49 protein-coding genes (2 of these 49 only partly in view) are annotated in these 57,671 nt (G+C 62.2%); 31 read left to right on the plus strand and 18 right to left on the minus strand.

Annotated features, from left to right (window positions below; translation table 11 throughout):
• From coaBC to IEY62_RS11535, 3 genes are all read left to right on the plus strand, one after another.
• Positions 1-1,005: the 3' portion of a bifunctional phosphopantothenoylcysteine decarboxylase/phosphopantothenate--cysteine ligase CoaBC gene (coaBC, locus tag IEY62_RS11525; protein ID WP_189017725.1), read on the plus strand. The gene continues 255 nt to the left of window position 1, outside the view; only the last 1,005 of its 1,260 coding nucleotides appear in the window; its start codon lies off the left edge, out of view; its stop codon occupies positions 1,003-1,005.
• Between the two features lie 76 nt (positions 1,006-1,081).
• A complete protein-coding gene (gene metK, locus IEY62_RS11530) occupies positions 1,082-2,311 on the plus strand; it encodes a methionine adenosyltransferase (RefSeq protein WP_039241670.1) in 1,230 nt (409 codons plus the stop codon).
• A 149-nt stretch (positions 2,312-2,460) separates the two neighbouring features.
• Positions 2,461-4,560 (plus strand): primosomal protein N', encoded by a 2,100-nt coding sequence (locus IEY62_RS11535; RefSeq protein WP_189017728.1) that lies wholly within the window; start codon positions 2,461-2,463, stop codon positions 4,558-4,560.
• Between the two features lie 17 nt (positions 4,561-4,577).
• On the opposite strand, the gene IEY62_RS11540 is transcribed toward IEY62_RS11535, so the two are convergent.
• Genes IEY62_RS11540 through IEY62_RS11555 form a run of 4 tightly spaced genes read right to left on the minus strand, consistent with a single transcriptional unit; the run spans position 4,578 to position 8,491 of the window.
• Positions 4,578-5,660 carry a glycosyltransferase family 4 protein gene (locus IEY62_RS11540; protein WP_189017731.1) on the minus strand — a complete coding sequence of 361 codons (1,083 nt, stop codon included), beginning with the start codon at positions 5,658-5,660 and terminating at the stop codon, positions 4,578-4,580.
• On the minus strand, positions 5,657-6,601 hold the full coding sequence (locus IEY62_RS11545; protein WP_189017735.1) for an alpha/beta fold hydrolase: 945 nt from the start codon (positions 6,599-6,601) through the stop codon (positions 5,657-5,659). Before IEY62_RS11545 ends, IEY62_RS11540 begins: the two co-directional genes overlap by 4 nt.
• A gap of 11 nt (positions 6,602-6,612) precedes the next feature.
• Positions 6,613-7,494 (minus strand): aldo/keto reductase, encoded by an 882-nt coding sequence (locus IEY62_RS11550; protein ID WP_189017737.1) that lies wholly within the window; start codon positions 7,492-7,494, stop codon positions 6,613-6,615.
• A gap of 34 nt (positions 7,495-7,528) precedes the next feature.
• Positions 7,529-8,491, minus strand: coding sequence for a sugar-binding transcriptional regulator (locus IEY62_RS11555; RefSeq protein ID WP_189017739.1), 963 nt, complete (start codon positions 8,489-8,491; stop codon positions 7,529-7,531).
• A gap of 122 nt (positions 8,492-8,613) precedes the next feature.
• Between IEY62_RS11555 and IEY62_RS11560 the strand changes: the two genes are divergently transcribed.
• From IEY62_RS11560 to holA, 8 genes are all read left to right on the plus strand, one after another.
• A complete protein-coding gene (locus IEY62_RS11560) occupies positions 8,614-10,398 on the plus strand; it encodes a glycerol-3-phosphate dehydrogenase/oxidase (RefSeq protein WP_189017742.1) in 1,785 nt (594 codons plus the stop codon).
• Positions 10,399-10,567: 169 nt separating this feature from the next.
• Positions 10,568-11,320, plus strand: coding sequence for an MIP/aquaporin family protein (locus IEY62_RS11565; RefSeq protein ID WP_189017745.1), 753 nt, complete (start codon positions 10,568-10,570; stop codon positions 11,318-11,320).
• Between the two features lie 80 nt (positions 11,321-11,400).
• On the plus strand, positions 11,401-12,915 hold the full coding sequence (glpK, locus tag IEY62_RS11570; RefSeq protein WP_189017748.1) for a glycerol kinase GlpK: 1,515 nt from the start codon (positions 11,401-11,403) through the stop codon (positions 12,913-12,915).
• A gap of 309 nt (positions 12,916-13,224) precedes the next feature.
• Positions 13,225-15,753, plus strand: a complete 2,529-nt coding sequence (gene leuS / locus IEY62_RS11575) for a leucine--tRNA ligase (RefSeq protein WP_189017751.1) — start codon at positions 13,225-13,227, stop codon at positions 15,751-15,753.
• A 59-nt stretch (positions 15,754-15,812) separates the two neighbouring features.
• Positions 15,813-16,796, plus strand: a complete 984-nt coding sequence (locus IEY62_RS11580) for a DegV family protein (protein ID WP_404594252.1) — start codon at positions 15,813-15,815, stop codon at positions 16,794-16,796.
• Between the two features lie 105 nt (positions 16,797-16,901).
• On the plus strand, positions 16,902-17,795 hold the full coding sequence (locus tag IEY62_RS11585) for a helix-hairpin-helix domain-containing protein (RefSeq protein WP_189017757.1): 894 nt from the start codon (positions 16,902-16,904) through the stop codon (positions 17,793-17,795).
• 202 nt (positions 17,796-17,997) lie between these two features.
• Positions 17,998-19,506: a ComEC/Rec2 family competence protein gene (locus IEY62_RS11590; RefSeq protein WP_229785237.1), complete on the plus strand. Its 1,509-nt coding sequence runs from the start codon at positions 17,998-18,000 to the stop codon at positions 19,504-19,506.
• On the plus strand, positions 19,425-20,441 hold the full coding sequence (gene holA, locus IEY62_RS11595; RefSeq protein ID WP_189017766.1) for a DNA polymerase III subunit delta: 1,017 nt from the start codon (positions 19,425-19,427) through the stop codon (positions 20,439-20,441). Before IEY62_RS11590 ends, holA begins: the two co-directional genes overlap by 82 nt.
• A gap of 91 nt (positions 20,442-20,532) precedes the next feature.
• Here the strand turns inward: holA and rpsT are convergent, their stop codons facing one another.
• Positions 20,533-20,793: a 30S ribosomal protein S20 gene (gene rpsT, locus IEY62_RS11600; protein WP_011774926.1), complete on the minus strand. Its 261-nt coding sequence runs from the start codon at positions 20,791-20,793 to the stop codon at positions 20,533-20,535.
• Between the two features lie 168 nt (positions 20,794-20,961).
• Positions 20,962-21,498 (minus strand): type II toxin-antitoxin system PemK/MazF family toxin, encoded by a 537-nt coding sequence (locus IEY62_RS11605; protein ID WP_189017769.1) that lies wholly within the window; start codon positions 21,496-21,498, stop codon positions 20,962-20,964.
• Between the two features lie 160 nt (positions 21,499-21,658).
• Between IEY62_RS11605 and lepA the strand changes: the two genes are divergently transcribed.
• A complete protein-coding gene (gene lepA / locus IEY62_RS11610; RefSeq protein WP_026267159.1) occupies positions 21,659-23,512 on the plus strand; it encodes a translation elongation factor 4 in 1,854 nt (617 codons plus the stop codon).
• Entirely contained in the window at positions 23,513-24,742 is a 1,230-nt protein-coding gene (hemW, locus tag IEY62_RS11615; protein WP_189017773.1) for a radical SAM family heme chaperone HemW, read from the plus strand.
• Between the two features lie 116 nt (positions 24,743-24,858).
• Here the strand turns inward: hemW and IEY62_RS11620 are convergent, their stop codons facing one another.
• Entirely contained in the window at positions 24,859-25,272 is a 414-nt protein-coding gene (locus IEY62_RS11620) for a DUF4870 domain-containing protein (protein ID WP_018777707.1), read from the minus strand.
• Between the two features lie 130 nt (positions 25,273-25,402).
• Entirely contained in the window at positions 25,403-26,254 is an 852-nt protein-coding gene (locus IEY62_RS11625) for a DUF3097 domain-containing protein (RefSeq protein WP_189017776.1), read from the minus strand.
• A gap of 232 nt (positions 26,255-26,486) precedes the next feature.
• On the opposite strand from IEY62_RS11625, the gene hrcA reads away from it, so the two are divergent.
• Genes hrcA through IEY62_RS11640 form a run of 3 tightly spaced genes read left to right on the plus strand, consistent with a single transcriptional unit; the run spans position 26,487 to position 29,437 of the window.
• The gene (gene hrcA, locus IEY62_RS11630; protein ID WP_189017779.1) at positions 26,487-27,494 is read left to right on the plus strand and encodes a heat-inducible transcriptional repressor HrcA; all 1,008 of its coding nucleotides are present in this window, start codon (positions 26,487-26,489) and stop codon (positions 27,492-27,494) included.
• A 51-nt stretch (positions 27,495-27,545) separates the two neighbouring features.
• Positions 27,546-28,673 carry a molecular chaperone DnaJ gene (gene dnaJ / locus IEY62_RS11635; protein ID WP_055975889.1) on the plus strand — a complete coding sequence of 376 codons (1,128 nt, stop codon included), beginning with the start codon at positions 27,546-27,548 and terminating at the stop codon, positions 28,671-28,673.
• 2 nt (positions 28,674-28,675) lie between these two features.
• Positions 28,676-29,437: a 16S rRNA (uracil(1498)-N(3))-methyltransferase gene (locus IEY62_RS11640; protein WP_189017782.1), complete on the plus strand. Its 762-nt coding sequence runs from the start codon at positions 28,676-28,678 to the stop codon at positions 29,435-29,437.
• Between the two features lie 15 nt (positions 29,438-29,452).
• Here IEY62_RS11640 and IEY62_RS11645 read toward each other — a convergent pair whose 3' ends face one another.
• The gene (locus IEY62_RS11645) at positions 29,453-30,328 is read right to left on the minus strand and encodes a GerMN domain-containing protein (protein ID WP_189018311.1); all 876 of its coding nucleotides are present in this window, start codon (positions 30,326-30,328) and stop codon (positions 29,453-29,455) included.
• A 377-nt stretch (positions 30,329-30,705) separates the two neighbouring features.
• On the opposite strand from IEY62_RS11645, the gene IEY62_RS11650 reads away from it, so the two are divergent.
• The 5 genes from IEY62_RS11650 to IEY62_RS11670 all read left to right on the plus strand — a co-directional run bounded on the left by IEY62_RS11650 (position 30,706) and on the right by IEY62_RS11670 (position 36,195).
• The gene (locus IEY62_RS11650; protein WP_189017784.1) at positions 30,706-31,785 is read left to right on the plus strand and encodes a PhoH family protein; all 1,080 of its coding nucleotides are present in this window, start codon (positions 30,706-30,708) and stop codon (positions 31,783-31,785) included.
• Positions 31,782-32,255 (plus strand): rRNA maturation RNase YbeY, encoded by a 474-nt coding sequence (gene ybeY, locus IEY62_RS11655; RefSeq protein ID WP_089595199.1) that lies wholly within the window; start codon positions 31,782-31,784, stop codon positions 32,253-32,255. The genes IEY62_RS11650 and ybeY overlap by 4 nt, the downstream gene beginning before the upstream one ends.
• Positions 32,252-33,583 (plus strand): hemolysin family protein, encoded by a 1,332-nt coding sequence (locus IEY62_RS11660; protein WP_189017786.1) that lies wholly within the window; start codon positions 32,252-32,254, stop codon positions 33,581-33,583. Before ybeY ends, IEY62_RS11660 begins: the two co-directional genes overlap by 4 nt.
• Positions 33,567-34,529, plus strand: a complete 963-nt coding sequence (gene era / locus IEY62_RS11665) for a GTPase Era (protein WP_018777698.1) — start codon at positions 33,567-33,569, stop codon at positions 34,527-34,529. The genes IEY62_RS11660 and era overlap by 17 nt, the downstream gene beginning before the upstream one ends.
• A 106-nt stretch (positions 34,530-34,635) precedes the next feature.
• On the plus strand, positions 34,636-36,195 hold the full coding sequence (locus IEY62_RS11670) for an LCP family protein (protein ID WP_189017788.1): 1,560 nt from the start codon (positions 34,636-34,638) through the stop codon (positions 36,193-36,195).
• A 74-nt stretch (positions 36,196-36,269) separates the two neighbouring features.
• On the opposite strand, the gene IEY62_RS11675 is transcribed toward IEY62_RS11670, so the two are convergent.
• Complete coding sequence (locus tag IEY62_RS11675) at positions 36,270-38,222, minus strand: M13 family metallopeptidase (RefSeq protein ID WP_189017790.1); 1,953 nt, start codon at positions 38,220-38,222, stop codon at positions 36,270-36,272.
• Positions 38,223-38,471: 249 nt separating this feature from the next.
• Between IEY62_RS11675 and leuA the strand changes: the two genes are divergently transcribed.
• From leuA to IEY62_RS11690, 3 genes are all read left to right on the plus strand, one after another.
• Positions 38,472-40,211, plus strand: coding sequence for a 2-isopropylmalate synthase (leuA, locus tag IEY62_RS11680; RefSeq protein WP_189017792.1), 1,740 nt, complete (start codon positions 38,472-38,474; stop codon positions 40,209-40,211).
• Between the two features lie 84 nt (positions 40,212-40,295).
• Positions 40,296-41,048, plus strand: coding sequence for a DNA repair protein RecO (gene recO / locus IEY62_RS11685; RefSeq protein WP_189017794.1), 753 nt, complete (start codon positions 40,296-40,298; stop codon positions 41,046-41,048).
• Positions 41,049-41,050: 2 nt separating this feature from the next.
• A complete protein-coding gene (locus tag IEY62_RS11690) occupies positions 41,051-41,875 on the plus strand; it encodes an isoprenyl transferase (protein ID WP_189017796.1) in 825 nt (274 codons plus the stop codon).
• A gap of 15 nt (positions 41,876-41,890) precedes the next feature.
• Here the strand turns inward: IEY62_RS11690 and IEY62_RS11695 are convergent, their stop codons facing one another.
• Genes IEY62_RS11695 through IEY62_RS11705 form a run of 3 tightly spaced genes read right to left on the minus strand, consistent with a single transcriptional unit; the run spans position 41,891 to position 45,750 of the window.
• Entirely contained in the window at positions 41,891-42,961 is a 1,071-nt protein-coding gene (locus tag IEY62_RS11695) for an alpha/beta hydrolase (protein ID WP_189017799.1), read from the minus strand.
• Positions 42,958-44,058: an alpha/beta hydrolase gene (locus IEY62_RS11700; protein ID WP_189017802.1), complete on the minus strand. Its 1,101-nt coding sequence runs from the start codon at positions 44,056-44,058 to the stop codon at positions 42,958-42,960. Before IEY62_RS11700 ends, IEY62_RS11695 begins: the two co-directional genes overlap by 4 nt.
• A gap of 9 nt (positions 44,059-44,067) precedes the next feature.
• Positions 44,068-45,750 carry an FAD-binding dehydrogenase gene (locus IEY62_RS11705; protein WP_189017805.1) on the minus strand — a complete coding sequence of 561 codons (1,683 nt, stop codon included), beginning with the start codon at positions 45,748-45,750 and terminating at the stop codon, positions 44,068-44,070.
• Between the two features lie 68 nt (positions 45,751-45,818).
• On the opposite strand from IEY62_RS11705, the gene IEY62_RS11710 reads away from it, so the two are divergent.
• Positions 45,819-46,898 carry a quinone-dependent dihydroorotate dehydrogenase gene (locus tag IEY62_RS11710; RefSeq protein ID WP_189017808.1) on the plus strand — a complete coding sequence of 360 codons (1,080 nt, stop codon included), beginning with the start codon at positions 45,819-45,821 and terminating at the stop codon, positions 46,896-46,898.
• A 61-nt stretch (positions 46,899-46,959) separates the two neighbouring features.
• On the opposite strand, the gene IEY62_RS11715 is transcribed toward IEY62_RS11710, so the two are convergent.
• On the minus strand, positions 46,960-47,553 hold the full coding sequence (locus IEY62_RS11715; protein ID WP_189017811.1) for a DUF3043 domain-containing protein: 594 nt from the start codon (positions 47,551-47,553) through the stop codon (positions 46,960-46,962).
• A 114-nt stretch (positions 47,554-47,667) separates the two neighbouring features.
• On the opposite strand from IEY62_RS11715, the gene IEY62_RS11720 reads away from it, so the two are divergent.
• The 5 genes from IEY62_RS11720 (at position 47,668) to IEY62_RS11740 (ending at position 52,835) form a co-directional block, all read left to right on the plus strand.
• Complete coding sequence (locus IEY62_RS11720; RefSeq protein ID WP_189017814.1) at positions 47,668-49,101, plus strand: dipeptidase; 1,434 nt, start codon at positions 47,668-47,670, stop codon at positions 49,099-49,101.
• 161 nt (positions 49,102-49,262) lie between these two features.
• Entirely contained in the window at positions 49,263-49,652 is a 390-nt protein-coding gene (locus tag IEY62_RS11725) for a HesB/IscA family protein (protein WP_189017817.1), read from the plus strand.
• 183 nt (positions 49,653-49,835) lie between these two features.
• The gene (ctaC, locus tag IEY62_RS11730; RefSeq protein ID WP_018777685.1) at positions 49,836-50,705 is read left to right on the plus strand and encodes an aa3-type cytochrome oxidase subunit II; all 870 of its coding nucleotides are present in this window, start codon (positions 49,836-49,838) and stop codon (positions 50,703-50,705) included.
• A 10-nt stretch (positions 50,706-50,715) separates the two neighbouring features.
• Complete coding sequence (gene ctaD, locus IEY62_RS11735; protein ID WP_189017820.1) at positions 50,716-52,437, plus strand: aa3-type cytochrome oxidase subunit I; 1,722 nt, start codon at positions 50,716-50,718, stop codon at positions 52,435-52,437.
• Entirely contained in the window at positions 52,434-52,835 is a 402-nt protein-coding gene (locus IEY62_RS11740; protein WP_189017823.1) for a cytochrome c oxidase subunit 4, read from the plus strand. The genes ctaD and IEY62_RS11740 overlap by 4 nt, the downstream gene beginning before the upstream one ends.
• A gap of 127 nt (positions 52,836-52,962) precedes the next feature.
• Here IEY62_RS11740 and IEY62_RS11745 read toward each other — a convergent pair whose 3' ends face one another.
• A complete protein-coding gene (locus IEY62_RS11745; protein WP_189017825.1) occupies positions 52,963-53,256 on the minus strand; it encodes an HPr family phosphocarrier protein in 294 nt (97 codons plus the stop codon).
• A 157-nt stretch (positions 53,257-53,413) separates the two neighbouring features.
• Here IEY62_RS11745 and IEY62_RS11750 point away from each other — a divergent pair, with 157 nt between their 5' ends.
• Entirely contained in the window at positions 53,414-54,205 is a 792-nt protein-coding gene (locus IEY62_RS11750; RefSeq protein ID WP_189017828.1) for a GntR family transcriptional regulator, read from the plus strand.
• 202 nt (positions 54,206-54,407) lie between these two features.
• On the opposite strand, the gene qcrB is transcribed toward IEY62_RS11750, so the two are convergent.
• The 3 genes from qcrB to qcrC form a co-directional block, all read right to left on the minus strand.
• Entirely contained in the window at positions 54,408-56,081 is a 1,674-nt protein-coding gene (gene qcrB, locus IEY62_RS11755) for a cytochrome bc1 complex cytochrome b subunit (protein ID WP_189017831.1), read from the minus strand.
• Complete coding sequence (gene qcrA / locus IEY62_RS11760; RefSeq protein ID WP_018777679.1) at positions 56,059-57,129, minus strand: cytochrome bc1 complex Rieske iron-sulfur subunit; 1,071 nt, start codon at positions 57,127-57,129, stop codon at positions 56,059-56,061. The genes qcrB and qcrA overlap by 23 nt, the downstream gene beginning before the upstream one ends.
• Before the next feature lie 97 nt (positions 57,130-57,226).
• Positions 57,227-57,671: the 3' portion of a cytochrome bc1 complex diheme cytochrome c subunit gene (qcrC, locus tag IEY62_RS11765; RefSeq protein WP_018777678.1), read on the minus strand. The gene runs 344 nt beyond the window's last position; 445 of the gene's 789 nt are visible here — the last part of the coding sequence; its start codon lies beyond the right edge, outside the window; its stop codon occupies positions 57,227-57,229.

Below are 57,671 nucleotides of genomic sequence, written 5' to 3' on the forward strand. Positions count from 1 at the left end.
GACCTCCTGGCCAAGGCAGCCACCGGGCAGGCGAACGACCTCCTCACCAACACCCTGCTCATGGCTCACGGCCCGGTACTCTTCGCGCCCGCGATGCATACCGAAATGTGGCAGCATGCGGCAACCCAAGCCAACGTGGAAACGTTGCGCAGCCGTGGCGTGACGGTTCTGGAACCAGCTTCCGGACGCCTCACGGGCGCCGATTCCGGTCCGGGCAGGCTCCCGGAACCGGAAGCCATCTTTGCCGCCGCCATGGCCTTGGCGGAGGCCTCCGGCATGTCGGAGAGTGCCCCAGCACAGGCGGCCGCCCATGCATCGCTCGCTGGCAGGACGGTTACCATTTCCGCGGGTGGAACCAGGGAGGCCCTGGATCCGGTCAGGTTCCTCGGCAACCGTTCCTCGGGCAAGCAGGGCGCAGCGCTGGCCGATGCCGCTTTGGCCGCCGGGGCCAGGGTCCGTTTCCTGTCCGCACACATGGACGTGGCGCCGCCGGCCGGCGTCGAGCTTGTCCGCGTTGAGTCAGCCTTGGAGCTGCGCGAGGCAGCGCTGAAGGCGGCAGTGGATTCGGACGTCGTCATCATGGCCGCGGCCGTGGCGGACTTCCGTCCGGCAGAGGTTTCGGACACAAAAATCAAGAAGGTCGACGGCGAGGACGCACCTGTGGTGCGCCTGGTCCGGAACCCTGACATCCTGCACGAGCTTGTTCAGAGGCGGAATGCTGAAGGCGGCCAGCAGCTGATTGTCGGCTTCGCGGCAGAAACCGGGGACGCGCAGGGCGATGTCCTGGCGCATGCGGCCGCCAAACTCAAACGCAAGGGCTGCGACCTCCTTGTTGTCAATCACGTTGGTGTTGGCCGGGTCTTCGGGCAGGACGACAACTCGGTGGTGATCCTTTCCGGCCACGGCGCTGAACCGCAATCCGCGGCCGGAACCAAGGCAGACGTCGCCGCCGCAGTGATTGACCGGGTGAGTGCCGAACTCGCGCAGGTCTTTCCGGCCCTGTGACTGATCCCACGCCGGAATTCTTAGCAAAGGGACACACGGCAGATGACGTGATCCCGCAACACAGTAAGGTGGTCGAGTGACTTTACCGCTGCACCATGAACACCATGGCACCCCGTCCAAGCTCCGCCTCTTCACCTCCGAGTCGGTTACTGAAGGGCACCCGGACAAGATCTGCGACCAGATCAGCGACTCCATTCTTGACGCGTTGCTGGCAGCGGATCCTGAGTCCCGCGTGGCCGTTGAGACCATGGCCACAACCGGCCTGGTGCACGTGGCAGGCGAAGTCACCACCGATGCTTACGTCGAAATTCCGCAGATCGTCCGCGAGACCATCCTGGGAATCGGCTACGACTCCTCCGCCAACGGCTTTGACGGCGCCCGCTGTGGTGTTTCCGTATCCATCGGCCAGCAGTCCAACGACATCGCCGGTGGGGTCTTCAACTCGCTTGAAGCGCGTGAAGGTCGCCAGGAGGACGACTACGACCTCCAGGGCGCCGGCGACCAAGGCATCATGTTCGGCTACGCCAGTGATGAAACGGCGTCGTACATGCCGACCCCCATTTGGTTGGCCCACCGCCTGTCGGAGCGCCTGACGGAAGTCCGCAAGAACGGCGAACTTGCCTACCTGCGGCCCGACGGCAAGACACAGGTCACGGTTGGGTACGACGGCGACCGCCCGGTTTCCGTCGAAACCGTAGTAATCTCCAGCCAGCACGCAGAGGAAGCAAGCCTTGATCAGCTCCGCGCGGACCTGGCAAGCTACGTCATCGAACCCGTGCTGGCCGCGTCAAACCTTGACCTCTCCCGCACAGCGAACATCCTGAACCCCGCCGGCGCTTTTGTCATCGGTGGACCGGTGGGCGATGCCGGTTTGACCGGGCGCAAGATCATCGTTGACACCTACGGCGGATTCTCCCGCCACGGCGGTGGTGCTTTCTCAGGCAAGGATCCGTCCAAGGTGGACCGTTCAGCTGCCTACGCCATGCGGTGGGTCGCCAAGAACGTTGTGGCCGCAGGACTTGCCAAGCGTGCCGAGATCCAGATCGCCTACGCGATTGGCCAGGCGCGTCCCGTGGGAACCTACGTGGAGACCTTCGGCACCGAAACCGTGGACCCTGCCCGCATCAGCGAAGCGATCGACGAACTCTTTGATCTTCGGCCGCGGGCCATCATCGATGCCCTGGACCTCAAGCGGCCCATCTACGCCAAGACTGCCGCTCACGGCCACTTCGGACGGGATGAGCCCGACTTCACCTGGGAGCGGTTGGACCGCGTTGCGGACCTCAAGGAGTACTTCAACGCCTGACGTGGCTCCCGCGAACGGCCCGATGTTGTTTTGTCGGGGGTTCGTGATTGGCTTTAGCCAGAGAGATGCCCGCAGCGGGTCAATCCCGCTGCGGGCATTTCCCGTTGAAAGTGAAGCGTTTTCGGTGCGATGAGTTGGAGGTGACGGGAATGGCAGCGAACGATGTCCAACCTTCATTGCTCCAACCCTCGCTCCTGCAGGGTTTCCCCGACCGGATGCCGGCCAATGGACCCCCTCTGGCCGCGGTGGATCCTGTTGCGCGGGTCATCCTTGAGTCATCCCTTCCCCACCTGGACAGGCCCTTCGATTACAGCGTTCCCGCCGAACTGGCGGATGTAGCATCTCCGGGCGTTCGGGTGAAAGTGAAGTTCAACGGCCAGGATCTCAATGGCTACATCATCGAACGCCGCGGTTCCTCGGATGCAGCACACGCGCTCACGGCCCTGCATAAAGTCGTGTCACCGGTGGCGGTCCTGACTCCGGCCGTCTCCGAGTTGGCCAGCACCGTGGCTGCCCGCTACGCCGGTACCCTCAGCGACGTTCTGCGGACGGCTGTGCCTCCCCGTGTGGCCAAGGTGGAGAAGGAACTGCTGGCCGGGGATTTGGACGCCGATGTCGCAGAGCTGAAGCCCTTCACCGAGGCCCATGCCTGGGCAGCGTACTCCAACGGCACGTCGTTTCTGCAGCACCTGGCCAGCGGCGGTTCGCCCAAAGCTGTCCTCACGGCCCTCCAGGGCTTCGGCCCGGGTAGCTGGGCTTCTCTCGTCGCGTCAGCCGTCGCCACAGTCCGCTCCTCGGGGCGGGGCGCGGTGGTGGTGGTTCCGGATTACCGGGACCTTGAGCAGCTGGAGTCTGCCCTGGCCAAGGTCCTGCCTGCATCGGACGTTGCCCGGCTCACTGCGGACGATGGGCAGACGCCCCGCTACAGGAGCTTCCTGCGGCTCCTGAGCGGTGCGGCCGGTGTAGCTATCGGCACCCGCTCTGCTGCCTACGCGCCGGTCAAGGACCTAGGGCTGGTGGTGTGCTGGGATGACGGCGACGACGTCCACATCGAGCAACGCGCTCCCTACGCCCATTCCCGTGAAGTGTTGTTGCTCCGGGCCGAGCAGGAGGGAGCGGCGTGTCTCATGGCGTCCCACAGCCGCAGCACAGAGTTGCAGCGGCTCGTGGAAATGCAGTGGGCGGCGCCCATCGAAGCTCCCCGCACCACAGTTCGCGCTACCGTGCCGCGCGTCCTCAATACCGCTGACAGCTTCGAGCAGGAACGCGACCCCTTGGCCCGGATTGCCCGTTTGCCCGGTGCGGCATGGCGCGCGGCCAAAGATGGCCTGGAGCGCGGCCCCGTCCTGGTGCAGGTGGCCCGCGCTGGATACGCGCCGTCCTTGGTCTGTGAGACGTGCCGTGAGCTTGCCCGCTGCAACGTTTGCCAGGGGCCTTTGGCGGTCTCCAGCAGTTCGGCCATGCCGGCGTGCCGCTGGTGCTCCACACCGGCTCCGCAGTGGCGCTGCACGCACTGCAGCGGAACCAGGCTGCGCAGGGGAGCCGCCGGAGTCATGAGGACTGCGGAGGAATTGGGACGGGCGTTCCCTGGCAAGCCGGTGGTGACCTCGTCGGGCGAGAACATCAAAGCCATGGTCCCTGATGCTCCTGCCTTGGTGGTTGCCACGGTCGGGGCAGAGCCTGTGGCTTCCGCCGGATATGCCGCGGCGCTGTTGCTGGATGGCAATTCATTGCTCCGGCGGGAAAACCTGCGTGCAGGAGAGGACACCGTTCGCCGCTGGCTCAATGCCGCTTCCCTCGTGAAGCCTGCCAGCCAAGGCGGGCTGGTAGTGATCACCGCGGATGACACCGCGGCCACGGGCGCACTCTTGCGGTGGGACGCTGCAGGCTATGCGTCGAGGGAGCTCGCGTTGCGGAGAGAGCTCCAGCTGCCGCCCGCGGTCCGGGTGGCCTCCGTGACTGGCTCAAGGGCCGACGTCGGGCACTTTTCCGAAGCTTTCGAGGCCAGTGCTCCGCTGGCGTCCGGCACCAAACTCCGCACTGCCGGTCCGGCCCCGGTGCAATTGTTCGCCGGAGGGTCGCCAACTGCGGCCGAAGAGGCTGACGCAGATGTCAGGACGCTGTACTTCATTCCGTATACCGAGGCCGCGGAAACAACTCGAGCCATGCGGGCGGTCAAGGCCGTGAACGCTGCCAAGCGCACGGCAGGGCCGGTGCAGCTGCGCCTGGACGGTGTGGACGTCCTCTAGGCGCCCAGGTACCCGGACTACGACTTGCGCCGGCGCAGGGAAACGACTTCTTCAGCTGCGGCGAGAAGTTGCCGTGCCGACTCGTTCCAGTTGAAGGTGGATGCGCGTTCCACCGAACTGCGGGAACGTTGCTGCCACAAATCCTGGTCACCCAGGGCGGTTACTGCAGCGGCGAAGTCCGTGGGCGATTCCGGATCGACGTAACTGACGGCGTCGCCACCGACCTCCCTGAAGATCGGGATATCGCTGGCAATCACCGGGGTTCCGAGGGCCATGGCCTCCACCAGCGGCAACCCGTATCCTTCAGCGCGGGAGAGGCTGATCAGCGCGGTTGCCCGGAGCAGGAGGTCGTCGTATTCGGCGTCGGTCACACCGTTGTGGAAGACGACTCTGGCCCCTGCGGGAACAATGGCCTCAAGTTCTGCCCGGCGGTCCGCAGTGATGCGGCTCAGCAAGTGCAAGGTGTAGTCCGGTAGTCCGGCCATGCCCCGGATCATGGTTTCCACGTTCTTGTATGGCATGAACGAACCCATGTACAGCAGCGTCTTATCGGCGCCGGCTGTTGCATCCCGTGGCGTTTGCCCTGGCTGCGGAGCATTCCCCACAATCCGGACCGGCCGCTTGGTCAGCCTGTATTTGGCCATCAGTGCCTCGGTGGTGTGGCTGATGGTGGCCACGATGTCGGCCCGGTTCAAGAGGAGCCGTTGTGGCCAGAACGCTTTGTGGTAGAGCCGCCAAAGGAGACGGATCGGGGCGGGAAGGAAGCCCGGGGGAGCAGGGTGTTCGTAGTAGATGAGGTCGTGGAGGGTGAGAACCAGTCCATACTTGCGCCCCAGCGTGCCCATGGTCTGCATGGGGCACACCACCACGTCGGCGCCCAGGGGGTTGACCTTTCGCGCTACGAAGAGCTCCAGTGGGGAGAGTGGGCTGTTGACCATCACGTACGGGACGTCAGGCAGCAGGGCGAGTTGTCGCTTGTCGCTGACCAGCATGGTGACGTCCGCGAGTTTCGACGTGGCGGCTATGAGGCTGGAACCGTACCGGCTGATGCCATCGTGGTGGTCCGTTCTGGTAAAGCGGGCGTCGATGACAATTTTCACGCGGGGTGTTCCTCCAGGAAGATGCGGATCGCTGTTGCTGCGGGGACCGGGGTTTCATAGTGGATCAAATGCCCGACGTCGGGAATCACTTCCAGCTTTGCGTCCGGCAAACGCTCCATCAGCTTGTACTGGTTGGGGAGGGTGGCGATCTCATCCTTTTCCCCGGCGACCAGGAGGACCGGGAGAGTGAGTTGTTCGGCTACTTCCGCCACGTTCCCCGAGACTGAGGCCTTGAAGGATTCAAGCAGGCTCTTCCTGTCCGCGAAGGCGCTGAAGTAGGCATCGTGCTGCCCATGGATAAAGCGGCGGAGTGCTTTGTCCTTGGTCTTTGCCATGGTGATGCTCATGACGCGGACGATCACGCGGTTCCGGAGGACAGCGAGGCCTGCACGGCGGGGAAGCTTGGCGGATGCTTGGTAATACAGCACGGCCAGCTTGGTCATGATGCCTTTGGGACCTTCCAGTGCCGGTGCGGCAATGGGGTTGATCAGGATCAAGGGGTGGACGGCGCCGGGATGTGAGGCTGCGAAGTGGCTGGCCACGATCGAACCGAAGGAGTGGCCCAGCAGTACGGTTTTGGGACCCAATCCGAGCGCTGCCATGAAGCTGGAGATGAACCGCCCGTAACGCTCAACAGTGTGTTCATCATCTACGAACGGCTCCGAACTTCCGAACGCCGGCAAGTCGGGCATGATGATGCGCATTTCCGGAAGCTGATCCACTACGCGCAATAGCCCGTGATGGTCTCCCCGGAAACCATGGATGACCAGGATCGTGCGTGTTGTGGAAGTGGCCTCGACCGGTTCGTACGTCCAGTAGGCCACGGTACTGCCGTCGACGTCGATATCTGAAGCGGTAGTCCGTCCGGCGAGGGCTTCACTGAAGAATCCATTGGGAGCCTGCGCGCCGTCGGGGGAGTGCGCGGTGTCCACTGTTTCCATGGCGATATTCCCTAGTTCACGTTGTCCGGGTGGGAACCGGTTCGATGGTGCCGTTCGAGTCCTGCCATTCCGTCCATGTCGGAAGGATCCAGCTCAAAATCGAACACGTTGAAGTTTTCCTTGATCCGTCCCGCCGAGCTCGCTTTGGGGATGATGAGGTTTCCCAATTGGAGGTGCCACCGGATGATGACCTGGGCAGGAGTTTTTCCGTGCTTTTCGGCAAGGGAGATGATGGCTGGGTCGGCCAGGACCTGCCCACGGCCAAGGGGACTCCATGCCTCGGTGGCGATCCCCAGCTGTTGGTGCAGTGTACGCAGCCTGGTTTGCTGCAGCCAGGGGTGAAGTTCGATCTGGTTGACGGCCGGGACTACTTCGGCCTTCTGCATCAGCTCGTCGAGATGGCCGGGCTGGAAGTTCGACACCCCGATCGCCCGTACCTTGCCTTCGCGGTACAGGGTTTCCAGTGCCTTGTACGTCTCCACGAAAAGTCCACGTCCGGCGCAGGGCCAGTGGATGAGGTAAAGATCCACGTAGTCGAGCCCAAGGTTCGCAATGGAGGTATCGAAGGCCCGGAGCGTCGAGTCGTAACCCTGGTCGTCGTTCCAGACCTTGGTGGTCACGAACAGGTCTTCGCGGGAAAGGGTGTGCACGGATTCCCCGGAACCCCCCGCGCCTGTGTTCGCTTGGGCGGCATCACCAATCGCACCGCCAAGCGCACGCCCGACGCCAACCTCATTGCCATACATTGCTGCTGTGTCGAAACGCCGGTACCCCTCACCCAGGGCGGTCGCCACCAACGCTTCGGCGTCCTTGGGCGGTACCTTGTAAAGGCCGTATCCCAAGCGTTCCATTTGTACGCCGTTGTTCAATGTCAGCCGGCCCGGGAATCTCATAGCAACGACTCTACCCATTTCCTGCACGAATGCTTCAGGAGTGGCCATTGAAAGTGACCAGGCGTCGCGCGGAAGCTTCGTCCAGGATGAGGTCCGTAGCAAGTCCGGCAGCCAGGGCTCCCTGCAGTCCGTTGATCTTGGAGGCGCCCGACACCACGCAAATCCTGCGCCGGACCTGCCGCAACTGTTCGTGGCTGGGGCCGGTTGAGCGTTCGTTCAGTGTGATGCCGTCCGAGGATCCATCACTCCGGAAGAACACCGTGGCGACGTCGCCCACCACGTCGTCAGCTGCCAGCATGGAGAGGTCGCGTTCATCCAGGTAGCCGCCGGCATATACGTGGCTTGGGTAGTCCGAGTCAACGGATCCGACACCGAAAATGGCGATGCTCATGCGGGCCTGCAAATCGAGGATCCTTTGAACGCTACGCTCATTCCACATGGCGGTCTTTGTGGCGGCATGATCAAAAAAGGCAGGGACCGGGAATTGTTCAACCCTTGCCCCGTAGGCACTGCCGAAGCGCCGCATGATGTCACTGGCATACGTAATGCCGGTGGTTTGCATGTTTCCGGCGCCGTTGAGCTGGACCACGATGCTGTCATGGGTCACCTTGCGGGTGAGGTGCCGGCTGACGGCGCTGAGCGTGGCGCCCCAGGCCACGCCGATGATGGCGTTCGAGTCCACCAGGGGTCCAATGGTCCTGGCTGCCTGCATGGCGACGCGGTCCAGGGTCTCGGCTTCGTTGAGCGTGTCGAGCACCGGAACGACGTGAACATCCACTCCGTACTGGTTCCTGATCTGGCTCTCCAGCTCGGGGCCGGTGTCAAACGGGCTTCGAATCTGCACCTGGACCAGGCCGGTTTCCCGGGCCGACGACAGCAGCCGGGACACCGTGGATCTGGACGTCCGGAGCTCGCGGGCGATCGCATCCATGGTCAGATCCTGAAGGTAGTACATCTGTGCAGCCCGGAGCGCATCCGAGTGACGTGATCGTGCCATCTCATTTCCTTACTGCACGTTTGTGCAAATAGCTTGACTCCATTTTCCACCTTCGCAAGATTAGTGGTGAACGGTGCAGCAGCGAGTGGCGCGGCGCACGAACCAAGCCCAAGGGAGCAGTTTTGGGACACAACAGGATTTCCGGTAGCTCACAGCACGCACAGCAGCGTGACTCAGTCGTCGCACTTCAGGAGCGGCCAACGGCGAAGGTCCTCATTATCGGCGGTGGCATCAACGGCGTCGGAACGTTCCGCGACCTCGCTCTCCAAGGCGTCGACGTAGCCCTTGTCGAACGCGGCGACTACTGCCAGGGTGCCAGCGGCGCTTCGTCGCACATGATCCATGGCGGCATCCGCTACCTCGAGAACGGCGAGTTCCGCCTGGTCCAGGAATCTGTGGTTGAACGAAACAGGCTGCTCCGGATCGCCCCCCACTACGTCAAGCCTCTGCAGACCACCATCCCGATCTTCAGTACCTTCTCCGGAATCCTGTCCGCTCCCACGCGCTTCCTCACCCACAAGCAGGGCAAGCCCAAGGAGCGCGGTGCGTTCCTCATCAAGGTTGGTCTGAGCATGTACGACTTCTTCTCCCGTGACGGCGGCAGCGTTCCCCGCCACCAGTTCCGTGGCCGGACCAGGGCCCTGGCTGAACTTCCCAAGCTGCACTCCGGTATCAAGTACGCAGCAACCTACTTTGATGCCTCCGTACACAACCCGGAGCGACTGACCCTGGATGTCCTGCAGGATGGCGAGAAGGCCGGCCTCGGGGGTGGGCTTCCCGGGGGAAGCGCCCGAGCCAGCAACTACGTCTCGCTCGTCTCCATGGGAACAGACGGAGTCCGGCTCCGGGACGAACTGACCGGCAAGGAATTCGACTTCCAGGCCGATGTCATCGTCAACACCACTGGCGCGTGGGTTGACCTCACCAACCAGGCCATGGGTGCTGCCAGCAAGTTCATGGGCGGTACCAAGGGTTCCCACATCGTCCTGGACCACCCCGAATTGCTCGCCGCGTGCAACGGCCGCGAGATCTTCTTCGAGCACACCGATGGCCGCATCGTGCTGATCTACCCGATGGGCGACCGCGTATTGGTCGGAACCACGGATGTCGATGCTGATATGTCCGAAGACGCAGTCTGCACGGACGAAGAAATCGACTACTTCTTCGACCTCGTCGGCCATGTTTTCCCAACCATCAAGGTGGACCGGGACCAGATCGTCTACAGCTTTGCCGGCGTTAGGCCCCTGCCCCGGCACGATGAAACCCAGCCGGGATTCGTCTCCCGCGACTACCGCATCGAACGCAACGTCCGCACCGGAGACGACGCCGTGCCAACACCTGGCGGCAAGGCCGCCGTCGTACTCAGCCTGGTAGGCGGTAAGTGGACAACATTCCGTGCACTGGCTGAACACATGACCAATGACGTCTTGCGCGAACTCGGCATGGAGCGCAAGGTCTCGACGGCGAAACTCGCCATCGGTGGCGGTGCCGGCTTCCCGGCTACGGAACAGGGCGAACAGGAATGGATCAAGAAGCACATGGGCCCCGGCCTGGATGCCGACCGTGTCGCTGTCCTGCTGACCCGCTACGGGACCCGTGCCGAAGATGTCATTGAGTACCTCAACGCCGGGCAGGACCAGCCGCTGCGGTCGACCCGCGAACTCAGCGTCCGCGAACTGGCCTTCATGGCCGAGCGCGAGCAGATCGGGCACCTGATCGATGTCCTAATCCGCCGGACGTCACTGGCCTTCCGTGGACTGGTGACGGGGGAACTGCTCAACGAAATCGCCGCAGCACTGTCCGAACCGCTTGGTTGGGACGCCGCAAGGCGTGAAGCTGAAATCCGCCACGCACAGGAGGTTCTTCAGCGGTTCCACAAGGTTGACGTGCACAGCCTCGTAGCCTGAGGCCGGCTGAGGAAACAGCTTGACCGCCCCTGCGTGCGGCAGGGGCGGAATGGGGTAGGTGGGCCCGATAGGGGAGCACCACACCGGGACGGTTCCGGAGACAACGGAACCGTCCCAACAGCCTCTTCACCCGCGAAGAAGCTGACAACAGAAAATAGAGGAGTCAAAGATGTCTCTTGGAATTGTTTTCCTTTCCGAAGTATTCGGAACCATGATGCTGACCCTGTTGGGTTGCGGCGTTGTGGCCAACGTTGCGCTCAAAGGCACCAAGGGCAACAACGCTGGATTCTTGATGGTGACGTGGGGCTGGGGTATTGCGGTCTTCGCGGGCGTTTTCGTGGCCGCAAAGTCCGGTGCGCACCTGAACCCGGCAGTTACTTTGGGCTTGCTGGTCAACGGAAAAGGCGAGTATGCGCCGGACGTTGCGGTGACCTTCGGTTCCACCCTGACGTATTTCGGCGGTGAACTGCTCGGTGCCTTCCTTGGCGCAGTAGTTTGCTGGCTCGCTTACAAGCAGCACTTCGACGAAGAGCCCCTGGCAGCGAACAAGCTGGGTACTTTCTCCACTGGACCGGCCATCCGCTCAACTCCGTGGAACCTCATCACCGAAATCATCGGCACGTTTGTACTGGTCTTCGTCATCCTGACCTTCGGAGGAACCCCTTCGGGCCTCGGCCCGCTGGCAGTTGCTTTGCTGGTTGTTGGTATCGGTGTCTCCCTCGGTGGTCCCACCGGCTACGCAATCAACCCGGCACGTGACCTTGGCCCGCGCATCGCACACGCCGTCCTGCCCATCAAGGGCAAGGGCTCCAGCGACTGGGCTTACTCCTGGATTCCGGTGGTTGGACCACTGGTTGGCGGTACCCTGGCCGGGCTCGTGGGTCTCCTTGTACCCGGCATCATGCCTGCCCTTGCCGGATGATCCTCCGCGCCACAATCTCCCTTATCCGCACACAGCAGACCACCACTGAGTAACCAACAACATCAGACAAGGACGTCACCATGAATCAATACGTCATCGCCATTGACCAGGGCACCACCAGCTCACGCGCCATCGTCTTCGACCACTCCGGCAACATCGTGTCCACGGGCCAGATGGAACACGAGCAGATCTTCCCGCAGGCAGGCTGGGTTGAGCACAACCCTGCAGAGATCTGGAACAACACCCGGGAGGTCATTGCCTCGGCACTGTCAAAGGCGAATCTGACGCGGCACGATATTGCCGCCGTCGGAATTACCAACCAGCGCGAAACCGCGGTTGTCTGGGACAAGAACACCGGTGAAGCCGTCTACAACGCCATTGTCTGGCAGGATACCCGCACCCAGCCGATCGTTGACGAATTGGCACAGGACGGCGGGCTTGAGCGGTTCAAACAGAAAGTTGGCCTTCCCCTGGCCACGTACTTCTCTGGAACCAAGATCAAGTGGATCCTGGACAACGTCGACGGCGCCCGTGAAAAGGCCGAAGCAGGCGACCTCCTCTTCGGCAACACCGATGCGTGGGTTCTCTGGAACCTGACCGGCGGCGTCGATGGCGGCGTGCACGTCACAGACGTGACCAACGCTTCCCGGACCCTGTTCATGGACCTCGAAACGCTGCAGTGGGACCAGGAAATCCTGGACGTCTTCGGTGTTCCGGCTTCCATGATGCCCACCATCAAGTCCTCTTCCGAGGTCTACGGTCAGGTCCACACGTCACAGTTGCTCCGCGAGACCCCCGTGGCCGGAATCCTGGGTGACCAGCAGGCCGCTACCTTCGGTCAGGCCGCGTTCCAGGCCGGGGAAGCCAAGAACACCTACGGCACCGGCTGCTTTCTGATCTTCAACACCGGCGAGGAGATTGTCCACTCCAAGAACGGCCTGCTCACCACCCTCGGCTACAAGCTGGGAGACGCGAAGCCGCATTACGCCCTGGAAGGTTCCATCGCCGTCACTGGTTCGTTGATCCAATGGCTGCGCGACAACCTGGGTATGATCAGCTCCGCTCCGGAGGTTGAGGAACTCGCCGCGGCGGTGAAGGACAACGGAGGTGTTTACATCGTTCCCGCGTTCTCCGGCCTTTTCGCTCCGTACTGGCGGGCGGATGCCCGTGGCGCAATCGTTGGCCTGACCCGCTTCGCCAACAAGGGGCACATCGCCCGCGCGGCGCTGGAAGCCACGGCTTTCCAGACCCGAGAGGTCCTCGACGCCGTCAATGCGGACTCGGGCGTTCCGCTCACCGAGTTGAAGGTCGACGGCGGCATGGTCGCCAACGAGGCACTCATGCAGTTCCAGGCAGACATCCTCGGCGTTCCCGTGGTTCGCCCGAAGGTAGTCGAGACCACGGCCCTCGGTGCTGCCTACGCAGCCGGTCTCGCCGTCGGCTTCTGGAAGGACCTGGGCGAACTGAGCGCCAACTGGAACGAAGACAAGCGCTGGGAGCCCCAGTTGCCGGCAGAGGAGCAGGAGCGCCAGTTGCGGCTCTGGAAGAAGGCCGTGACAAAGTCCATGGACTGGGTCGACGAGGACGTCAAGTAAGGTCGGCGACCCAACGCCTTAGCCGTTATGGGGGCCCCGCCCGCTTCGCGGACGCCCGAAGCCGCTCCCGGGCCCCCATAACGGCACGGCGTCAGTGAGCCGGTCTTCCCTAAGCCGCTCGCTGCGAGCTGGGAGTTTGATCGTGCGCTATTGTAGATCTATGCGTGCGATCCTTCTGCTTAGTTAGCCGCCCGGCTTTATCAGCCGTGCGGCAGCCCCTCCATTGTCGAGGGGCTTTTGTGTGTCCGGGGCTTTCCAGGACCGCAGCAGGAGGACATAACCGCCATCGAAGAAAAGAAGAGGGCAGCAGTGAGCGTTCAGCCGGAGACCGAGACCGGAACAGCACAGACAGCCGCAGCCGAAGCGCCAGAAGAGGGCGTCTACAGCTTCGCTGCGATGGAAGCCAAGTGGCCGCAGGTCTGGGAAGACCTCAAAGTCTTCACGCCTGCCGACGACGGCTCGCGCGAACGCCGCTACGTCCTGGACATGTTCCCTTACCCCTCTGGCGACCTCCACATGGGTCACGCCGAAGCGTTCGCCATGGGCGACGTCGTGGCCCGTTACCTGCGTCAGAAGGGCTTCGACGTCCTGCACCCGATCGGATGGGACTCCTTCGGCCTGCCCGCCGAAAATGCGGCCATCAAGCGCAACGCGCACCCCAGCGAGTGGACTTACGCGAACATCGAGACCCAGGCGGCCTCGTTCAAGCGTTACGCCATCTCGGCCGACTGGTCACGGCGTATCCACACTTCCGACCCTGAGTACTACCGGTGGACGCAATGGCTGTTCAAGCGCTTCTACGAGCGTGGCCTGGCATACCGCAAGGATTCCCCGGTCAACTGGTGCCCCAAGGACCTCACGGTCCTGGCTAACGAGCAGGTCGTTAACGGTGCTTGCGAACGTTGCGGCACACCTGTCACCAAGAAGTCCCTGAACCAGTGGTACTTCAAGATCACCGACTACGCCGACCGCCTGCTGGAAGACATGGATCAGCTCCAGGGCCACTGGCCTGAGCGCGTGCTGGCCATGCAGCGCAATTGGATCGGCCGGTCCGAAGGCGCCCACGTCAGGTTCGTCATCGAAGCCACGGAAGACCGGGCCGAGCGCGAAGTAACTGTTTTCACCACGCGTCCCGATACCCTCTACGGCGCAACGTTCTTCGTCGTTGCAGCTGACGCGCATCTGGCCCTGGATTTGGTCACGCCGGAACAGCACGACGAACTCATGGCTTACCGCGAGAAGGTCAAGGCCCTCTCGGAAATCGAGCGCCAGTCCACGGAGCGTGAGAAGACCGGTGTCTTTACCGGCAGGTACGCCATCAACCCGCTCAACGGCGAAAAGCTCCCGGTCTGGGCTGCTGACTACGTGCTGGCCGACTACGGTACCGGAGCCATCATGGCCGTACCCGCGCACGACCAGCGCGACCTCGACTTTGCCAAGGCCTTCGACCTGCCGGTCCGGGCGGTGCTGGAAACTGGCGGCGAGGACCCCGCGGAGACCGGCGTGGCCACCGCCGGGGAAGGTACGCTCAAGAACTCCGGCGAACTGGATGGGCTGTCCAAGGCGGAAGGCATTCCTGCGGCCATCGAGATCCTGGAAAAACTGGGGACTGGCGAGAAATTCGTCAACTTCCGGCTGCGGGACTGGCTGCTGAGCCGTCAGCGTTTCTGGGGCACGCCCATCCCCATCATCCACTGTGGTGAATGCGGCGAGGTACCCGTCCCCGACGACCAGCTGCCGGTCAGGCTGCCCGATAACCTGCGTGGCGAGGCGTTGGCCCCGAAGGGAACGTCCCCGCTGGCCGCAGCCGTCGGATGGGTCAATGTCGAGTGCCCCAACTGCGGCCGTGCCGCCCAGCGTGACACCGACACCATGGACACGTTCGTCGATTCGTCCTGGTACTTCCTGCGTTTCGTCTCGCCCGATTACACCGAGGGCCCCTTTGATCCTGAGAAGATCAACGAGTGGATGCCGGTTGGCCAGTATGTGGGCGGTGTGGAGCACGCCATCCTGCACCTGCTGTACGCGCGGTTCTTCACCAAGGTCATCAAGGACATCGGGCTGATCGAAGCCAACGAGCCGTTCTCGGCGCTTCTGAACCAAGGACAGGTGCTCAACGGCGGCAAGGCCATGAGCAAATCCCTCGGTAACGGCGTGGACCTCGGCGAGCAGCTGGACAAGTACGGTGTCGACGCCGTCCGCCTCACCATGGTCTTTGCCTCCCCGCCCGAAGACGACGTCGACTGGGCGGACGTTTCGCCGTCGGGCTCCGCCAAGTTCCTGGCACGCGCCTGGCGCTTGGGCCAGGACGTCAGCAGCGAGCCCGGTGTTGATCCGGCCTCCGGTGACCGGGCCCTGCGCACGGTGACCCACAAGACCATTGCCGATGCCGCCGAACTTCTGGACAACAACAAGTTCAACGTTGTTGTGGCACGCCTGATGGAACTGGTCAATGCCACCCGCAAGACCATCGACTCAGGTGCCGGGGCGGCCGATCCTGCCGTTCGCGAAGCAGTAGAAGCGGTTGCGGTCATCCTGAGCCTGTTCGCTCCGTACACCGCCGAAGATCTCTGGAGCACGCTGGGGCACCCGGCATCCGTAGCGAATGCTGGCTGGCCGAAGCATGACGAAGCCCTGCTGGTGCAGGACACAGTCACAGCTGTTGTGCAGGTCCAGGGCAAGGTCCGGGACCGCCTGGAAGTGTCCCCGGGGGTTACCGAGGACGAGCTGCGTGAACTGGCTTTGGCTTCGGAGAATGTTCAGCGGGCGTTGGACGGCCGTGGCATCCGTACCGTGATCGTGCGGGCACCTAAACTGGTGAACATCGTTCCTGCCTAGCAAGGACTGTGAGGCCGCCGGCACTGTGCCGGCGGCCGGCCATCATCTATGGAGGTTGCGTGCCTGAGCGAGAACCACCGGCCTGGATATGGCTCAAAGAAAGAGTGGCGCGCCTCCGGCAGCCCGCAGCGCCGGTTCCTGCCGCTGACCAGCCGCTGGCCGCCGTCGTCAAGACTGCTGTCGTCACCGATTCGGCAGCCGCGTTACCAGGCGACTGGGTTTCCGCCTTTACCGCGGATGGACGCCTGGCGGTTGTACCCATGCCTGTGATGGTGGGGAATGAAATCTATGGCGAGGGGGAGGATGACATCACCCAGACGTTGTCGCTTGCACTTGCTTCCGGAGCTTCCGTCAAAACTTCCCGACCCTCACCGGGGCAGTTTGAGCAGGCTTATCTGGCAGCCCAGCGGCGCGGCTTTGAGGCTGTGGTCTCCATTCATATTTCGTCTGAACTCTCGGGAACGGTCGACGCTGCCAGGCTGGCCGCCGGGCGCGTCTCGATCCCGGTTGAGGTTGTGGACTCCCGAACGGTAGGGATGGCGCAGGGGATGGGTGTCCAAAGTGCTGTTGTTGCCGCAGCCGACGGCCGCGGACCGGCCGAAGTCCGAGGCTTCGCGGAACAACGCATGGAACGCACCAAGGTGTATTTCTACGTTCCCAGCCTTGAGCAGTTGAGGCGGGGTGGGCGGATCGGGGCGGCGGCATCGCTGCTGGGTACAGTCCTGGCCATCAAGCCCATATTGGCGGTCGACGGCGGGAAGATCGTGCCGCTCGAAAAGGTCCGTTCCGCCGTGCGCGCCATAGCCCGCCTCGAAGAAATCGTCGCTGCCGACGTCGCGTCCAGGCCGGCCGGACAGCAGCGTTTGGCGGTCCACCACTTCGGGAACCAGATCGAGGCCGAAGCCTTGGCAGCCCGTCTGAACGAGACCTGCCCGGACTGCCCGGCGCCCCAGATCAGTGCCTTGCCGGCTGTCCTGGCCGCGCACGCGGGGCTTGGAGTCCTGGCCGTCATTGTGGGGGAGAGCAGTACTCCGACGGGTTGAGCGGTGGCGGCAAGGGCTAAATCCCGGCCCGACTGGAACGGACACTTATCCACATAGCCATGGATTCGCGCTGGGGTGCCGCCTCGACGACCGTAGGCTCGGTTCATGCCACGCCGGAACCGGGACCAATCCCAAGATGCCGCTGCGGACGCCGCGCGGGAGCGCTTCGTCTCCCGGATGATCCCTGACCACAGCAGCCAGCCGTTGCTGGATTTGTCTGATGGTTCGGACACAGCAACAGGCCACCTTGCTTCGCTGTTTGCGGACCAGATCAACCCGACTCCGGCTGCCGCACGGTTGCGTTGGCGGACGTCATGGAGGGTCGCGGCGCTTCTTGCCGTGGTCGGAGTTGTGCTCATGGCGTGGTTCCTCTGGCGGCTCGCGGACGGGAAGGCCAGGTCGGAACCCTTGGATCCCTCCATGTCCTCCACCGGGGCGCTCGGCCCTGAGTCCACTGACTCGCCGTCCGGAGACACAGAGCCCACAGCCGCCGCGGCTGCGCCGGCGCAAGGTGGGCCAGGGATGGTGGTGGTGCACGTTGCCGGTGCCGTGGTCAAGCCCGGTGTGGTCTCTTTGCCTCAGGGGAGCCGGGTCTTTCAAGCCATCGATGCCGCTGGCGGGGCGGCGCCCAGTGCCGAGCTCACCGCTCTCAATCTGGCCGAAGTACTTACTGACGGAATCAAGCTCTACATCCCCGTTGTCGGAGAGGCGCTCCCGCAGGCGCCTTCGTCGTCGATAGCGGGCGCTGGAGCCGGCTCCGGGGCATCCAGCGGTACAGCCGGTCCGGCAGCGACAGGTGCCAGGGTCAACATCAACACAGCGTCACTGGAAGAACTCGGAACGTTGCCTCGGGTGGGGCCCGTAACAGCACAACGCATCCTGGATTGGCGCAAGGAGCACGGAGCATTCACGTCCGTGGATGAACTTGATGCTGTGGACGGTATCGGGCCCAAGCTTATGGAGTCACTAAAGGACCTTGTGACGGTGCAAGGTGGCTGACGCCCGGCCCGGGACTGAGTCGTCCAGACGTACAGATCTCCGGCTGGTTCCAACGGCAGCCACAGCGTGGGGAGCGGCGTACGCTGGCACCTTCAGTGAAGCCGTTTGGTCGTGGGCCGCGGCCGGTTTCTTATCGATCGTAGGCGCGTGCCTGCTGTTTTGCGGGCGTCGGCGGCCCCGCGCGGGGGTGCGTGCCCGGACGATGCCTGCCACTTTCGCTTTGGCTTGCTTCTTCGGGGCTGCCGTCGCGGTCCATTGTGCAGCGATGGGCGTCCAGCGGGACACAGGGCCGCTGGCGCAAGTGGTCGCGGACCACAGCGGAGTCGTCATGGAGATCCGGATCACGGGAAGCCCGGCCCCAGCGACGACGCCTGGCCAGTCCGGTGGGAACAGATGGACGGTGACAGCCGAATTGTTGGCCGTCACGGCGAATGGCACTGTAACGCGGGGGGCGGCGGATGTACTGATCGCCGGTGGCGACGGTTGGGAGAAGGCGCAGGCGGGCCAAGTGGTCAGAACAACCGGGACCCTCAGGGAAGTCCGTGACGGGCAAGCCCAGGCGGCTCTCTTGTCGGCGTCCTCAGGTCCGGTGGTACTCGCCTCCCAACCCGATATCCGGCAATCCGCCAGCGAGCTCAAGCATTCCTTCAGCGCCGCTACAAGGTGGTTGCCTCCCGATGCAGCCGGGTTGTTGCCGGGCATGGTCACCGGGGACACAAGTGCCTTGCCGGAGAGTCTTAAAACTGACATGAAGACAACCGGAATGACGCATCTAACAGCCGTTAGTGGCGCCAATTGCAGCCTCGTGCTGGGAGGATTCATTCTGCTGGCCCGGTCCCTTCGGCTATCGCGCCCGTTGGCGGCCATTATTGCTGCAGGCGGCCTGATGGGGTTCGTGGCCATGGTCGGCCCGGACCCAAGTGTCATGCGCGCCGCCGTAATGGGAGCAGTAGGCCTGGCCGCCTTGGTGGGCGGCTTGCGGGGACGTTCCCTGACTTTCCTTTGCGTCGCCGCAGCGATTCTGTTGTTCCTTAACCCGACCATGGCGGCGAATGTGGGATTTCTCCTGTCGGTACTGGCCACTCTCGGGATAGTGCTCCTGGCCAGCCGGGTTGCATCCTGGATACCTTCCCGCGTCCCCAGGTGGGTGGCTGCCGGAGTGGCCGTTCCCTTCTCCGCCCAGCTGCTGTGCGGACCTGTCATCGTGGCACTCCAGCCGCAATTTACTCCTTTTGCGCTCATCGCCAACGTTGTGGCAGGTCCCTTGGTCGCCCCGGTGACCATCGTCGGGACGATCGCTGTGCCGCTGGCTGCGTTGGCGCCAGGGCTGGCAGTGGTGCCTGTTGCTGTGGCCGGCGGATGTGCTGCCGCGGTCGCGGCCGTGGCAAGGTTCTTCGCTGCTTTGCCCGGGGCCACGATGCCGTGGGCCGAAGGCCCGTCTGGTGTCGCAGCCATGGTGCTGTGCTCGGGCGTCAGCGTCACGCTGCTCTGGATGGTGCTGAAACCGGAACCGGTTCTGGCACGGACGATGACTTTGCACGCCGGTGTGGTGCGGTTCCTCGAGCGCGTGACAGAGCGCAGGCATGGCAGACTTGATATTTGCAAGGAATCGTCCGGAAGGAAACACCAGTGGCTGCTGCCCAGAACACCAGGGCCAAGAACGCCGGGGCGAACAACGTCAGCTGGCGCGATGCCAACCCGGCCGCCGTAGTTTTGATCACCGGGCCGGAAGAATACCTTGGTATCCGCGCCATGGATCGGATCCGCACGCAGGTACGTGCCGCGACGCCGGACGTGGAACTCAGCCGTCTGAACGCCGGCTCGTACGAGGCAGGGACGCTGGCGATGACGGTGACCCCGTCCCTCTTCGGAGAAGGAAAGCTCATCGAGGTCGAGGGCCTTGAAGCCATGAACGACGCGTTCCTGGCAGACGGCCTGGCGTATCTTCGGCACCCTGACCAGGACGTTGTCCTGGTCCTTCGCCACGGCGGTGGAGTTCGCGGCAAGAAGTTCCTTGATGCCGTGAAGGCAGGAGGATGGCCCGTCATCGACTGCCAGCCCCTGAAGAAGGACGCGGACAAGACCGCCTTCGTTGTCTCAGAGTTCAAAGCGGGCGGACGTCGCATTGAAGGCGAAGCCGTCCAGGCGCTGGTAAACGCGGTCGGTGCCAACCTTTCAGAGCTCGCATCAGCGTGCGGCCAGCTCATCGCCGATGCCACTACTGCTGTGACGGCAGAGACCGTGGAGCGTTACTACGGTGGGCGGGTGGAAGCCACGGCGTTCAAGGTCGCAGATGCCGCCATGGCCGGCAATGGTCCAGGGGCACTGTCCACTCTTCGGCACGCACTGGCCACCGGCGTCGACCCCGTTCCGCTGGTGGCAGCACTGGCGGCCAAACTTCGGACGCTGGCCAAAGTGGCGGGGGCCAACGGGTCTTCAGCCACCATCGCCAGAAATCTGGGAATGCAGCCATGGCTGGTGGAACAGGCCCAACGCGACGTGCGCAGGTGGACACCTGAGGGCCTGATCCGTTCCATCCAAGTCATTGCCGAGGCAGATGCCCAGGTGAAGGGTGAATCGCGTGATCCCGTCTACGCGGTGGAGCACGCCGTCACTGTGATCGCCACGTCGGCCAGTCGTCGCTGAAGCTGGCCGGAAATATACCGGGCGTTAAACCCAAAGGCCGGCACCCAGGGGGTGCCGGCCTTTTGATCAGCTCAGTCGAACTGGAGAAACCTTAGAGTGCGTTGACCTTCTTGGAGATCGCCGACTTGCGGTTTGCAGCGTTGTTCTTGTGAATAACGCCCTTGCTGACAGCCTTGTCCAGCTTGCGGCTGGCAGCAACAAGTGCAGTTCCAGCAGCATCCTTGTCAGCAGACTCAACGGCGGTGTTGACGGCGCGGATGGCCGTCTTCAGCTCGGACTTGACAGCGTTGTTACGCAGGCGAGCCTTCTCGTTGGTGAGGATGCGCTTCTTCTGGGACTTGATATTAGCCACGTATGAACTCTCTTTTTAATGCGGAAATGGTCTAGAGGGTTTTCAGGTTGGCCATCGACTGAGCGGCGTGGGGATGCCTATGGCAGCCAACCATGAGTGGCCGTCGACCTGCACGGACACACAGCTATAAAGGATAGCAGATACTCGCCGATAACGGAGACCCGGGGTTCAATGGGCGCTTTGGCGAGCTCTGAGGCCCCGGGAAACGTCCTGGAATTGCTGCTTTGCCAACACTGCACCTTCGCGCCGCACGGCCCGGGGGTCCAGGCGGATGATGCGCTGTACATTCACTTCACTGGGTCGGCCCTGCCGGTCCCAAGGGCCGGCGCCGATGTCTACGTAGCCGCCAGCGCGGGCTCCGTTGTCATGGTCTTTCGAGGTCAACATCAACCCAAGCAACCATTCTCCGTCCCGCCCGATGAGAAGCACAGGGCGGTCTTTGCCCTGCGAGTGGTCCTCTTCATAGGGAACCCAGCCCCACACGATTTCACCCGGATCCGGCTTGCCGTCCGGTTTGGGAGAGTAGCTGGGCCTGACGGCTCCGCGGAAGTCGCCGGGGTAGCGGCCAAGTGACTGCCCGACGGCGGGACGCCGGGCAGGTTTGTCCGCCGTCGACGAGGGTGCGGCGGGCTTGGAGCTGCCGCCACGCAGCGCCTTAAGTGAACGCAACAGAAATTTCCCCAGGGGGCGCACGTCAAAAGCCATAGGAACACGCTACATCCGACGCCGCCCGACAGCAGGGCGCGCGATGCACGGCGAAGCGCTGGTTCATGGGAGACTAGAGGATCAGATGCGCGGCATGTTCGGGCTGGCTTATGCCCAGTTCAGGTAATTGCCGTGTGAGTGTCGACAGTAAGGATCCTGCGTGTCTCCCATGGCCCGCACCGCACCGGTGCCCGCCGCAACAGATCCGGCCATCATCCGGAACTTCTGCATCATTGCCCATATTGACCACGGTAAATCCACCTTGGCCGACCGCATGCTGCAGTTCACCGGCGTCGTTCAGCAACGCGACATGAAGGCCCAGTATCTGGATCGCATGGATATTGAGCGCGAACGCGGTATCACCATCAAATCCCAGGCTGTCCGCATGCCATGGGAACTTGACGGCACCAGCTATGCCCTGAACATGATCGACACTCCGGGCCACGTTGACTTCACCTACGAGGTTTCCCGGTCCCTGGCAGCCTGCGAGGGCGCGGTTCTGCTGGTCGATGCGGCACAGGGCATCGAAGCCCAAACCCTGGCCAACCTGTACCTGGCGATGGAAAACAACCTGACCATCATTCCGGTCCTGAACAAGATCGACCTCCCTGCAGCCCAGCCCGAGAAGTACGCGGCTGAGCTCGCCAACCTCATCGGCGGGGACCCGGAAGACGTCCTGAAGGTTTCCGGCAAGACGGGTGTGGGCGTCGAAGCGCTCCTGGACAAGATCGTCCGCGATCTGCCTTCGCCCGTGGGAGATCCTGACGCTCCCGCCCGGGCCATGATCTTCGACTCGGTCTATGACACCTACCGGGGCGTCGTCACCTATGTACGTGTCGTGGATGGCATGCTCCATCCCCGCGAACGTATCCAGATGATGTCTACCCGTGCGACGCACGAGCTCCTCGAAATCGGTGTGAGCTCACCGGAGCCCACGCCGTCGAAGGGTTTGGGCGTAGGCGAGGTGGGCTACCTGATCACCGGTGTGAAGGACGTCCGTCAGTCCAAGGTCGGCGACACCGTAACCAACCTGGCCAAGCCGGCGTCGGAATCCCTCAGCGGTTACGCAGATGCCAAGCCGATGGTCTTCTCAGGTCTTTACCCCTTGGATGGCACGGATTATCCGGTCCTTCGCGATGCGCTCGAAAAGCTCATGCTCAACGACGCCGCCCTGGTGTACGAACCTGAGACCTCCGCAGCGCTGGGCTTCGGCTTCCGTGTGGGCTTCCTGGGGCTTTTGCACCTGGAAATCACCCGTGAGCGCCTCGAGCGTGAATACAACCTGGACCTCATCTCCACTGCTCCGAACGTGGAGTATGAGGTCACCCTGGAAGACAAGCGCGTCGTCCACGTCACCAACCCCAGCGAGTACCCCACGGGCAAGATCTCCGAAGTCCGCGAGCCGATGGTGTCTGCCACTGTCCTTGCGCCCAACGAGTTCGTCGGTGCCATCATGGAACTTTGCCAGAGCCGCCGCGGTCAAATGAAGGGCATGGACTACCTGTCCGAGGACCGTGTGGAGCTCCGTTACTGGATCCCGCTGGCCGAGATCGTGTTCGACTTCTTCGACCTCCTGAAGTCCAAGACCCGCGGTTACGCGTCGCTGGACTGGAAGGCCGACGGCGAACAGGTAGCCGACCTCGTCAAGGTCGACATCCTGCTTCAGGGTGAACAGGTAGATGCTTTCAGTGCCATCACGCACCGCGACAAGGCCTACGCCTACGGTGTCATGATGACCGGAAAGCTCCGCGAGCTCATCCCGAGGCAGCAGTTCGAAGTGCCCATCCAGGCAGCCATTGGCTCCCGCATTATTGCCCGAGAGAGCATTCGTGCCATCCGCAAGGACGTTCTTGCAAAGTGCTACGGCGGTGACATCACCCGTAAGCGCAAGTTGCTCGAGAAGCAAAAAGAAGGCAAGAAGCGCATGAAGATGGTGGGCCGGGTTGAGGTGCCCCAGGAGGCCTTCATCGCAGCACTGACAACCGACGAGTCCAAGGACAAGGCCAAGAAGTAAATGCCCAGCGTCCTACCTTTGGGCGATCCGGCACCTGCGGATGGCTTATTGCCACCGCAGGTGCTGGACGGCGTCGAGCAGCGCAAATTCGGGCTCTACGTGCACATTCCGTTCTGTGCCGTGCGGTGTGGTTATTGCGATTTCAACACCTACACCGCCACGGAGCTCGGCGGGGGAGCGTCACAGGATGCGTATGCTTCCACGGCGGTTTCCGAAGTGGCTTTTGCGGCTACGGCGCTTGAGGCTTCAGGCCTTCCACGCCGGCCCCTGAGCACGGTATTTTTCGGCGGCGGCACCCCAACCCTTCTGCCTGCGGAAGACCTCGCGCAGATCCTGCGCGCCGCCGTCGGATATTGGGGCCTTGAGCCCGGAGCCGAGGTGACCACCGAGGCAAATCCGGACTCAGTCACACCGGAATCCTTGAAGGTACTCGCGGACGCGGGATTCACACGTGTGTCGTTCGGCATGCAGTCTGCCGTTCCGCACGTCCTCAAAGTCCTGGACCGCACCCACACTCCAAGCCGGGTGCCTCTGGTGGTGCAATGGGCCCGTGAAGCCGGCCTGTCCGTCAGCCTGGACCTTATCTACGGGACCCCCGGGGAGTCCATGGAGGACTGGGAGTTCTCCCTCAAGACGGCACTTTCGTACGGGCCGGACCATATCAGCGCTTACGCACTGATAGTGGAGGACGGCACCAAACTTGCCGCGCAGATCAAGCGGGGCCAGGTGCCCGGAATCGACGACGACGACCACGCCGCCAAGTACGAGCTGGCGGACAAAATGATCTCATCAGCGGGCTTGAACTGGTACGAGGTCAGCAACTGGTCCAGGACTCCGGAGCAGGCCTGCAAGCATAATCTGGCGTATTGGCGCGGAGATGATTGGTGGGGGATCGGCCCCGGCGCCCACTCACACGTGGGTGGCGTCCGGTGGTGGAACGTCAAGCACCCCACGGCCTACGCATCACGATTGGGGGCAGGGACCTCGCCTGCCGCCGGGCGCGAAACCCTCGACGCCGGCACCCGGGAAGTCGAGCGGATCATGTTGGAGGCGCGGCTGGGAACGGGACTTGCTGTGGATGCCTTGGATGCGATTGGCCGCCACGCCATGGCGGGCCTGATTGCGGATGAGCTGGTCGATCCGGTGCAGGCGTTCAAGGGGCGCCTGGTCCTTACCTTGAAGGGCAGGCTGCTCGCAGATGCTGTAGTCCGCAGGATCCTTCCGGACTGATCATCACCGGAAGACTGACCTTGCCGGAAGACTGACCGTCACCGGAGATATGTTCTCCGGTGCTCCATCCTTCCGGATCAGCGGCCGGCCCGGCCCTACTTGATCCAGCGCCGGCCCTACTTGATCCAGCGAAGATTGAAACGGTACCGGTGCGGCTGGCCGTGATTGACCCGGATGCCCGCGGAGACAGAGAAGCACGTCAGTGCTACCCAGATGCCCGTGGCAATGACGGCAAAAATGTTGCCGACCACCGGCAGCAGGACAAGGATGTTCGCCAGGACGGCGGCAATGGTGGGAGGCAACGTGAAATTCAGCGCCTCCTTGGATTCCTGCGCTGTGAACGGCCCACGGTCGCGGAAGATCAGGTAGATCAAGAGCGCCGGCAAGCATCCCAGGATGCCGCCGAAGTGCGCCAGAGTGGCCCACTGCCTGTCCTCGCTGGCCGTCAACGGGAGTGCGTTGGCAGGGGCGCCATGGTACTGGGGCCGGCCTGCGGCGCTGCCCGGTTCTTCAGGAGCGTTATCTGCCACGGTGTCTTCCCTTTGCTTTAAATGCTTAAAAGATGCTGCGGTGTTGCTGTCCAAGAATACCGGCCCGCGCGTCCTTCCCGGGACCAACGCCCCGGAAGCATGCGAGATCCGGGCGGGCCGGACCAGAGGACTACGGGACGGTGAGGAAGTCAATGACTTCTTCCACACGGCCCAACAAGGAGGCCTCAAGGTCCGCGTAGCTGCGCACTGCGCCCAGCAGACGTTGCCAGCCCAGCCCAATGTCCTCCGACGTTTCATGGGGCCAGCCGAAGGCTGTAAGTATCCCGGTCTTCCAATCGGTGCCCCGGGGCACGGCAGGCCATTGCTCTATGCCCAGGACCTTCGGCCGGATGGCCTGCCACACGTCCACGTATGGATGGCCCACGATCAGGACGTTGCCTGCAGCGCCGGGGACTGTCATGGCTTCGGCCGCGATGCGGGACTCCTTTGAACCCGGTACGAGGTGGTCCACCAGTATGCCGAGGCGGCGGCCGGGACCGGGACGGAAGTCGGAAATGGCGGATTTGAGGTCGTCTACGCCGTGGAGCGGTTCAACCACGATTCCCTCGACCCGGAGGTCGTCACCCCAGACTTTCTCCACGAGTTCAGCGTCGTGCTTGCCTTCCACCCAGACGCGGCTGGCCTTGGCGACCTGCGCACGGTGCCCCTGGACCTTCACCGAACCCGAGGCGGTACGGGTTGCCGGAACTGCTGAAGCGGGCCGGCGAGGGGCCGGAGGCATCAACCGGATCGCCTGGCCTTCGAGAAGAAATCCGTACCCGAGCTGGAACGATTTCGTCTTGCCTCGTCTGTCCTCAAGGGACACGATGTGCATGCCACCGGTTTTTTCAACCCGGGTGACTTCTCCCACCCAACCTGACTGGACGTCTTCGAGGACCATGCCGCGTTGCACGGGCACCTCAGGGAGCTGGCGTTTGGCTGGAGCGGTCAGGTCCTGCGGGCCCCAATTGTCGAAAGCCAAGGAATTCCTACCTCTGTGGTGATGTGAAAAGGGACAGGGGCGGCTTGCCGTCAACAGGTGCTGGGACGCCGTCCTGGATGCAGTCCGCGGACGGTTTCAATGCTAACAACGTGGTGGCTCATACTAGACTTGTTAGCACTTGGGCATGTTGAGTGCTAAGTGTGCGGTGATCCAGTGGAGGTCCCGCGGGGACCGGTCCCAGGGACCATGGCAGTCGTCAGGAGGTGGAGCAATGAGTGAGCCACGCAAATTGGAAGTGTTGCGTGCCATCGTTGAGGATTACGTGCATTCCCGGGAGCCGGTTGGATCGAAGGCCCTCGTTGAGCGTCATCACCTGGGTGTTTCCAGTGCCACCATCCGCAATGACATGGCTGTCCTGGAAGAGGAAGGGCTCATTGCCGCCCCGCATACCAGCGCGGGCCGAATCCCCACCGACAAGGGATATCGCCTGTTCGTTGACCGCATCTCCCAGGTCAAACCGTTGTCCGCCGCAGAGCGTCGCGCAATCCATTCGCTGCTTGAGGGGCCGGACGATGTCGATGACATTCTTGAGCGCACCGTAAGGCTCCTTTCCCAGCTGACCAACCAGGTCGCCGTCGTGCAGTACCCGCACTCGCACCGCGCTCTGGTACGCCACGCTGAGTTCGTTCTGCTCGCCCCCAAGCAGGTCCTGGTTGTCCTCATTGCGGACACCGGGAGTGTTGTGCAGAAGGTCATCGATGCCGTCTCTGACGTGGGCAACGAGGCTTTGATGCTGCTTAGGTCACGTTTCCTCGGCAGCATCGCCGGCACCCAACTGGCACTTTTGCCGCAGGTGCTTCCCTCGGTAGTGGCCCTCTGCCCACCCGATCTTCGTGCACTCGCGCAAAGGCTGGCCAATGGCCTGGAATCCCTGAGCGACACCAGCCGTGAAGAACGCATCCTCATGGCCGGTACCGCCAACCTCGCGCGTTCCAACGTTGACTTCCCGCTAAGCATCGGTCCCGTGCTTGAGGCCCTTGAGGAACAAGTTGTCATGCTCCGGTTGTTGTCGGACATGGGAGACGATCCCAGGGGCGTCACAGTCAGCATTGGCCGGGAGAATCCATACGACGGCTTGGCCGAGGCCTCTGTCGTGGCCACCGGCTACGGTTCGGGAGCCAAGGTGGGAATCCTTGGGCCAACCCGCATGGACTATCCCACCACCATGGCAGCAGTTCGTGCCGTGGCCCGCTACCTTTCCCGCATTCTCGGCGGCTGAACACCGGTCCGGGAAAAACATCCGCAGTACAACCAGGAAGAGATACCGACTTTGAGCAGCCACTATGACGTTTTGGGAGTCTCGCCGGAAGCCACCGGGGAAGAGATCAAAAAGGCGTACCGCAAGTTGGCGCGGAAACTCCACCCGGACGTAAACCCCGGTGAAGATGTCGCGGAGCAGTTCAAGGCCGTGACGCACGCTTACGAGGTGTTGTCAGACCCCCAGAAACGCCGCGTTTACGACGCCACGGGCAATGAGAACGGCACTGACAACGGCTTCGGCGGCGGCTACGCCGGCCAGGGCTTCGCCTTCCAGGACATCTTCGACACGTTCTTTGGTGGCGGGGGCGGACACGGAGGCCCCGCTTCCCGCGTGCGTCGTGGCCAGGACGCCCTCATCAGTGTTCGGATCGACCTCAAGGATGCCGTGTTCGGCGTCAACAAGAAGCTTGAAGTGGACACGGCCGTGGTCTGCCCCACCTGCGACGGCAGCTGCTGCCGCCCGGGCACTCACCCCGAACGCTGCGACATCTGTGGTGGCAGCGGCCAGGTTCAGCGCGCCGTCCGCTCCATCCTCGGGCAGGTCATGACCACCGCCCCCTGTGGTTCCTGTGAAGGTTTCGGCACTGTCATCAAGGACCCCTGCAACGAATGCAACGGCCAGGGGCGCATCAGGAGCCGCCGTTCGCTCACCATCAAGGTTCCCGCCGGCGTTGCTACCGGTACGCGCATCCAGTTGTCCGGCCAGGGCGAAGCAGGACCCGCGGGTGGTCCGGCCGGTGATCTCTATGTGGAGATCCGCGTCAACAACGATTCCACGTTCGTGCGCGAAGGCGACGACCTCCATGCCACGCTCAGCGTGCCCATGACGGCTGCCGCCCTGGGCACCGACGTGCAGCTTGAGACGTTCGACGGCGCCCAGGACATCGAAGTGAAGGCGGGCACGCAGTCCGGAGAGGTCATCACCCTTCGTGGCCTCGGCGTAACGCACCTGCGGGGCTACGGCCGTGGTGATCTGAAGGTGCACCTGCACGTGGAAACCCCGACCAAGCTGGACCATGCCCAGGAAGAACTCCTTCAGCAGCTTGCCAAGCTTCGCGGCGAACAGTTCACCGAAGGCAAACTGGTGGCCAGCGGCGGGATGTTCGCAAAGCTCCGGGACAAGCTCGGTAACCTGTAGCGGTGAGCAATCCCGTTTTCTTCACGCCGGCCGGCAGCCTCAGCCACGTTACCCCCGGTGCCGTGTTTGTGCTTGAGGGCGCAGAGGCGCGCCATGCGGTGACGGTGAAGCGGCTGGCCGTCGGTGAGTCCGTTGACATCGCCGACGGCGCCGGTGCCCGTCTCACCGGGACAGTGGCCGACGTCGCACCCGGTGCCTTGACGGTGACCGCGACGGACGTCGTTTTCGAAGCGCAGCCGGACGTCCGTTTGGTGCTGGTTCAGGCGTTGGCCAAGGGCGACCGTGACGAGCTCGCAATCGAGACGGCAACGGAACTCGGAATTGATGCCGTGGTTCCCTGGCAGTCGGAGCGATCGATTGTGCGCTGGAAGGCGGAGCGGGCGGCCAAGGCGCATGCCAAGTGGGAATCAGTGGTCACTGCGGCAGCAAAGCAGGCCCGTAGGGCCTGGATACCTCCCGTCCGCCCGATCGTCGACTCCAGCGGTTTGGCGAAAGCCGTTGCTGGGGCCGACCTCGCCATCATCCTTCATGAGGACGCCAAGAATCCTCTGCGGGAAGTCCTGGAGACATTGGACGTTGACGGTGCTTCGCCCAGCGAGGTGCTGTTGATTGTGGGGCCTGAAGGCGGAATCTCGCCGCGCGAAGTGACGCGGCTCAGCGATGCAGGAGCCGTGACGGCTCTCTTGGGCCACCATGTCTTGAGGTCGTCGACGGCGGGCCCCGCCGCCGTCGTTCTGGCCAGCGACGTCCTGGGTCGCTGGTAGCCGGCGAACGGAGAATCAGCCCACGCTGAACAGTCGGGTGTCAGTGCTTGATTCGATGGTCTTGCCGGCATCGTCGACTTCGGAAACGCGCAATTCGTACTTCCCGGGTTTCAGTGTTGCGCCAAAGCTGAACAGGCCATATTGACCGGGTTCGCCCGTTGCTTTGGTCTGGCCCGTAAGCAGGCCCGACTTCTCACCCTTGCCGTTGTCCTGCAGGATCTGCCAGCTGATGGGTCGCGAGTTGTCCGTGGTGCGCCCGTTGAACTTGATCAATCCAGGGGGCAGGGACACGTCCTCCTGGGGGTCAATGATCCACAGTGGTGCTACCAGGGAGGCATCGCGTGTCATGGGTTCGCCGAGTTTTACTTGCCCGAAGGCCATGTAGTCCTTGTGCCCGTCAACCAGAATGACTACCTGGATCTGCTGCCCCGAGTTGATGAGTCCGGAAGAGGAGGCCGCGGCCGACGCGGTGTAAACCAACTGCTGTATGGCCCGCTGGGCCATCCCGGCATCCAGGTTTGAGTTGAAGGCGTCACGCGAAACATCGACCGTGATCACGTTCTTCCCTGAGATGGAGGTCGCCAGGTTTCCTGGTTCCTGCCACGGAGTGAAGAAGTCGTGATCCAGGGGCTTTTCCGCCATCATGATCCGCAGGGCCGTCGTCACAGGGTTGCCGTCTCCGGAAATGTCCCGGAACTCACGGTAAAGGTAGACCTCGTCTTTGCTCCGCCCGATCCAGTAGACCGGAATCTTGGTGGACGCCTGCGTCGTTTCTAGCGGGGCGTTGCTCGCAGGAGCGTCCTGGACCGTCATCGGAGGGGAACTCTGTGTCGCCTGGCTGCCGCCACCGCCATTCGCGATACAACCAGTCAGGAGCATGACAGCAAGCATCGCCGGCGCGACGACGGCGGACCTGGTCCGCTTGCGTGCGCCGCTTCCGTTGCTCACTGGCTCGGTGATGGCGTTTCCTGTCTTACGATGCAAAAGGCGGCCGCAGAGTGGGCGGCCCGCTTGGGTCGGAGCTGCGGGGGCATCAGCCGCCCGCTATGCCAGCTTGGCACATCGTCGACGGCGTCCGGCGGGGTTTCTGCGGACGCCGGCCAACTGAAACATGATTGATACCGGCTTGATGCCGAGTTGAGACAAAATGTCAGCGGTGGAGTGGCGGGCAGTGATCCGGACCATCGGTGAGGTCCATCCCGGGCCGCGCTGGCGTAGGATTGCGTCATACGATCAACCGGAGGAGAACAGGCCGTACGGCCAGCACTATGAGTGAATCTTTGAACGGGCGGCTCAGAACCGGAAACGGGAACCAGCCGACCACCGAGTTCCCGCACACCTTACCGGGCACGCGCACGGAAGTTGTTACTTTCGACAACTCCGACCAGATGGTTCACTCGCTGGGCAGCCACGACGAAGCCTTGCGGTACATCGAGGAACAGTTCCAGGACGTCAACTTCCACGTCCGGGGCAACGAGCTTTCCATGACCGGTCCCTCCACTGTCATTCCCCGCATCATGCGACTCCTCGAGGAAGTGCGCAGTCTTGTGGCGAAGGGGACGTTGGTCACCCCGGATGTGCTTCAGCAGTTGGTGTCCCTCCTCAGGACCCAGTCCGTGCAGAACCCTGCGGATGTCCTGACACACAACATCCTTTCCAGCCGGGGCAAGACCATCCGGCCCAAAACTCTGAACCAGAAAAACTACGTTGACGCGATCGACGACAACACGGTGATTTTTGGCATTGGCCCTGCAGGTACGGGCAAGACCTACCTGGCCATGGCCAAGGCTGTCCAGGCGCTCCAGATGAAGGAAGTCAGCCGGATCATTCTGACGCGGCCGGCCGTTGAGGCGGGGGAGAGGCTCGGATTCCTGCCTGGCACTCTCAGCGACAAGATCGACCCCTACCTGCGTCCTCTCTACGATGCCCTGCACGACATGATGGATCCGGAATCCATTCCGCGATTGATGGCGGCAGGCACCATCGAGGTGGCCCCGTTGGCGTACATGCGTGGGCGTACCCTGAACGACGCTTTCATCATCCTTGATGAAGCCCAGAACACCACTCCGGAACAGATGAAGATGTTCCTGACACGGCTCGGGTTCGGTTCCAAAATGGTGGTCACCGGTGACGTCACGCAGATCGACCTGCCCTCGGGCTCAACCTCAGGACTGCGTATTGTCCGCGAAATCCTGACCGGGATTGACGACGTCAATTTCTCCATCCTTGAGGCCGCGGATGTGGTCCGGCATCGACTGGTGGGCGATATCGTCTCCGCCTACAGCGCATGGGATGACGCCCACCGCCCTGAGGCAGCCAACACCCATAAACGTGGAGAACGTAAATGAGCATTGAAGTCAACAACGAGTCCGGCGTGGCAGTGGATGAAGCGCAGCTGGTGACGTTGTCCCGCTTCATCTTCGAACGCTTGTACATCCACCCCCAGGCAGAGCTGTCCATCCTGCTGGTGGACGAACCCGCCATGGAGAAACTGCACATTGAGCTGATGGATGAGCCGGGAGCCACGGATGTGCTGTCCGTGCCCATGGATGAGTTGACGCCCGGCACGCCGGACAAGCCAACACCCCAGGGCATGCTGGGGGACATCGCGATCTGCCCGCAGGTGGCTGAGGTGCAGGCGCGCAACGCTGGCCACCCTACCCAGGATGAGATGCTGTTGCTGACCACGCACGGAATCCTCCACCTGCTGGGCTTCGACCACGCCGAGCCCGAGGAAAAAGAAGAAATGTTTGGCTTGCAGCGGGAACTGCTGTCTGAATTCCTGGGCAAGGATGCCCCCATGGAGACCATGCAGTGACGTCGATCATTCTGGTCGGCATGGCGCTGGTTTTCCTCAGCTTTGTTGCCCTGCTGACCGCGGCCGAGGCTGCGTTCAACTTCCTGCCGAGGCATGAGGCCGAACAATCCATTGGCCGGAGCAAAGGCACGGCCCTGGCTGGCATCCTCAAAAACCCCATCGCCCACATGCGCGCCCTGCGTTTTTGGCGCGTCTGGTTTGAAATGGCAGCGGCCGTGGCCGTTGCGGTTGTCCTCCACAGCCTGCTGGACAATGTGTGGCTCGCCGGCCTGGCCGCGACAGGCATCATGGCCGTGATCGGCTTTGTGCTGGTGGGCGTTTCACCCCGGCAGCTGGGACGTGCGCACTCAGGCCCCGTGGTGCGCTTCACGGCACCGCTGATCAGATTTTTGTGCTGGATACTGGGTCCTGTCCCGGGTTGGCTGGTGGCGCTTGGCCAAGCTGTGGCCCCGGGTGCACCCAGCGGTGATGATGCTTTCGTCAGTGAGGAAGAGTTCCGCGAGTTCGTCGACCGTGCAGCTGAGTCGGACATGATCGAAGACAACGAAGCCGAGCTCATCCATTCTGTCTTCGACTTTGGCGATACGTTGGTGCGTTCCGTCATGGTTCCCCGCACGGACATCGTCAGCATCGCCACCGGGGCAGACCTGGAGACTGCCATGGGCTTGTTCCTGCGGTCCGGGTACTCGCGAATTCCGGTCATCGGTGAAAACACGGATCAGATCCGGGGCATTCTGTATCTCAAGGACGTTGCCGCCGCGATGCACCGAAGTGAACCTGGGTTGCAGGCGCACGACGTCGATTCGCTGGCCCGCGATGTCCGTTACGTCCCGGAGTCCAAGCCAGTGAGCGATTTGCTGAGGGAGCTCCAGCAGGAGTCCACCCACGTAGCCATCGTCATTGATGAATATGGCGGAACCGCCGGCCTGGTGACTTTGGAAGACCTCATTGAGGAAATCGTGGGTGAAATCGTTGACGAATACGATGCCGCGGCAGAGGAAGCCGTCGATCTGGGTGACGGTCACTACCGGGTCAGCGCGCGAATGAGCATCGATGATCTTGGCGAACTGTTCGACATCGACCTCGACGACGACGAGGTGGACACCGTGGGCGGGCTCCTCGCCAAGGCTCTCGGCCAGGTTCCGATTGTTGGAAGCTCGGTGGAAGTGAACGGGGTGTTCCTTAAGGCAGATAGGCTGGAGGGTCGCCGAAACAGGGTCAGCCATATCATTGCGGCCGCCATGCCAAAGGAAGACACTGACCTTGAAGACCTTCTCGACGACGCCGACTCAACGCAACAGGGAGTTCCACGTGAGCAAGCAAAATAAGAAATTCGACGCCGATAGCGACTTTGGCGGCTTTCACGCGGGGTTCTCGGTGCTGGTTGGCCGGCCGAATGCGGGCAAGTCAACGCTGACGAACGCCTTGGTGGGCCAGAAGGTGGCCATCACTTCGGCCAAACCGCAAACCACGCGTCACACCATCCGCGGCATCGTCCACCGGGAGGACGCGCAGTTGATCCTCGTGGACACCCCGGGCCTTCATCGTCCGCGGACACTGTTGGGAAAGCGGCTCAACGAGCTCGTTGCCGATACTTTGGCCGAAGTTGATGCCATCGGGTTCTGCTTGCCCGCCAACGAAAAGATCGGCCCGGGCGACAAATTCATCGCAGCCCAGCTGGCCGCCGTCGGGCGAAAGCCGATCGTTGCCCTGGTGACCAAAACCGATCTTGTCGACCGGCAGGCTCTTACGGAGCAGCTGCTCGCAGTCGCAGCACTGGGCCGTGAAGTGTTGGGGGAGCAGGGCTGGGCAGACATCGTCCCGGTCTCGGCTGCTGACGGTTTCCAGGTCTCCACCGTCGCCGACGTCCTGATCAGCCACATGCCTTCATCTCCGCCGCTGTACCCGGACGGTGAGCTGACGGATGAGCCGGAAGCGGTCATGATCGCGGAGCTCATCCGTGAAGCCGCGCTGGAAGGTGTCCGGGACGAGCTTCCGCACTCCCTGGCAGTCGTGGTGGAGGAGATCGTGCCGCGTGAAGGCCGGTCCGAGGACAACCCGCTCCTGGATGTTCGGGTGAATCTGTATGTTGAGCGTCCCTCGCAGAAAGCCATCATCATTGGCAAGGGGGGAAGCCGGCTGCGTGAAGTTGGTACCAATGCCCGCAAGGGTATCGAAACCCTGCTCGGCACGCGGATTTACCTCGATCTGCACGTCAAGGTAGCCAAGGACTGGCAGCGCGATCCCAAGCAATTGGTCAAACTCGGATTCTAGGCAGCACTGCTGGATCCGGCGTGGCTCCCGGCCCGATAAGGAACTTCCCAGAAACGGCAACTATGATTGCGGGGATCGAGCTGTTTAAGGAAAGGTAAACCGAATAGTGCGACGTCGTGACGCCCGCCCGGAGGGCACCGGCACCGCTGGCCCCGTTGCGGCACGCCATGGAGCGGATGCTGACGGCACTCCGCGCCATATGAATGAACGCAAGGGTCTTCCGCTCTGGTTGAAGATTGTCACAAGCGTGGTCTCCGTCGCGCTGGTTGCCGGTGTCGCCTTCGCTGCTTTCTGGTTCATCCGCCTGCAGACCAACATCACCAAGGCGCCTTTGAGCGCCGCTGAAACACGCAACGCCGACGATGCCTTGGCCAACGACAAGACAGACCGCCTGCAGATCCTGATCCTCGGTTCCGATACCCGGGACGGCAAGAACGCCGAGTACGGAAGTACCGAAGACTCCAGCGGTTATGGCCACTCGGACGTCATGATGCTGCTGGACATCTCCGCTGACAACAAGCGCGTCAACGTCCTCAGCTTCCCCCGGGACCTTCTTGTGGATGTTCCCCAATGCACCGACCGCACCAACAACCAGACCTTTCCAGCCCGCAGCGGCGTGATGATCAACGAAGCCATGGCTGAGGCCGGAATCGGCTGCGCCGTGGATACCGTCAACAAATTGACGGGCCTGGAGATCGACCACTTCATGATGGCCGACTTCAACGCGGTCAAGGAGCTCTCCAAAGCCGTGGGTGGCGTCAACGTGTGCGTCAGCGATCCCGTCTTCGACCCTGATTCCAGGCTCCGTCTGCCGAAGGGCGACTCCTTGGTGGAAGGCGAACAGGCATTGGCCTTCCTGCGGACCAGGCATGCGTTCGGCGATGGTGGAGACCTCGGCCGCATCAAGGGCCAGCAGGCGTTCCTTTCTTCCCTGACGCGGAAGCTGAAGAGTGAAGGCACCCTGGGCAATCCGCAGCGGCTCCTGCAGATCGCGGATGTTGTTACCCAAAACCTGACCGTTGACGAGGGCCTGGCCTCGGTTCCGTCGCTGCTGACCATTGGAGGACGCCTGAAGGACATCGACGTGTCCAAGGTGGCGTTTGTGGCGGTGCCCACGCAAGCTGCAGCTGTGGATCCAAACCGGCTTGAACTCGTTGAACCCCAGGCGTCCCAGCTTTTCGCAGCCTTGCGTGCCGACCTCGATCTCACCACTCCCGGCGCAACGTCAGCACCCACGCCTTCGGAAACCGCCGCACCCCAGCCCACGGCCACCACGCCTCCGGCACCCGCCTACGATAAAGCCATTCAGCCTGTATCTGTGGCCAACGGCAGCGGCGTGGCCACCAGGGCGCAGGAGCTCATGACCGTTTTGACAGGCAACGGTTTTACCCAGGCCGTGTCCTATCTGGCCAACCCGGTTGACCAGACGGTGCTCTACTATGGCCAGGGTTTCGCCGATGTGGCGGCCGATGTGGCCAAGCTTTACGGGATACCGGCTGCTCAGGTCCAAGAGGCTCCCGGAGTAGCTGGTGTGCAGCTGTACGTGGGTACGGACTTCACCACCGGCACAGCTTACGGAGCAGCTTCGGTCCCGTCCAACGTGGTCAACCAGACCGCCAGCGACGCCGTCTGCCAGCAGGTGAACCCGCTCTACTTCGATCAGTAGGACATCAGTTCCGTAGAAAAAACGAAATGGCCGGGTCAGTTGCAAACTGACCCGGCCATCGTTGTCTTCGGTTCCTACCAGATGCTGACGCGTTCCTGGGGATCCATCCACATGCCGTCTGCCTCAGCTACGCCGAATGCTTCCTGGAAGGCGTCAAGGTTGCGGGCGATGGCGTTGGTCCGGAACTCGTTGGGGGAGTGGGGGTCCGTGGCGAGCCTGCGGATGGCCTCTTCAGTCCGGATCACCTGACGCCACCCGGCTGCCCACGACATGAAGAACCGCTGCTTTCCGGTGAAGCCGTCAATGACCTCCGGCTCTTTCCCATCCAGGCTCAGGAGATAGGCCTTGTAGGCAATGGTGAGCCCGCCGAGATCGCCGATGTTCTCACCCAGGGTGAGCTTGCCATTCACCTTGTGTTCCGGTGCGGCATACGGTGAGAGGGCATCGAATTGGGCCACCAGCTTCGCCGTGAGGGCCTCGAATGCCGTGCGGTCCTCCTCGGTCCACCAATTGCGCAACGCGCCGCTGCCATCGAACTGCGATCCTTGGTCGTCGAAGCCGTGTCCGATCTCGTGTCCGATCACGGCCCCGATTCCACCGTAGTTCACAGCATCGTCCGCCTCCGCCGTGAAGAACGGTGGTTGGAGGATTGCCGCCGGAAACACAATCTCATTCAACAATGGGTGGTAGTAGGCGTTGACGGTCTGGGGCGTAATCAGCCATTTCGCCAAGTCAACGGGCTTGCCGATTTCGTCGAGATGGCGGTCCACGTCGGCGTCGTGGGCGCGTTCGACATTCCCGAGAAGATCATTGGGGTCAATTTCCACGGCGGAATAGTCGATCCATTTCTCCGGGAATCCGATCTTGGGACGGAATGCGTCCAACTTCTTGAGTGCTTCTTTCTTTGTCTCTTCACCCATCCAGTCCAGGGACGAGATGCTGTCGCGGTATGCCGCGATCAGGTTGGTCACCAAGGATTCCATCCGTGCCTTGTGGCCGGCAGGGAAGTGGCGTTCGACGTAGATTTGTCCTACTGCCTCACCCAACGCAGCTTCCACGACGGCGACTCCGCGCTTCCAACGTTCCTTGTTCTGTGGGGTGCCGCTGAGGGTGGTGCCGTAGAAATCGAAGTTCGTGTCCACGAACTCGGACGACAGGTAAGGGGCGGCCGAACTGAGGACACGGAGCGTCAGCCATTCCTTCCAGGTTTGCAAGGGCTCGGATTCCAGCAATCCCGCGGCACCTGCGAAAAAATCGGGAGTGCTGACGACAATTTCCTGCCGTTTTGCTGCATCCACCCGCGCTGCGTCAAACCACGTGTCGAGCAACGGGAACAGGGCCGTGGCCTCCTCCGCGGACTTAAGGTTGTAAGTCTTTTGGGGATCCCGGAGAGTGACGTTGTCCCAATGATGCGAAGCCAATGCTGTCTCCAGTGCGACCACCCGTTGGGCAGCGTTGGAGGCATCGGGAAGGGAAGCGAGCGTGAAGAGCTTCTCGATGTAGCTGGTGTACGCCGCCACAATGGCGGCGAATTTTTCCTCGCGGTAGTAAGACTCGTCGGGCAACCCCAGGCCGCCCTGCCCGATGTACAACAGAATACGTTCAGGGTTTCCGGCATCCGGCGCGGGGTAAATCGAAAAGAGACCGGACACATCTGAACGGAAAAGGCGGCCGATCAAGGCAGCCAGGTCCAGCGGGGAGTCGATTGCGCTGACCTCGTCAAGGCGGGCGCGCACGGGTTCGAGTCCCTTTGCTTCTGCTGCAGCCTCGTCCATGAAGCTGGCGTAGAGTCCGCCCACCTTTTGCTCAATACCGGTGGCCGAACCACCCTTGCCCGCGGCTTCTTCGATGATTGCCTTGACAGCGAGTTCGGCCCCGTCACGCAGTGCGGTGAACGTACCTTCCAGCGGCCTGTCGTCTGGAATCGTAGTGCTGTTGAGCCACGCGCCATTGACGTGTTGATAGAGGTCGTCCTGGGGCCGGACGCTGTGGTCGATATTCGAAAGAGTGATCCCCGACTGTGGCACTGTGGCTCCTTGTGTGGACGCTGCAGCTGGCGTTGCCACCGCCGCGGCGTCTGCATAGTGGACGTTGCATGAGGTGTTGCACTGTCATCATACGCACCGTGTTACTGTAATTTTGTGCGTGCGGAAATGCTTCTTCTTAGCTGCCGCGGCGAGGCCTGAAAGCTATCTGACGCTGGGCCATCCTCGCCGCGGAGTTTCGTTGTGTCCGGCTAAGCTTTCATTCAGTTCTTAGAGAAAAGGCCACACGTCATGCGTAATGCACAAAAGCCCTCCGGTATGCCCACCCACCGCTATCTGCCGTTCCAGGACCAGATCACGGTCGAGGTCCCTGACCGCACCTGGCCGGACAAGGTCATCACCAAAGCTCCGCGCTGGTGCGCCGTTGACCTGCGCGATGGCAACCAGGCACTGATCGACCCGATGAGCCCGGCACGCAAGCTGAAGATGTTCCAGCTGCTGGTCAAGATGGGCTACAAGGAAATCGAGGTCGGCTTTCCCTCGGCATCGCAGACGGATTTCGATTTCGTCCGTCAGCTCATCGAGGGCGGACACATTCCCGAGGACGTCACCATCCAGGTATTGACCCAGGCACGGGAACACCTGATTGAACGGACCTACGAGTCATTGGTTGGGGCCAAGCAGGCGATCGTCCACCTGTACAACTCCACCTCTGTCTTGCAGCGCCGGGTCGTCTTCAACCAGGACGAAGACGGCATTCTGGATATCGCGCTGCAGGGTGCGCGTCTCTGCAAAAAATACGAAGAAACGTTGACCGACACGCACATCACCTACGAGTACTCGCCGGAGTCCTTCACGGGAACCGAGCTCGAGTATGCAGCACGTGTTTGCAACGCCATCGCCGATGTCTTTGAGGCCTCCGCCGACAAGCAGGTCATCATCAACCTGCCTGCCACAGTGGAAATGGCTACGCCGAACGTTTACGCCGACTCCATCGAGTGGATGCACCGAAACCTGCACCCCCGCGAAGGCATCATCATTTCGCTCCACCCGCACAATGACCGCGGCACGGGTGTTGCGGCAGCCGAACTCGGCTACCTGGCTGGCGCGGACCGGATTGAGGGATGCCTCTTCGGCAACGGTGAACGCACGGGCAACGTGGACCTGGTCACGCTGGGGCTGAACATGTTTGTCCAGGGTGTTGACCCCATGATCGATTTCTCCGATATTGACGAAATCCGCCGGACAGTTGAGTACTGCAACCAGTTGCCTGTACCCGAACGCTCTCCCTATGGTGGCGACCTTGTCTTTACAGCCTTCTCGGGTTCACACCAGGACGCCATCAAAAAGGGTTTCGAGGCCCTCGAGAAGGACGCTGCCGAGGCCGGGAAGCCGGTGGACGACTTCACCTGGCAGGTGCCTTACCTGCCGATCGATCCCAAGGACCTGGGACGCAGCTACGAGGCCGTTATCCGCGTCAACTCGCAGTCCGGCAAGGGTGGCGTTGCCTACCTGCTGAAGAATGAGCACAACCTGGACCTGCCGCGGCGTGCCCAGATCGAATTCTCCGGTGTTATCCAGCGGCGCACGGACGCTGTGGGTGGCGAAGTCAGCGGGTCCCAGCTGTGGCAGATCTTCCAGGATGAATACCTGCCCTCTGATGAAGAGCAAGCCCAGTGGGGCCGCTACACCTTGGGCAGTGTGAGCACCGAGACCGATGAATCCGGCGCGATGACCATGAATGCGAACTTGCGTATCGAGGGTGCCGAGGTTCGGCGCACCGGGCATGGCAACGGTCCCATCGCGGCTCTGTTGGACATACTGCACCAGGACGGCGTGGACGTCCGGGTTCTCGACTACAGCGAGCACGCATTGTCTGAGGGTGGCAGCGCCAGTGCCGCCGCCTATGTTGAATGTGCCGTTGGAGAGCGTGTCCTGTGGGGCGTGGGAATCGACCCCAGCACCACAACGTCGTCCCTCAAGGCACTGATCTCCGCCGTGAACAGGGCAGTCCGGGACGCCCAGGACTAGGCACCAGCCGTGTGGTGACAGGAAACTCTGTCACCACACGGTCCGGCAACCGTACCGGGTCCGGGCATAGTGCGAAGATTAGATGTGGCCAATCCGTCGTTTGCAGCCCGGTCCTACCGGGACGATGCCGTGGTCCTCCGTACCCACAAGCTGGGCGAGGCGGACCGCATCATTACCTTGCTGACCAAGCACCACGGGCAGGTACGCGCCGTGGCCAAGGGCGTCCGAAGGACCAGCAGCCGCTTTGGAGCCAGGCTGGAGCCGTTCATGGTCGCCGACCTCCAACTGGTTTCGGGTCGGACACTGGACATCGTCACCCAAGCGGTGGCGAAAGGTGCCTACGGAAGCAGCATCGCCGCCGACTACGGCAGATTTACGGTAGCTGCTGCCATGACGGAGACGGCCGAGAAATTGACCGACGCGGACACCGAATCGGGCACCGCCCAATACAACCTTCTTGTAGGTGCACTGGCAGCCCTGAGCCGTTCGGACCACCCACCGGAGCTGATCCTGGACTCCTATCTTCTGCGTGCGTTGGCCACGGGAGGTTGGGCTCCCAGCTTTACGGCCTGTGCACGCTGCGGTCGACCCGGACCCCACACGGCTTTTGCTGCCCCGGTAGGTGGGATGGTGTGCGGGGACTGCCGGCCACCCGGTTCTCCGGCGCCGGCAGCTGAGACCGTGGTGCTTCTGGGCGCGTTGTTGACGGGTAACTGGGAGGTCGCGGACGTTTCCGACCCGCGGCACCGCAGGGAGGCTGCTGGCCTGGTGGCGAGCTACCTGCAATGGCATTTGGAACGGGCGTTGAAATCACTCAAACATGTGGAGCGAAGCTGACAGTGGCACTTGGAAAGAAAAGCAAGACAACAGCGGCAAGGAACGCGCCGGTCGTGGCTCCGTACGGGCATCCCTCCGGTGCAGTTCCGCCAAGAATTCCGAGTGAGCTCATCCCGCAGCACGTGGCCATTGTCATGGACGGCAACGGTCGATGGGCAAATCAACGTGGATTGCCCCGGATCGAGGGCCACAAGGCCGGAGAACCTGCCCTGTTGGATGTCATGGCCGGAGCCATCGAACTGGGCATCAAATACGTCAGCGTCTACGCGTTTTCGACGGAAAACTGGCGTCGTTCGCCCGAAGAAGTCCGCTTCCTCATGGGATTTAACAAGGACGTGCTACGACGCCAGCGGAACCAGCTCGACGACTGGGGCGTCCGTATCCGGTGGGCAGGCCGGCGGCCCCGGCTCTGGGGTTCGGTCATCAAGGAGCTGGAAGAGGCTGAGGAATACACCCGCGGCAACGACACCTGCACTTTGACCATGTGTGTTAACTACGGTGGCAGGGCCGAGATTGCCGACGCCGTGTCCGCTATCGCCCAGGACGTCGCAGCAGGGCGGCTCAAGCCAGGCTCCGTCTCGGAAAAGACGATACAGAAGTATCTGGACGAACCTGATCTCCCGGATGTCGATCTCTTCCTCAGGAGTTCGGGGGAGCAGCGCCTTTCCAACTTCCTGCTGTGGCAATCCGCCTACGCGGAATTTGTTTTCATGGACACCCTGTGGCCGGATGTGGACAGGCGCACCCTGTGGGACGCCGTCGAAATCTATGCCAAGCGCGACAGGCGCTACGGTGGTGCAGTCGATGCTGCGCCCGCCACCAATTAGTGCGCCTGGGTTAATTCAATACGGGTACGCGGCCAGCCAGACGGCCACGTCACGATAAGCCTGTTGCCGGACGGTGCGGCGTGACAGGAAGATGTCATGAAGCGCACCCGGATACCGGAACACTGCCGTCCGCCGGGCCAGGCCCAGTGCGCGGCGGGAGGTTTGTTCGACGTCGATGACTGCGTCTGCACGCATAAGGTCCGTGGTCCATTCGGCCTGGATCCTGGTGCGACCCGATAGGAGAACCAGGACAGGAGCGTCAATGTTCAGCTTGCGCTCCACTGCCGCATGCCCTGCGAGGACGGCTTTGGTCCAGCCGGCTCGAATGGGAAACGACGTCCGCGGACGCCACACCGGGTCAAGCATCCATTCGCCGTGAGCCTCATTGCTGACGCTCTCCCAGTACGCCGGCATTTCCGGGAAGCGGAACGGACGTTTCGGGTCGGTCCGGGCAAAGGGTTCCACCAAGTGCATGGCGATGCTGCGGACGAGGCTGCTGCCCTGGAGTTCCAGCCAGGGTGAGTTAAGGACCAGGGTGCCAACCTTGCCGGGATTGCGGTTGGCCCAGAGCGCTGCGATGAGCCCGCCAAGGGAGTGGGCAATCACGTGGATGGTGGGCGGAGCAGTGTTGTTGGTCCGCTCTGCCACGTCCGCTTCAATCTCCCGGAGGGCTGCCGACAAGTCTTCGTCGTAGACGCCCAGGTCCGAGGTGTAGCCCGGTGTTTGTCCCGGAAGCAGGCTTCTGCCAAATTTGCGCAGGTCCACGGCATAGAACAGGAAACCTGAGGCACTGAGATACTCGGCCAATTCGGTCTGGAGGAAGTAGTCTGCCCAACCGTGAAGGTAGAGCACTGCGCGGGGTGCCCCGCCGGATTCGTGCGGAGTGCGGCGCTTCCTCTTGGCGAAGGTTGTCAGGAAGTCGAGGATTCCGTGAGGGGCTGTGTCCCCAATGGGTGGAGAATGCCGCACAAGGGTGGCTTTCACCGGGCCCTCTTCATCTTCCCCCAGGGGCAAGTCCAGACACTCGTAGTTGTGGCCCAGTACATCCGGTCTCCACCGTGGTCCGGCTTTACCTGTGCCCGTCATGCGTCCCCCTCTTGCTGATGTTCCTTGGCTTGATGTTCCTTGGCTTGATGTTCCTTGGGTTGATGTTCACGGGCCGGGTGTTCCAGCGCGCCGCTTTGTGGAGCGCGGTAGCGCATGTACCCGCAGATCCAGCGGGCCAGCCGTGCGTACGCGTCCTGCCTCACAGCGGGTGCCGAGAGGAAGACATCGTGAAGGCCGCCATCAATTCTTTCCAGAGTGACAGTCCGGCCCAGCGCCATTGCCCGGAGAGCGATGATGCCGACATCAAGCACGGCGTCGGAGCGACGCATCGACTCCTGCCACACCATGCCGTTAGCGCTGGCCGCTGACGTAAGGACCAAAACCGGCATCTGCAGGTTCAGCCCATGGGATACCTGCGCATGGCCCGCGAAGATGGCGCTCAGCCATCCAGCCCGGACCGGGAAGGCCATCGGGGGCCGGTATTTCTCGTCCAGCGCCCATTCACCCTCGGCGCTGCTGCTGATGCTTCGGAAGTAGAAGCCTCTCTCCGGCAATCTGAGAACGGTCTCAGGCCGAAGTTTGGCCAGAGGGCCCAGCATGGTGTGGACGGCGCGGCGAACCAGTGAGTTCCCGTGCATTTCAAGCCATGGGCTGTCGAGGACCAGGAACTGGATATCACCCTGGTGGCGGCTGGCCCATAGGGCGGCAACCAGGCCACCGGTCGAATGCCCCATCAAGGTCATACTGCCCGGAGGGGAGCCTGCACGGTCAGCACGGATGAGATCCATGGCTTCGTTGATCTCAGCGTCGTAGTAGGTCAAGTCAGCGACGTATCCACCCGGGCTGTCCGACTGAAGGCTTCGTCCGTGGTTGTGCATGTCCAAGGCATAGAAGTCGAAACCCTGGCCAGCCCAGAACCGGGCAAGCTCCGTGTTGAAGAAGTAGTCGCTCCAACCGTGCAGGAACAGCACGGCACCATAGGGTGCGTTTCCGGCACCTGGACCATCATGCGGCGGGGCAGCCAGTTCCGCCCGGTGCCGGATCAGAGTGGCACGGCGGACCACGCCGTCAGGCCCCGCAGACTCGAAACTGCAGGATAGAAAGTCCTTTCCCAGGATGTCAGGGGTCCACTCCATGGCCCTAGCTTAGACACTGGCGGCGGCTTCCTGCCCAGCGGCCCTTCCGGTGAAGAGGCAACCCCCAAGGAAGGTTCCTTCCAAGGCCCGGTACCCGTGGATTCCGCCTCCACCGAACCCTGCCGCCTCCCCGGCGGCGTAGAGACCCGGTATGGCCTGGCCATCGTTACTGAGCACCCTGGATTTCAGATCCGTGTGGAGACCACCAAGGCTCTTCCTCGTCAGCACGGACAGGCGGATGGCAATCAAGGGGCCGTGTGCGGGGTCCGTCAAACGGTGCGGGGGCGCGACGCGCATCAATTTGTCCGTGGCGAAACGCCGGGCAGCCCTGATGGCTGCGAGTTGGGGGTCCTTTCCCAAGCCGCTGGACACTTGGCGGTCACGTGCTTGGACCAAGGCCTCCAAGGACCCGGCATCGATCAATGGGTTCCCGGTCAGGTTGTTCATCGCTGCGGCGAGCTCCCGCACCGAGTCGGCCCGGACGAAGTCTTCACCTCTGTCCAGGAACCGCTGGATGGGGGAGTCGGCGCCGGGTTTCAGGCGTGAAGCCAAAAGGCGCAAGTCCTTGCCGGTCAGGTCCGGGTTTTGTTCCGACCCGGACAAGGCCAGTTCCTTGAGTGCAATGGTCCAGTTCAGGACGAACCAGGAATATCCGTGGTTGCTTGCGACGATGTGGCGCAAGGCGCCCAAGGAATCGAATCCAGGAAAGAGCGGGGCGGGCAGCTGGGTGCCGGTGGCGTCGAGCCACAAGGACGATGGACCCGGAAGGATACGGATGCCATGCTGTGGCCAGACGGACTCATAATTGCGTATTCCCTCCGGGTAGTGCCACATCCTGTCACCGTTGATCAACGAACCGCCCGTTGTCGCCACGGCAGGAAGGAACTCGCCGTCCACTGACGCAGGCACGCCGCTGAGCATCGCCGTTGGGGCGTTTCCCCCTGGCCATTGCTGTCTGACAACATCGTGGTTGCCGCCGATCCCGCCGGTAGTCACCACCACCGCCCCCGCCGTGACGTCGAAGTCACCGACGGCGACCCGGGACGATGCCTGGCCCCGCCCCGCCGTCGACGGTTCCAGAACCTGGCCGGACACCCCGGTGACCCTACCGGCCGTCGTCGTCAAGGCTGTGGCGCGGTGCCTGAAACACATCCGCACCTTGCCTGCCGCTACGCCCTCCTGCACCTTGGCCAGGAAAGGGTGCACGAGCGCCGGCCCTGTTCCCCACGTAACGTGGAAGCGGGGCACTGTGTTGCCATGCCCCTGGGGTCCGTAACCTCCCCTTTCCGCCCACTGCACCAAGGGAAAGATGCCGACACCAAGGCTCTTGAGCCAAGTCCTTTTCTCGCCGGCCGCGAAGTCAACATAGGCCTCCGCCCAGGCCCGCGCCTGCACATCGGCGGGCCGGTCGAAAGCGGCGGAGGCGAGCCAGTCGGACAGCGCAAGCTCCGTGCTGTCCCTGACGCCAAGCCTGCGCTGCTCCGGTGTGTCGATCATGAAGAGTCCACCGAAGGACCAGTGAGCCTGCCCACCCACCGAAGCCTCCGGCTCCTGGTCCAGGACAACTACGCTCTTGCCGGCGGCATATGCTGTGGCAGCGGCCACGAGCCCCGACAAACCCGCGCCAACCACTGCGATGTCGGCAGTGATTGGCGGATGTCCATGATGTGCGTCACTATCAACCGGCGGCATGCGTACATGCTAGCGGCTTCCATGGTCACGGGTTTGGCGAGATGTCCACGAACGGCAAAACTAGGACCATGCGTGTTTACCCCACATTCTTCAAGTTGGCCTTCTCCTGGATGGATGCCGAGAAGGCCCACAAGATCGGTTTCCAGGGAATCCGGCTTGCCCATCGTTCAGGTGCCGGCCGGATCCTTGCCAGGCTGACTGCGCCTGATGCCTCCTTGAGGACTGAGGCGTTGGGCCTCACCTTCCCATCGCCCTTCGGTTTGGCCGCCGGCTTCGACAAGGAAGGCCACGGAATAGAGGCCCTCGCCGACCTCGGCTTTGGCCACGTGGAAGTGGGTACCATCACCGGTCAAGCGCAGCCGGGCAACGACAAGCCCCGTCTGTTCCGCCTGATCGAGGACCGCGCGGTCATTAACCGCATGGGATTCAACAACGACGGCGCCGCAGCAGTTGCGCCGCGGCTCAAGTCGGCACGGGCTGCTTTACAAAGGCTGTACCCCGGCAACCGGCCGATCATCGGCGTCAACATCGGCAAGACCAAGGTGGTGGAACTCGAGGACGCCACTGAGGACTACCTGGTGAGTGCGCGCACCCTGGCTCCGGCGGCCGACTACCTGGTGGTCAACGTCAGTTCGCCGAACACGCCCGGACTCCGTTTGCTTCAGAACGTGGAGACCCTGCGCCCGCTGCTGAGGGCAGTGGGCGACGCCGCTGATGAGGCTGCGGGGCGGCACGTTCCGCTGCTCGTCAAGATCGCTCCGGACCTGTCCGATGAAGATATTGACGATGTGGCCCGTCTGGCCCTGGATCTCAAACTCGACGGAATCATCGCCACCAACACCACGATTTCCAGGGGCGGGCTCACATCCGATTCGTCGAAAGTCGAAAGCCTCGGTGCGGGTGGACTGTCAGGGGCTCCGCTTAAGCAGCGCTCACTGGAAGTCCTGCGTCGACTCAAGGAAGCCGTCGGGGAGCAACTGGTGCTGATAGCTGTTGGGGGCGTAGAGACAGCCCGCGACGTGCAGGACCGACTGGATGCGGGAGCAAACCTGGTGCAGGGATACACGGCCTTTCTCTATGAAGGTCCGTTCTGGGTTTCCCGCATCAACAAGGGTTTGGTGAAGCTCCGCAAGGGAGTATCCCGCTAAGGCGCCAATGCAGAAGACCCCGGACCAGTGGTCCGGGGTCTTCTTTTGAATGGCGGGGCGGCTAGGCCGGGTATTGGCCGCGCTTCACCTGGGGTTTGGGCAGGCGAAGCTTGCGGAACTGGAGCGCACGCATGCAGCCATACCAGATGGATCCGCGTTCAACTTCGCCGAATTTGGCGGTCAGCTGCTTGCGAAGCTTGCGCGACAGAATGAAAACGTCAACGAAGACTGCAAGGAACATGATCCAGAAGCCCACAAGGACGTAGCTGATGCCAGCGCTGGTGGGCGGAATGATCAGCGAGATCACCACGAACAACAAAGCTCCGAACATGAGGTATTCGCCCAGGCTGAAACGCGCGTCAACGTAGTCGCGCACGTACCGCTTCTGGGGTCCCTTGTCCCGCAGGGGGAGGAACTTCTCATCACCGGTGTCCAGGGCTTGGCGCATTTTTTGGCGCTGGTCCTGGATTGCCACCCTTTCCGCAGCCTTCGAGGCCTTGCGGTCGGTGGGCACCAGGGGGCGTTTCCGGGCTGCTTCCTGGGCCTTCCGCTTGGGCGTAGGGGTGCCCTTACCGGCACCCGGTCCCGGGGCGGTGGCGTAGGCCTGGTCTACTACTGACTGAGCGCTGGGCTCTTCCTTTTTACGTCCGAACACCCATACAGAATACCCTCGGCAAGGTGGCGTACGTTACCTCGTCCGAGGTGAACGGTCTGGTCGGCCGTGCCTTGGGTCCGGCGTGGCTTGTTACCCGGAGGTAAAGTGTGGGCCATGACTTCAGCGCATGCGGACACCCCGCAGAACAAGCAACAGCACTCCGGCGACATCCCGGTCGAGGCACTGGCCGCGGCGGTCAACGAAGCCTTCAACTCCACCATGGATTCCCTCAAGAACCTGGTGTCCATCCCCGGCATTGCCTGGCCCAGTTTCGATCCCAAGGAACTCGATCGAAGCGCCGAGGCGGTCTCTTCCCTGGTCCAGGCTGCCGGCATGCCGGACGTCCGGATCCTGAGGTGCAGCAAAGCAGACGGTACCCCCGGCGGTCCTGCCGTCGTCGCCCGTCGACCCGCCGCAGACGGAAAGCCCACCATCCTGCTGTACGCCCACCACGACGTACAGCCGCCGGGGGACCGGGCCCTGTGGACCTCTGAACCCTTCGTGGCGGAAGAACGCGACGGGCGCCTGTACGGACGCGGCGCTGCCGATGACAAAGCGGGCATCATGGCACACCTGGCGGCCTACAGCGTTGTCAGTGAAGTCCTCGGCGAAAAATTCGGTCTCGGCGTGACCTTCTTCTTCGAGGGCGAGGAAGAAGCCGGCTCGCCGACCTTCCGCGCTTTCCTGGAAGAACATCAGGAGCTTCTCCGATCGGATGTCATCGTGGTGGCCGATTCGAGCAACTGGAAAGTGGGAGTTCCCGCCCTGACCACCAGCCTCCGCGGCCTGGTGGATGGCACGTTCGAAGTCCGTGTCCTGGACCATGCCGTCCACTCGGGCATGTTCGGCGGTCCGGTCCTGGACGCCCCTACGCTTCTGTCGCGGCTTATCGCCACCCTGCACGACGACGACGGCAATGTGGCAGTCGCCGGGCTGGTGGGACGTGATGACGTGGTGGTCGACCTCACCGAAGAGGACTACCGCGCCGATGCTTCAGTGCTCGACGGCGTTCGGCTCGCCGGCGGCGGGACTATCGGTTCGCGCCTCTGGACCAAGCCCGCGCTTTCCATCATCGGCATGGATGTACCGTCCGTCGATGTCGCCTCCAACACGTTGATTCCGGCGGCACGGGCCAAATTCAGCATGCGCCTTGCTCCCGGGCAGGACCCCGAGGCCGCCATGGACGCTTTGAAGAACCACGTTGAATCGAACGCACCATTCGGAGCCAAGGTGACGTTTACGCCGGGGGAGCGCGGCAATGCTTTCTCCACCGACACCTCATCATCCGCGGCCCGCGTCGCCTTGTGGGCCTTGGAACAGTCCTGGGGCGTCACGCCCGTTGAAATGGGAATCGGCGGATCCATTCCCTTCATTGCCGACCTCCTGGAAATGTATCCGGACGTCCAGATCCTGGTAACCGGGGTGGAAGATCCTGATTCCCGCGCGCACAGTGCCAACGAATCCCTGCACATCGGCGACTTCCGCCACGCAGTGTTGGCTGAAGCGTTGATGCTTGCGCGTCTGAACGCCGAGGGGCTGGGGGCTTAGTCCCAGTCCGGCCGGGAACAAGGAAATGCTGTCAGTGGTTACGTCTGGAGTTATAGCAAAGCGTCTGCGCGACGTAGCATTAGCTATAACCCGTATGTAATTGGGTAAGGGCAGGCAGCGTCCCGGCGCCGCCGCCAGAAGCTTCATAAGAAGGTAGGCCAATGAGCACTGCAACCAACGAAAACAGCACCGGAACACAGGTCGTCACCAATGACGAGCTGCCCACGCACGAGGTCAATCTGACCGACGTCGCAGCAGGCAAGGTCCGCAGCCTCCTCGAACAGGAAGGCCGCACCGATCTTCGGCTGCGCGTTGCAGTCCAGCCTGGCGGATGCTCCGGCTTGATCTACCAGCTCTACTTTGACGAGCGGATGCTCGACGGAGACGCTGTGCGTGACTACGACGGTGTCGAGGTCATCGTGGACAAGATGAGTGTTCCTTACCTCAGCGGTGCAAGCATCGACTTTGAAGACACCATTTCGAAGCAGGGCTTCACCATTGACAACCCGAACGCCGGCGGGTCTTGCGCCTGCGGTGATTCGTTCCACTGATGTGAGCCATCGCCGCATGTCGGCGCCCCTCCGGGCCGCTTTGAAAGCGTTCGGAGCCACGGCGCTGACATGTGCGCGAAAACCGCCTGATAGCGGTAAGCTCTACATCGGGTAGTAAAACTTTTAGTGTGCCCGGTGAGCCTTCGGCCTGCCGGGAGACAGCAACAAGAGGAAGGGCCGTCTGTGAGTTCGCAGAACCGAACCGGCAGCCGACGCATAAAGATCACCTCGATCACTGGCTTGGCACTCGCCGGCGCGTTGGTTTTGACCGGATGTTCACCAGAGGTAGAGAAGGGTTGGCTGCCTACAGAGCGCGGCACGACCAACCACACTGACCGGATCATGGACCTCTGGGTCAACTCATGGATCGCCGCCTTGGCAGTCGGTATCATCACGTGGGGCCTCCTGGTCTGGTGCATCATTGCTTACCGTCGCCGTAAGGGCACCACGGGATTCCCCAAGCAGCTCAGCTACAACCTGCCGCTCGAGGTCTTCTACTTGACCATCCCGCTGTTCATGGTGCTGGTGTTCTTCTACTTCACCGACCAGGACCAGCGCGCGATCGATGATCGCTCACAGCCTGCAGACGTCGTTGTTGATGTCCGCGGCAAGCAGTGGGCCTGGGACTTCAACTACAAGCAGGGCCAGGTCATTTCCGAGGACCTCCACGAAGCAGGCGTTCAGGCTCACCTGACGGGCGCCGAGGTGGACAAGGAACTGCTCCCCACCCTGTACTTGCCGGTTGGCAAGTCCGTGGACCTGGAGCTGAATTCCCGCGATGTCATTCACTCCTTCTGGGTTCCCGCCTTCCTTCAGAAGCGCGACATGATCCCCGGCAAGACGAACTACATCCGCTTCACTCCCACCAAGGAGGGCACCTTCGATGGAAAGTGCGCCGAACTCTGCGGTGAATATCACTCCGAAATGCTCTTCCGCGTCAAGGTTGTCTCCGAGTCTGAGTTCAAGGCCCACATGGACAAGCTCCGCCAGGATGGCAACACGGGCCTGCTCGGTGCGGAATACGACCGCAATCCGAACCTGAACGAAAAGTAAGGGGAGCGACGTGGCTACTTACACTCAATCCGCCGGGACCCTTGAGGCTCCCGTAGTTCCTAAATCCAAGGGACGCATTGTCGTCAACTGGATCACCTCCACGGACCACAAGACCATCGGGTACATGTACCTCATTGCGTCCTTCGTGTTCTTCTGCCTCGGCGGCGTCATGGCGCTCTTGATCCGTGCAGAACTGTTCGAGCCTGGCATGCAGATCCTGCAGACCAAAGAGCAGTACAACCAGATGTTCACGATGCACGGCACCGTGATGCTGCTCATGTTCGCAACTCCTCTATTCGCTGGCTTCGCCAACGTCATCATGCCGTTGCAGATCGGTGCCCCGGACGTTGCGTTCCCGCGACTGAACGCCCTGGCATTCTGGTTCTTCCTCTTCGGCTCCACCATCGCCGTGTCCGGCTTCATCACCCCGCAGGGTGCTGCAAGCTTCGGTTGGTTCGCCTATGCGCCGTTGTCGAACACGACATTCAGTCCGGGCGTCGGTGGTGACCTGTGGGTCTTCGGACTCGCTCTCTCCGGGTTCGGCACAATTCTTGGTGCCGTCAACTTCATCACCACCATCATCTGCATGCGCGCCCCGGGCATGACCATGTGGCGTATGCCGATCTTCACCTGGAACACCCTGGTGACGGCGATCCTTGTCCTCATGGCCTTCCCGCCGCTGGCTGCGGCCCTCTTTGCCCTCGGCGCTGACCGCCGCTTTGGTGCGCACATCTTCGATCCCGAAAACGGCGGTGCCGTCCTCTGGCAGCACCTGTTCTGGTTCTTCGGCCACCCCGAGGTGTACATCATCGCCCTGCCGTTCTTCGGCATCGTTTCCGAGATCTTCCCGGTCTTCAGCCGGAAGCCTATCTTCGGCTACAAGGGCCTTGTCTACGCCACGATTGCCATCGCAGCTCTGTCCGTGACCGTGTGGGCCCACCACATGTACGTGACCGGTTCCGTGCTGTTGCCGTTCTTCGCCTTCATGACCATGCTGATCGCAGTGCCGACGGGCGTGAAGTTCTTCAACTGGATCGGTACCTTGTGGCAAGGATCCATCACGTTCGAAACTCCAATGCTCTGGAGCATCGGCTTCCTGGTGACATTCCTCTTCGGTGGCCTGACGGGCATCATCCTGGCATCACCGCCGCTTGATTTCCATGTTTCCGACTCCTACTTCGTGGTTGCCCACTTCCACTACGTGGTGTTCGGTACAGTCGTATTCGCCATGTTCGCCGGCTTCTACTTCTGGTGGCCCAAGTGGACGGGCAAGATGCTGAACGAACGTCTCGGCAAGATCCACTTCTGGCTGCTGTTCCTCGGCTTCCACGGCACGTTCCTGATCCAGCACTGGTTGGGTGTTGAAGGTATGCCGCGTCGCTACGCCGACTACATGCCGCAGGATAACTTCACGTGGATGAACCAGTTCTCCACCATTTCCTCCTTCGTCCTCGGCGCGTCACTGCTTCCGTTCTTCTGGAACGTCTACATCACGTGGCGCAGCGACAAGAAGGTTGAAGTGGACGACCCGTGGGGCTTTGGTGCTTCGCTGGAGTGGGCTACTTCCTGCCCGCCGCCGCGCCACAACTTCACTTCCTTGCCCCGTATTCGCTCCGAACGCCCGGCCCTGGATCTCCACCACCCGGAGTTGGCCCAGGTGCACACCGCCGAGGCTCCGTCACCCGCAGCAGCAGTGCTGGGTAACGCCGACCAGAGGGACGTCAGCAAATGAAAATTGAATCATGGCTCTTCGGAGCCGGAGTCTTCTTCTTCGTACCCGTAGCAATTGCTTACGGCTTCCTCACCGAATGGTCCGAGTGGGTTGGCGTGCTCGGCATCCTGCTCGTTGGCGGCCTGGCAGGCATGATTGGTGCTTACCTTGGCTTTACCGGCAAGCGCGTCGGAATGCGCCCGGAGGACCGTCCTGACGCCGAGATCCACGAAGGCGCGGGGGAGCAGGGCCACTTCAGCCCCTGGAGCTGGTGGCCGCTGGTTCTCGGCCTGTCCTGTGCAGGTGGATTCCTCGGCCTGGCCGTAGGTTTCTGGGTGACCTACGTGGCCGGCGGCCTGGCCATCGTTGCCTTGATCGGCTGGGTCTTCGAATACAGCCGCGGCGACCACGCCCACTAGCAGTTACTGAATAGCAATAAGGATGGGCCCCACCGAAAGGTGGGGCCCATCCTTATTTGCTTATTCCGGGGTTTGTCCTTCGCGTCAGTCATCCATTTGTGATTGACGGCCTGTGTGGACTGTAGCCTCAGCGGGCCTCAGGAGCCTCCAGGACGGAGGAAAGAGCAGCCAGAGCACTACGAACCGTTGCGAGAGTTTGGGAGCCTGTAAGGGCATCGGGCGCGACCTCAAGCAAAACTTCGCAACCGTGGCCGAAGTCCTCTGTCATGACCTCAAGGAGTGAACGGGCGTCGACCGGCTTACCGTCTGTCTTCCGGATTGTCACCGGGAGTCCCGTCTGCGTGACGGCACGGACGAAAACTGCTGCTGCCCGGGCATGAAGGCCGATCTCAGCGGCTACTAAGGCTTTCTGCTGCGGCAAGCCAGCTCCTTTGCTACGGCGGTTTTACTTCGCCACGAAATGATCCATACAAGAGTAGCCGCCGTCACGGAAGGGCGACCAGTCCAGTGTCCGCTGGTCTAGACCTGTTGATGTCTGACCTATCCTTGAAACATGACTCAATTGCTGGACTTCTGCCGTGGCTGACGCAGCCGGCATTGCTGGCGAGATTGACCGTTTCAGCAGCACGCCCATCTATATTCAACTGCGTGAAATCCTTCGGACGTTCATTGGGCAGTCGTGTCCACCGGGCTCGGCCCTTCCTTCCGAAAGGGATCTCGCGGAGCGTTTTGGCCTGGCACGCATGACTGTCCGACAAGCGATTGATGCGCTGGTCGGCGAAGAAGTCATTGAGCGTGTGGTTGGTTTGGGGACGTTCGTCAGGAAGCCGAAGCTGGACTTGCAGGTGAAACTGACGTCCTACAGTGAGGAAATGCAGCGACGCGGTATGGTCCCGGCCGCAAAGGTACTGAGCTTTGAGCAGATTGCAGCCAGCGCGTTTTTGGCCCGGGAACTTCAGCTCGACGAGGGAACACCCCTGGTTCGTTTCCGCCGTCTTCTCCTGGCGGATAACGAGCCCATGAGCGTGGATGAAAACTTCATTCCGGCACACCGTGTTCCAGGACTTCTCGATGAGGCCCCACCGACGTCGCTCTACAACGTGCTGAGCGAACGGTACGGGCTGGTCATGGAGTGGGGCGAGGACATGATTGAGGCAACAGCTGCGTCGCCCTCAACTGCCAGGTTGCTGAATGTTGACGTGGGATCGCCGCTGCTCAAGATCCAGCGCCATGCCTTCGTTGCGCGCGCCATGGTTGACTATTCCGTCTCCTACTACAGGGCGGACAGGTACAAGCTCTGGGTTCCCCTGCAGCGGCCTGGCGTGCGTCCTACGCGGAATTATGCGTCGGGATACCGGACCACCCAGTAGAGCTTGCCTGACGCGCCGTCGGGTGGGGATTATGGCTGGTGCCGTTGCAGGCTCCTTGCGCTGGTGCCGTTGCAGGCTCCTTGCCACGTCAACATAGTGTGCCGGAACATAGTCCGCCGGCCACAAGCGCACTTTGAAGGCCAAAAAAGAAGGGGCACAGTCCGCATGGACTGTGCCCCTTCTTTACGTTGAGGTCTGACCGTTAGTGGCTCAGGCTCTTTTGCTCGTCGCCGGCTTCGATGGCTTCGTGATGGCCATGCGAGTGTGCTGCTTCGAGTTCCGCAGGTGTTGCCGGAGCAACGCGGTCTTCGAAGAACCAGCGGGAAAGTGCCGCGCGGCGCTTTTCCTTACGGGTTACAACGCCATGCTCGTTCGGCTGCGCCGGCAGGGGAGCCGGTGACTCGAAGCCTACGAGCTTGTAGCGCTTGTACTCGTCCAGGGGTGCGTGGACTTCGATGAACTCACCGTGCGGGAGCCGGACAATGCGTCCGGTTTCGCGGCCGTGGAGTGCAATTTCGCGGTCCTTGCGCTGGAGAGCCAGTGCGATTCGCTTGGTAACGATGAAGGCGATGATCGGGCCGATGAAGAACAGCGTCCGCAACCAGTAGGTCACGTCGTTCAGTGAGACGTGGAAGTGGGTAGCGATAAGGTCCGAGCCTGCCGCTGCCCACATGACGCAGTACCAGGTGAAACCGGCTACACCGATCGCAGTGCGGGTGGGTGCATTGCGGGGACGGTCCAGAACGTGGTGCTCACGGTTGTCCTTGGTGACCCAGCGTTCGATCCACGGGTACATGAACAGAACGGTGAAGATGATCCCGGCAGGAACCAGGGCCGGAAGAAGCACGTTCAGGGTAAGCGTGTGTCCAAAGACGATCCACTCGAAGTGGAAGTTGTTGATGACACCCGGCATAAGGCGCAGGGCGCCGTCGACGAATCCGATGTACCAGTCGGGCTGGGTGCCGGCTGATACAGGGGAGGGGTCGTAAGGACCGTAGTTCCAAATCGGGTTGATGGTGAAAGCTGCCGCCATGAGCGCCAGAACACCGAACACGATGAAGAAGAAGCCGCCGGCCTTGGCCGCGTAAACCGGGCCGAGGGGGTAGCCGACGACGTTGCCGTCGTTGCGGCCGGGGCCGGGGTACTGCGTGTGCTTGTGAACAACCACCATGAAGAGGTGGATCACGATCATCAGGAGGATGAGCGCGGGCACCAGGAGGATGTGCAGCACGTACAGGCGGCCGATGATGGCCGTTCCCGGGAACTCCCCGCCGAAGAGGAAGAAGGAGATGTACGTTCCGATGACCGGAATCGACTTGATCACGCCGTCGATGATGCGCAGACCGTTACCGGAGAGCAAGTCATCGGGGAGGGAGTAGCCAGTGAAGCCGGCAGCCATGGCAAGGATAAGCAGGACGCCGCCCACAACCCAGTTCATTTCGCGGGGTTTGCGGAAAGCACCCGTGAAGAAGACGCGCAGCATGTGTACACCGAGGGATGCCACGAACAGCAGTGCTGCCCAGTGGTGGACCTGACGCATGAACAGACCGCCACGGACATCGAAGGAGATGTTCAGTGATGAGTTGTAGGCGACAGACATTTCGACGTTGTACAACGGCGTGTAGGAACCCTGGTAGTGGGTTTCTGCCATGGACGGATCGAAGAAGAAGGTCAGGAAGGTACCTGACATCAGCAGGATGACGAAGGAGTACAGCGCCACCTCACCGAACATGAACGACCAGTGGTCAGGGAAGACCTTCCGGCCGAACTCGCGCAGGATTCCGGAGCCGCCAACGCGCTCGTCTACGAAGTTGGTGAAACTACCAACCTTGGTCTTCGGAACGAAGGGGGCTTCAGCTGTTGATGAGGCGCTCATGCTCGTCACGCTCCCAGTAACTCGGTCCTACAGGTTCTCTGAAGTCGCTGGTAGCGACGAGGTAGCCCTCTGCATCAACCGCGATGGGCAGCTGGGGAAGCGGACGGCTGGCCGGCCCGAAGATGACCTTGCATTCCTGCGTGAGGTCAAAAGTGGACTGGTGGCACGGGCACAGAAGGTGGTGCGTCTGCTGCTCATAAAGAGCGACAGGGCATCCGACGTGCGTGCAGATCTTGGAGTAGGCAACGATTCCGTTGTAGCTCCAGCTCTCGCGTCCCTCGGAAGGATTCAGCGAGTTCGGGTCCAGGCGCATCAACAGGACGACGGCCTTGGCCTTTTCGTTCAACTTGCCCTCGTGGAGCTCATTGAGGCCCTCGGGGATGACGTGGAAGGCTGAACCGATGGTGACATCCGAGGCCTTGATGGGTGTGCCATCGGGGTCGCGGGTCAGGCGCTTGAGCTTGCCGCCCTCAGGAGCCCACATGGTGTGCGCCAGAGCTTTGTCCGGACGCGGACCCAAGTCGCCAAAGATGGCGAGAGCAGGCAGGGGAGCCAAAGCGACAGCACCAAGGAGTGTGTTGCGGATCAGCGGGCGGCGCTTGATGCCGGTTTCCTCGACGATGTCGTCGACGATGCGGACTGCTGCTTGGCGATCCTCTTCGGTACGGATAGCGTGGCGCTCTTCAGAGACTTCGTGGTCGGGCATCAGGGCCTTCGCCCAGTGCACGATGCCGGTGCCGATACCAAGCATTGCGAAGGCCGTGCCGAGACCCAAAAGAAGGTTCTGGGTGCGGATGGTTGCAATGGTGGTGTCGTCGCCAAGGTCAATGGCGAAGTACGCCACCAGGAAGACCAGCGTTCCGATGACGGAGGTGCCAAACAGAATGGCTACCTGACGCTCGGCGCGCTTTGCGGCTACCGGGTCCGTGTCAGCCAGGCGCAAACGATGCGGAGGAAGCCCAGGATCCTGGAACTTCTCCACCTCATTCTGACCAGCCGTAGCTACGGTGCCCGAGTGGTTCGGACTGCCGTCACTATGGTTGCCCATAATTCGCCTCATCCTTCTCTCGTTGTCTCGGCCGGGGCCGAGTTATTTTCAGTTTCAAACTGCTGATCGTGCAGCAGAAGTTTTTGTTGCTTCGCGATCAGGACGTGCGGGACGTCAGCCAGATCGTGAAAGCGATGATGACACCCAAACCGGCAACCCAGACGAACAGGCCTTCGGAGACCGGACCGAGGGACCCAAGGTCGGCGCCGCCCGGAGAACCATTGGCTTCAATGGTCTTCAGGAAGGTGATGATGTCGCGCTTGTCTTCGGGGGTGACGTTCGAGTCGTTGAACACGGGCATGTTCTGCGGGCCCGTGGCCATTGCCTCATAGATGTGCTGCGAGCTGACGCCTGCAAGAGCCGGAGCGAACTTGCCTCGTGTCAGGGCTCCACCCGCAGCTGCTGCGTTGTGGCACATGGCGCAGTTGACCCGGAAGAGTTCGCCACCCTTGGCAGCGTCTCCCTTGCCATCGAGGAGGTGCTCCTCGGGGATGGCCGGACCTGCGCCGAGGGATGCAACGTAGGCAGAAAGCTGCTTGGTC

It is taken from the genome of Paenarthrobacter histidinolovorans (assembly GCF_014647595.1).
GTDB classification, from domain to species: Bacteria; Actinomycetota; Actinomycetes; order Actinomycetales; family Micrococcaceae; genus Arthrobacter; species Arthrobacter histidinolovorans.

What these genes read in the sequence shown, in the direction of transcription:
- IEY62_RS11535 (WP_189017728.1), top strand. Translation starts at nt 2,461, where the DNA reads ATGGCAGCGAACGATGTCCAACCTTCATTGCTCCAACCCTCGCTCCTG.
- IEY62_RS11545 (WP_189017735.1), bottom strand. Translation starts at nt 6,601, where the DNA reads ATGGAAACAGTGGACACCGCGCACTCCCCCGACGGCGCGCAGGCTCCC.
- IEY62_RS11550 (WP_189017737.1), bottom strand. Translation starts at nt 7,494, where the DNA reads ATGAGATTCCCGGGCCGGCTGACATTGAACAACGGCGTACAAATGGAA.
- IEY62_RS11555 (WP_189017739.1), bottom strand. Translation starts at nt 8,491, where the DNA reads ATGGCACGATCACGTCACTCGGATGCGCTCCGGGCTGCACAGATGTAC.
- IEY62_RS11565 (WP_189017745.1), top strand. Translation starts at nt 10,568, where the DNA reads ATGTCTCTTGGAATTGTTTTCCTTTCCGAAGTATTCGGAACCATGATG.
- glpK (WP_189017748.1), top strand. Translation starts at nt 11,401, where the DNA reads ATGAATCAATACGTCATCGCCATTGACCAGGGCACCACCAGCTCACGC.
- IEY62_RS11585 (WP_189017757.1), top strand. Translation starts at nt 16,902, where the DNA reads ATGCCACGCCGGAACCGGGACCAATCCCAAGATGCCGCTGCGGACGCC.
- IEY62_RS11590 (WP_229785237.1), top strand. Translation starts at nt 17,998, where the DNA reads ATGCCTGCCACTTTCGCTTTGGCTTGCTTCTTCGGGGCTGCCGTCGCG.
- IEY62_RS11605 (WP_189017769.1), bottom strand. Translation starts at nt 21,498, where the DNA reads ATGGCTTTTGACGTGCGCCCCCTGGGGAAATTTCTGTTGCGTTCACTT.
- hemW (WP_189017773.1), top strand. Translation starts at nt 23,513, where the DNA reads ATGCCCAGCGTCCTACCTTTGGGCGATCCGGCACCTGCGGATGGCTTA.
- hrcA (WP_189017779.1), top strand. Translation starts at nt 26,487, where the DNA reads ATGAGTGAGCCACGCAAATTGGAAGTGTTGCGTGCCATCGTTGAGGAT.
- IEY62_RS11645 (WP_189018311.1), bottom strand. Translation starts at nt 30,328, where the DNA reads ATGCTTGCTGTCATGCTCCTGACTGGTTGTATCGCGAATGGCGGTGGC.
- IEY62_RS11650 (WP_189017784.1), top strand. Translation starts at nt 30,706, where the DNA reads ATGAGTGAATCTTTGAACGGGCGGCTCAGAACCGGAAACGGGAACCAG.
- ybeY (WP_089595199.1), top strand. Translation starts at nt 31,782, where the DNA reads ATGAGCATTGAAGTCAACAACGAGTCCGGCGTGGCAGTGGATGAAGCG.
- leuA (WP_189017792.1), top strand. Translation starts at nt 38,472, where the DNA reads ATGCGTAATGCACAAAAGCCCTCCGGTATGCCCACCCACCGCTATCTG.
- IEY62_RS11695 (WP_189017799.1), bottom strand. Translation starts at nt 42,961, where the DNA reads ATGACGGGCACAGGTAAAGCCGGACCACGGTGGAGACCGGATGTACTG.
- IEY62_RS11700 (WP_189017802.1), bottom strand. Translation starts at nt 44,058, where the DNA reads ATGGAGTGGACCCCTGACATCCTGGGAAAGGACTTTCTATCCTGCAGT.
- IEY62_RS11705 (WP_189017805.1), bottom strand. Translation starts at nt 45,750, where the DNA reads ATGCCGCCGGTTGATAGTGACGCACATCATGGACATCCGCCAATCACT.
- IEY62_RS11710 (WP_189017808.1), top strand. Translation starts at nt 45,819, where the DNA reads ATGCGTGTTTACCCCACATTCTTCAAGTTGGCCTTCTCCTGGATGGAT.
- IEY62_RS11720 (WP_189017814.1), top strand. Translation starts at nt 47,668, where the DNA reads ATGACTTCAGCGCATGCGGACACCCCGCAGAACAAGCAACAGCACTCC.
- IEY62_RS11725 (WP_189017817.1), top strand. Translation starts at nt 49,263, where the DNA reads ATGAGCACTGCAACCAACGAAAACAGCACCGGAACACAGGTCGTCACC.
- IEY62_RS11740 (WP_189017823.1), top strand. Translation starts at nt 52,434, where the DNA reads ATGAAAATTGAATCATGGCTCTTCGGAGCCGGAGTCTTCTTCTTCGTA.
- qcrB (WP_189017831.1), bottom strand. Translation starts at nt 56,081, where the DNA reads ATGAGCGCCTCATCAACAGCTGAAGCCCCCTTCGTTCCGAAGACCAAG.
- qcrA (WP_018777679.1), bottom strand. Translation starts at nt 57,129, where the DNA reads ATGGGCAACCATAGTGACGGCAGTCCGAACCACTCGGGCACCGTAGCT.